Source organism: Paraglaciecola arctica, from assembly GCF_018861065.1.
Taxonomy (GTDB): domain Bacteria; phylum Pseudomonadota; class Gammaproteobacteria; order Enterobacterales; family Alteromonadaceae; genus Paraglaciecola; species Paraglaciecola arctica_B.
This window is the reverse complement of the sequence record NZ_JAHKQO010000036.1, coordinates 145536-203206: the sequence shown is the minus strand read 5'-3', so window position 1 is coordinate 203206 and position 57671 is coordinate 145536. Positions and strand designations below refer to the sequence as shown.

General features: G+C 41.7%; 49 protein-coding genes (2 of these 49 cut by a window edge). 26 read left to right on the top strand and 23 right to left on the bottom strand.

The features are described 5' to 3' along the window. Both KO534_RS14165 and KO534_RS14160 read right to left on the bottom strand, forming a co-directional pair. Positions 1 to 1373, bottom strand: partial view of a trypsin-like serine protease gene (locus KO534_RS14165; protein WP_215930317.1) — the 5' portion only. It extends 742 nt beyond the left edge of the window; 1373 of the gene's 2115 nt are visible here — the first part of the coding sequence; it begins with the start codon at positions 1371 to 1373; its stop codon lies beyond the left edge, outside the window. Between the two features lie 112 nt (positions 1374 to 1485). After that, entirely contained in the window at positions 1486 to 2910 is a 1425-nt protein-coding gene (locus tag KO534_RS14160) for an MATE family efflux transporter (RefSeq protein ID WP_215930316.1), read from the bottom strand. 357 nt (positions 2911 to 3267) lie between these two features. Here KO534_RS14160 and KO534_RS14155 point away from each other — a divergent pair, with 357 nt between their 5' ends. The 3 genes from KO534_RS14155 to KO534_RS14145 all read left to right on the top strand — a co-directional run bounded on the left by KO534_RS14155 (position 3268) and on the right by KO534_RS14145 (position 5330). After that, positions 3268 to 4164 carry a DUF1295 domain-containing protein gene (locus KO534_RS14155; protein ID WP_215930315.1) on the top strand — a complete coding sequence of 299 codons (897 nt, stop codon included), beginning with the start codon at positions 3268 to 3270 and terminating at the stop codon, positions 4162 to 4164. Between the two features lie 6 nt (positions 4165 to 4170). Then, positions 4171 to 4746 carry a nucleotidyltransferase family protein gene (locus KO534_RS14150; protein ID WP_215930314.1) on the top strand — a complete coding sequence of 192 codons (576 nt, stop codon included), beginning with the start codon at positions 4171 to 4173 and terminating at the stop codon, positions 4744 to 4746. A 62-nt stretch (positions 4747 to 4808) separates the two neighbouring features. Continuing rightward, positions 4809 to 5330: a VC2046/SO_2500 family protein gene (locus KO534_RS14145; protein ID WP_354667942.1), complete on the top strand. Its 522-nt coding sequence runs from the start codon at positions 4809 to 4811 to the stop codon at positions 5328 to 5330. A 45-nt stretch (positions 5331 to 5375) separates the two neighbouring features. Here the strand turns inward: KO534_RS14145 and KO534_RS14140 are convergent, their stop codons facing one another. Together KO534_RS14140 and KO534_RS14135 are read right to left on the bottom strand one after the other, a co-directional pair. Beyond that, positions 5376 to 6692 carry a Na+/H+ antiporter NhaC family protein gene (locus KO534_RS14140; RefSeq protein WP_215930313.1) on the bottom strand — a complete coding sequence of 439 codons (1317 nt, stop codon included), beginning with the start codon at positions 6690 to 6692 and terminating at the stop codon, positions 5376 to 5378. Between the two features lie 137 nt (positions 6693 to 6829). Beyond that, positions 6830 to 7810, bottom strand: coding sequence for a D-cysteine desulfhydrase family protein (locus KO534_RS14135; protein ID WP_215930312.1), 981 nt, complete (start codon positions 7808 to 7810; stop codon positions 6830 to 6832). Between the two features lie 268 nt (positions 7811 to 8078). Between KO534_RS14135 and KO534_RS14130 the strand changes: the two genes are divergently transcribed. Together KO534_RS14130 and KO534_RS14125 are read left to right on the top strand one after the other, a co-directional pair. Beyond that, the gene (locus tag KO534_RS14130; RefSeq protein WP_215930311.1) at positions 8079 to 9767 is read left to right on the top strand and encodes an RluA family pseudouridine synthase; all 1689 of its coding nucleotides are present in this window, start codon (positions 8079 to 8081) and stop codon (positions 9765 to 9767) included. Between the two features lie 91 nt (positions 9768 to 9858). Further along, positions 9859 to 10872, top strand: coding sequence for an IS110 family transposase (locus KO534_RS14125; protein ID WP_215930310.1), 1014 nt, complete (start codon positions 9859 to 9861; stop codon positions 10870 to 10872). Positions 10873 to 11114: 242 nt separating this feature from the next. Here the strand turns inward: KO534_RS14125 and KO534_RS14120 are convergent, their stop codons facing one another. The 3 genes from KO534_RS14120 to KO534_RS14110 form a co-directional block, all read right to left on the bottom strand. Further along, a complete protein-coding gene (locus KO534_RS14120; RefSeq protein WP_215930309.1) occupies positions 11115 to 12218 on the bottom strand; it encodes an ISAs1 family transposase in 1104 nt (367 codons plus the stop codon). A gap of 357 nt (positions 12219 to 12575) precedes the next feature. Then, positions 12576 to 13499, bottom strand: a complete 924-nt coding sequence (locus KO534_RS14115) for a DMT family transporter (RefSeq protein ID WP_215930308.1) — start codon at positions 13497 to 13499, stop codon at positions 12576 to 12578. Positions 13500 to 13600: 101 nt separating this feature from the next. Continuing rightward, a complete protein-coding gene (locus KO534_RS14110) occupies positions 13601 to 14308 on the bottom strand; it encodes an AraC family transcriptional regulator (RefSeq protein ID WP_215930307.1) in 708 nt (235 codons plus the stop codon). Positions 14309 to 14543: 235 nt separating this feature from the next. On the opposite strand from KO534_RS14110, the gene KO534_RS14105 reads away from it, so the two are divergent. Further along, positions 14544 to 16649, top strand: a complete 2106-nt coding sequence (locus tag KO534_RS14105) for a TonB-dependent receptor plug domain-containing protein (RefSeq protein ID WP_215930306.1) — start codon at positions 14544 to 14546, stop codon at positions 16647 to 16649. Positions 16650 to 17076: 427 nt separating this feature from the next. On the opposite strand, the gene KO534_RS14100 is transcribed toward KO534_RS14105, so the two are convergent. The 7 genes from KO534_RS14100 to KO534_RS14070 all read right to left on the bottom strand — a co-directional run bounded on the left by KO534_RS14100 (position 17077) and on the right by KO534_RS14070 (position 23184). Continuing rightward, entirely contained in the window at positions 17077 to 17871 is a 795-nt protein-coding gene (locus KO534_RS14100) for a CPBP family intramembrane glutamic endopeptidase (protein ID WP_215930305.1), read from the bottom strand. A 506-nt stretch (positions 17872 to 18377) separates the two neighbouring features. After that, the gene (locus tag KO534_RS14095) at positions 18378 to 19679 is read right to left on the bottom strand and encodes a sensor histidine kinase (RefSeq protein WP_215930304.1); all 1302 of its coding nucleotides are present in this window, start codon (positions 19677 to 19679) and stop codon (positions 18378 to 18380) included. Between the two features lie 4 nt (positions 19680 to 19683). Beyond that, a complete protein-coding gene (locus tag KO534_RS14090) occupies positions 19684 to 20427 on the bottom strand; it encodes a response regulator (RefSeq protein WP_215930303.1) in 744 nt (247 codons plus the stop codon). After that, on the bottom strand, positions 20427 to 20855 hold the full coding sequence (locus tag KO534_RS14085; protein ID WP_215930302.1) for a DUF3019 domain-containing protein: 429 nt from the start codon (positions 20853 to 20855) through the stop codon (positions 20427 to 20429). Before KO534_RS14085 ends, KO534_RS14090 begins: the two co-directional genes overlap by 1 nt. Positions 20856 to 20865: 10 nt before the next feature. After that, positions 20866 to 21705: a MipA/OmpV family protein gene (locus KO534_RS14080; RefSeq protein ID WP_215930301.1), complete on the bottom strand. Its 840-nt coding sequence runs from the start codon at positions 21703 to 21705 to the stop codon at positions 20866 to 20868. Positions 21706 to 21953: 248 nt separating this feature from the next. Then, positions 21954 to 22715, bottom strand: a complete 762-nt coding sequence (locus KO534_RS14075) for an enoyl-CoA hydratase-related protein (RefSeq protein WP_215930300.1) — start codon at positions 22713 to 22715, stop codon at positions 21954 to 21956. Positions 22716 to 22740: 25 nt separating this feature from the next. Further along, positions 22741 to 23184 (bottom strand): MarR family winged helix-turn-helix transcriptional regulator, encoded by a 444-nt coding sequence (locus tag KO534_RS14070; RefSeq protein ID WP_215930299.1) that lies wholly within the window; start codon positions 23182 to 23184, stop codon positions 22741 to 22743. Positions 23185 to 23387: 203 nt separating this feature from the next. On the opposite strand from KO534_RS14070, the gene KO534_RS14065 reads away from it, so the two are divergent. After that, on the top strand, positions 23388 to 24275 hold the full coding sequence (locus KO534_RS14065) for an alpha/beta hydrolase family protein (RefSeq protein WP_215930298.1): 888 nt from the start codon (positions 23388 to 23390) through the stop codon (positions 24273 to 24275). Between the two features lie 65 nt (positions 24276 to 24340). Here the strand turns inward: KO534_RS14065 and KO534_RS14060 are convergent, their stop codons facing one another. Together KO534_RS14060 and KO534_RS14055 are read right to left on the bottom strand one after the other, a co-directional pair. Continuing rightward, positions 24341 to 25096, bottom strand: coding sequence for a haloacid dehalogenase type II (locus KO534_RS14060; RefSeq protein WP_215930297.1), 756 nt, complete (start codon positions 25094 to 25096; stop codon positions 24341 to 24343). Positions 25097 to 25247: 151 nt separating this feature from the next. Further along, the gene (locus tag KO534_RS14055) at positions 25248 to 26024 is read right to left on the bottom strand and encodes an HNH endonuclease family protein (RefSeq protein ID WP_252732156.1); all 777 of its coding nucleotides are present in this window, start codon (positions 26022 to 26024) and stop codon (positions 25248 to 25250) included. Positions 26025 to 26297: 273 nt separating this feature from the next. Here KO534_RS14055 and KO534_RS14050 point away from each other — a divergent pair, with 273 nt between their 5' ends. After that, positions 26298 to 27917 (top strand): L-lactate permease, encoded by a 1620-nt coding sequence (locus KO534_RS14050; RefSeq protein ID WP_215930296.1) that lies wholly within the window; start codon positions 26298 to 26300, stop codon positions 27915 to 27917. An 83-nt stretch (positions 27918 to 28000) separates the two neighbouring features. Here the strand turns inward: KO534_RS14050 and KO534_RS14045 are convergent, their stop codons facing one another. Beyond that, a complete protein-coding gene (locus tag KO534_RS14045; RefSeq protein WP_215930295.1) occupies positions 28001 to 28960 on the bottom strand; it encodes a LysR family transcriptional regulator in 960 nt (319 codons plus the stop codon). A gap of 149 nt (positions 28961 to 29109) precedes the next feature. On the opposite strand from KO534_RS14045, the gene KO534_RS14040 reads away from it, so the two are divergent. The 5 genes from KO534_RS14040 (at position 29110) to KO534_RS14020 (ending at position 33720) form a co-directional block, all read left to right on the top strand. Then, complete coding sequence (locus KO534_RS14040) at positions 29110 to 29931, top strand: DUF4437 domain-containing protein (protein WP_215930294.1); 822 nt, start codon at positions 29110 to 29112, stop codon at positions 29929 to 29931. Positions 29932 to 30161: 230 nt separating this feature from the next. Beyond that, positions 30162 to 31181 carry an oxygen-dependent tRNA uridine(34) hydroxylase TrhO gene (gene trhO / locus KO534_RS14035; RefSeq protein WP_215930293.1) on the top strand — a complete coding sequence of 340 codons (1020 nt, stop codon included), beginning with the start codon at positions 30162 to 30164 and terminating at the stop codon, positions 31179 to 31181. Between the two features lie 97 nt (positions 31182 to 31278). Then, complete coding sequence (locus tag KO534_RS14030; protein ID WP_215930292.1) at positions 31279 to 31524, top strand: EF-hand domain-containing protein; 246 nt, start codon at positions 31279 to 31281, stop codon at positions 31522 to 31524. Between the two features lie 181 nt (positions 31525 to 31705). Beyond that, positions 31706 to 32578 carry a glutathione-dependent disulfide-bond oxidoreductase gene (gene yghU / locus KO534_RS14025; RefSeq protein WP_215930291.1) on the top strand — a complete coding sequence of 291 codons (873 nt, stop codon included), beginning with the start codon at positions 31706 to 31708 and terminating at the stop codon, positions 32576 to 32578. Positions 32579 to 32796: 218 nt separating this feature from the next. Then, positions 32797 to 33720: a GGDEF domain-containing response regulator gene (locus tag KO534_RS14020; protein WP_252732155.1), complete on the top strand. Its 924-nt coding sequence runs from the start codon at positions 32797 to 32799 to the stop codon at positions 33718 to 33720. Positions 33721 to 33737: 17 nt separating this feature from the next. On the opposite strand, the gene KO534_RS14015 is transcribed toward KO534_RS14020, so the two are convergent. The 3 genes from KO534_RS14015 to KO534_RS14005 all read right to left on the bottom strand — a co-directional run bounded on the left by KO534_RS14015 (position 33738) and on the right by KO534_RS14005 (position 38432). Beyond that, positions 33738 to 34655 (bottom strand): GGDEF domain-containing response regulator, encoded by a 918-nt coding sequence (locus KO534_RS14015; protein WP_215930290.1) that lies wholly within the window; start codon positions 34653 to 34655, stop codon positions 33738 to 33740. 246 nt (positions 34656 to 34901) lie between these two features. Continuing rightward, a complete protein-coding gene (locus KO534_RS14010; protein WP_215930289.1) occupies positions 34902 to 36098 on the bottom strand; it encodes a dipeptidase in 1197 nt (398 codons plus the stop codon). 174 nt (positions 36099 to 36272) lie between these two features. Continuing rightward, a complete protein-coding gene (locus tag KO534_RS14005) occupies positions 36273 to 38432 on the bottom strand; it encodes an alpha-galactosidase (protein WP_215930288.1) in 2160 nt (719 codons plus the stop codon). Between the two features lie 532 nt (positions 38433 to 38964). Here KO534_RS14005 and KO534_RS14000 point away from each other — a divergent pair. From KO534_RS14000 to KO534_RS13975, 6 genes are all read left to right on the top strand, one after another. After that, positions 38965 to 41730: a TonB-dependent receptor gene (locus KO534_RS14000; protein ID WP_215930287.1), complete on the top strand. Its 2766-nt coding sequence runs from the start codon at positions 38965 to 38967 to the stop codon at positions 41728 to 41730. Between the two features lie 85 nt (positions 41731 to 41815). Then, on the top strand, positions 41816 to 43357 hold the full coding sequence (locus KO534_RS13995; protein ID WP_215930286.1) for a tryptophan halogenase family protein: 1542 nt from the start codon (positions 41816 to 41818) through the stop codon (positions 43355 to 43357). A gap of 22 nt (positions 43358 to 43379) precedes the next feature. Then, positions 43380 to 44129, top strand: a complete 750-nt coding sequence (locus KO534_RS13990) for a SapC family protein (protein WP_215930285.1) — start codon at positions 43380 to 43382, stop codon at positions 44127 to 44129. Positions 44130 to 44133: 4 nt separating this feature from the next. Next, the gene (locus KO534_RS13985) at positions 44134 to 45612 is read left to right on the top strand and encodes an SLC5 family protein (RefSeq protein WP_215930284.1); all 1479 of its coding nucleotides are present in this window, start codon (positions 44134 to 44136) and stop codon (positions 45610 to 45612) included. A gap of 15 nt (positions 45613 to 45627) precedes the next feature. Further along, positions 45628 to 47241 (top strand): glycerol-3-phosphate dehydrogenase/oxidase, encoded by a 1614-nt coding sequence (locus KO534_RS13980; RefSeq protein WP_215930283.1) that lies wholly within the window; start codon positions 45628 to 45630, stop codon positions 47239 to 47241. Between the two features lie 258 nt (positions 47242 to 47499). Then, a complete protein-coding gene (locus KO534_RS13975; protein WP_215930282.1) occupies positions 47500 to 48291 on the top strand; it encodes a SapC family protein in 792 nt (263 codons plus the stop codon). 88 nt (positions 48292 to 48379) lie between these two features. On the opposite strand, the gene KO534_RS13970 is transcribed toward KO534_RS13975, so the two are convergent. Both KO534_RS13970 and glpK read right to left on the bottom strand, forming a co-directional pair. Continuing rightward, positions 48380 to 49438, bottom strand: coding sequence for an aldose epimerase family protein (locus KO534_RS13970; RefSeq protein ID WP_215930281.1), 1059 nt, complete (start codon positions 49436 to 49438; stop codon positions 48380 to 48382). Next, on the bottom strand, positions 49435 to 50928 hold the full coding sequence (glpK, locus tag KO534_RS13965; RefSeq protein WP_215930280.1) for a glycerol kinase GlpK: 1494 nt from the start codon (positions 50926 to 50928) through the stop codon (positions 49435 to 49437). The genes KO534_RS13970 and glpK overlap by 4 nt, the downstream gene beginning before the upstream one ends. Before the next feature lie 337 nt (positions 50929 to 51265). On the opposite strand from glpK, the gene KO534_RS13960 reads away from it, so the two are divergent. Next, on the top strand, positions 51266 to 52108 hold the full coding sequence (locus tag KO534_RS13960) for a hypothetical protein (protein ID WP_215930279.1): 843 nt from the start codon (positions 51266 to 51268) through the stop codon (positions 52106 to 52108). On the opposite strand, the gene KO534_RS23640 is transcribed toward KO534_RS13960, so the two are convergent. Then, positions 52105 to 52233, bottom strand: coding sequence for a hypothetical protein (locus tag KO534_RS23640; RefSeq protein WP_289849010.1), 129 nt, complete (start codon positions 52231 to 52233; stop codon positions 52105 to 52107). The genes KO534_RS13960 and KO534_RS23640 overlap by 4 nt on opposite strands. A gap of 237 nt (positions 52234 to 52470) precedes the next feature. On the opposite strand from KO534_RS23640, the gene mraZ reads away from it, so the two are divergent. The 6 genes in view from mraZ to KO534_RS13930 are tightly spaced (each overlapping or abutting the next) and all read left to right on the top strand, a layout consistent with a single transcriptional unit that may run on beyond the window. Further along, the gene (gene mraZ / locus KO534_RS13955) at positions 52471 to 52929 is read left to right on the top strand and encodes a division/cell wall cluster transcriptional repressor MraZ (RefSeq protein WP_215930278.1); all 459 of its coding nucleotides are present in this window, start codon (positions 52471 to 52473) and stop codon (positions 52927 to 52929) included. Further along, positions 52929 to 53864: a 16S rRNA (cytosine(1402)-N(4))-methyltransferase RsmH gene (rsmH, locus tag KO534_RS13950; protein ID WP_215930277.1), complete on the top strand. Its 936-nt coding sequence runs from the start codon at positions 52929 to 52931 to the stop codon at positions 53862 to 53864. Before mraZ ends, rsmH begins: the two co-directional genes overlap by 1 nt. After that, a complete protein-coding gene (ftsL, locus tag KO534_RS13945; protein ID WP_215930276.1) occupies positions 53861 to 54181 on the top strand; it encodes a cell division protein FtsL in 321 nt (106 codons plus the stop codon). The genes rsmH and ftsL overlap by 4 nt, the downstream gene beginning before the upstream one ends. Then, a complete protein-coding gene (locus tag KO534_RS13940) occupies positions 54178 to 56016 on the top strand; it encodes a penicillin-binding transpeptidase domain-containing protein (protein WP_215930275.1) in 1839 nt (612 codons plus the stop codon). Before ftsL ends, KO534_RS13940 begins: the two co-directional genes overlap by 4 nt. Next, positions 56006 to 57568, top strand: coding sequence for a UDP-N-acetylmuramoyl-L-alanyl-D-glutamate--2,6-diaminopimelate ligase (murE, locus tag KO534_RS13935; RefSeq protein WP_215930274.1), 1563 nt, complete (start codon positions 56006 to 56008; stop codon positions 57566 to 57568). Before KO534_RS13940 ends, murE begins: the two co-directional genes overlap by 11 nt. Then, on the top strand, positions 57565 to 57671 hold the beginning of the coding sequence (locus tag KO534_RS13930) for a UDP-N-acetylmuramoyl-tripeptide--D-alanyl-D-alanine ligase (protein ID WP_215930273.1). The gene runs 1303 nt beyond the window's last position; the window shows 107 of its 1410 coding nt (coding positions 1-107); its start codon is at positions 57565 to 57567; the stop codon falls past the right edge of the window. The genes murE and KO534_RS13930 overlap by 4 nt, the downstream gene beginning before the upstream one ends.

Sequence of the window (57671 nt, the reverse complement as noted above, 5' to 3'; positions counted from 1 at the left end):
TTGCTATTGTCTGAAAGTGCAAAACTTAGGGCTACATTGATTTCACTGTTATTAGAAACAGTCAGTTCGGTGGTTTGTTCAACCCCTTCAAGTCCAATACCAAAATCTTGAGTTTGCGGCACTGCTATTCCGTCAGTAATCGCTGATATCCAATCTGTAAATTCTGCGACGCGAGTATAGACACCAGGGTAACCTGCTTCAGCGCAACCAAAGCCCCAACTTACGATACCAACTTGTTGTATACCTGAACCTGTATTAACAACAAGCGGTCCGCCACTGTCTCCTTGGCATGAACCTTTACCACCTTCTGCAAAAGAGGCACAAATCATCACATCAGTTACAGATACGTTGTCTGGTGAAATGCCAAAGGTTTCCCCTAACACTTCTCTACATTGCGCGTTGGTCGAAAGACTCAAATCAACCTTATGCAGCACATCGGGAAAATCAGAAGTGGGGCCTTCACCGGGTGCATAACCTTCACGGCCACCCCAGCCGGCGACTGTTGCCACACTATTCTCAATAGCCCATTGATCTGTATCTTCAGAATTGGCTAATTGTACTGCCGGCCCTTCAACTGAAGACACCAATTCAATAATGGCGATATCACTACTGATTTCATCGGCATCATATTCTGGATGCATAAAGATATTAGCGATATCAATGGCATTTTCTGCTCCATCAGATAAATCGTATTCCCCCACGTTCATTTTAAAGCCAGATGGATTACCGTCATCCACACAATGGGCTGCAGTGAGTACCCATTTATCACCCAAGAATGATGCACCACAAGTAGAATCTTGTTGTAATTGTGCTGTGGCACTGACCGAAAGTGTTGCAACGCTTTCAATTTGTTCTAATAGCGCTAAACCATCTTCTTGAGTGATAGCAACTACAGGAATCGTACCGCTATAGTCGTCGCCTAAGGTCCCAGAGATATTGCCTGTTTCAACATTGTTATAAATAATTGCACCGATGCCACCACCGGCTTCACAGTTGTCTGCTTTGAGGGAAAAATCTACCTCTCCTCGTTCAATTAAACATACCTTACCAGTCGCCTCAGCACAGACTTCATCGGCAATGCCACAGGAAATCATTGCAGCGCTCGCTTCACCCGGTGCCCCAGATGTAAAAGGTCTAGTTTCGTAATCAACGCCACTCACACTCAATGATGTCAGGAAGTCGGTAAAAGTGAATACATAGGCAGTCATCCAAGGCCAGTTATCCTGAACGGCTTCTTCACCACCAACGATACGAGTTTCAGCAAGTTGATTACTTGCTTTATTGCTTGGCTGTAGCGGCGATTTTTCTGCCAAAACATGGCTGGATAACAAAAGTGACGTGGCTGATAGCCCCGCACATAAAAGTTTATTCATAGATACTTCCCAATAGTTTATTCTAGTGCTTATAAAGCGATACGCTGTTGTCGCGTTTTTAGTTTTGAGCAACCGCTATATTCGTGGATTATTCTAAAATGTCAATTAACCGCTAAACTTGCTTAGTTTTCCAGCGACCACTGCGGAAAAATACCCATGCCAGTATAGCGATAAACAGTGATGCCAAAGGAATGGCTGCGAACACCCCTGCGGGACCTATGTTTAAGCTAATCGCTAACCAGTATGCGAGCGGTATCTGCAATAACCAATAACAAACAAAGTTGATCACTGTGGGGGTCATAGTATCACCCGCACCGTTAAAGGCTTGTACTAAAGTCATACCCACAGCGTAAAATCCATAACCATAAGCCACAAATTCTAGACATTGTGTGCCATATTCAATGACTTTAGCATTGTCACTAAATAAACCAATGATGCTGGCTGAGAAAAAATAAAAAGCGAAAGCCACAGTTAACATAAAAACAAGATTATATTTTGTAATTGCCCACACTGAGACTTCAGCTCTTGCGGCCTGTTTAGCCCCTAAGTTTTGTCCTACCAATGTTGCCGCAGCATTACTCAAGCCCCAGGCGGGTAACATGGTGAACATCACTATTCTAATAGCAATAGTGTATCCCGCCACCGCGTCGCTGCCGAAGTGTGACACTATCCTCACTAAGAACACCCAACTCGCGGTGGCAATCAAAAACTGTAAAACCCCACCGACAGAAACCTTTAATATTCCAGCGACCACTGCTAAATCTAGTCTTAACTTATGGATAAACAGCTGGATTTTTCCGCTGACAGAAAACAGATGGTATAGCTGATACAACACCCCAACACTACGACCAATAGTAGTGGCCACGGCCGCCCCTGTTAAGCCCATCTCAGGAAAGGGTCCCCATCCGAATATTAATATGGGATCGAGAACAATATTAATGCCACTGGCTAACCACAAAGATTTCATTGCAATTTTGGCATCACCGGCACCGCGAAAAATAGCATTGAACAAGAACAAAAATAAAATACTGACACAACCACCCAACATCACGGAAGTGTAGCCTTCACCCATTATTGCCACGTCTTGAGCAGCGCCCATCAGGTGTAGTATCTCGACAGCATAAATACTGCCTGGAATACCTACCATTAAGGCTACACCTAATCCGATCCAAAGAGTTTGTGTTGCAACTTGATTCGCCCCGTCAATGTTTTTTTCTCCGACTCGACGGGCTACAGTGGCAGTGACTGCCATGCCTAAGCCAATTGCGACCGCATATAAAAGTGTGATTACCGCTTCTGTTAAGCCCACAACAGAAATGGCTTCAGGACCCAAAGCAGAGACAAAAAAGATATCGGTGATAGCAAATATCGATTCCATTATCATTTCTAACACCATAGGCACAGAAAGCAAAAATGCCGCTTTGCCAATTGAACCTTGGGTCAAGTCTTGCTGGTTGTCACTGCTCAGGGATTGTTTGAATAAGCTATAGATAGATTGTTTAGTTTGTTCTGAATTGGTACTTGATTGATTTTGCATAATGATTTCCATATGCCTAGACAGCTAAACTTTTTTCGGCGCAGCAAAAATAGTCAGTCGCTAGGATGTTAATTAATTTGTTTTTTTTGGGGGGCAATAAAGCTTGTTGTGGCCTTACGCCCAGAAAGATTATGCTTGGCTGGAAATCTCAGATTTCATAACCGAGCTGATAATCGCAGGGGCAACACTGGCAATTGAATTATTCATTGGCTTACTCGGTTATAAATTAGGATCACAGAATGCTATCAAATTGATTATTTGTCAAAATAAAATCAGTTAGCAGAACTTTTTTTGAATAGAAAGGGTATAAAAGCGCTATGGATTGTTAATCCACATAAAAACTTAGGAACCTTAACTATGCAATTTATTCGCGCTTTAATTATTCATCTTGTGGTTTTTGTATTGGCTGGTGCAATGGTTTGGGCTGGCAGTGATGGTGGTCAGTTACTTAATTCAGATATAAGTAGTATTGCTGTAGCTAACACCTTGTCGATTTTTGCAAGTTGTGCGCTGATCGCTTTTGTGGTGCAGTGGCTGGTGTTGATCCCCGCTCACTTACTTAAAACAGAACATTTTTATGATTTGACTGGGGGAGCGACCTACATAGCCGTCATCATTTTTGCTTATCTGCAAAGTGAACAAACTGATGTTCGTTCCTTAATTCTTACGGCGGTGGTGGCTATTTGGGCCACACGCTTGGCGAGTTTTCTGTTTCTAAGAGTACGCAAACAAGGATCTGATAGTCGATTCGACCAAATCAAACATAACTTTTGGCGTTTTTCCATAGCTTGGACTGTACAAGGGTTATGGGTCTTAATTACAGCTGGCGCAGCAATCGCGGCGATAACCTCAAGCCATAAGACTGATTTTGGTTGGATTGGAGGAGTTGGACTTATTCTGTGGCTAATGGGTTTTCTAATTGAGGCAGTTGCCGATAATCAAAAGCGCAAATTTAAACAACAACAAGACACTAAAACCCAGTTTATTCAATCTGGCCTTTGGGCTCGTTCTCGTCATCCCAATTATTTTGGTGAAATATTATTGTGGATTGGTGTCGCAATTATTGCTTATCCCGCTCTATATCAATGGCAGCACCTCACTCTGATTTCACCTTTGTTTGTTGTAATATTATTGACAAAAATCAGCGGAATTTCGTTGCAGGAAGAGCAAGCAGATCAACGCTGGTCCGATAATGCTGATTATCAAAATTACAAAAACAAAACCCCAGTTCTTATCCCGAAACTTTTTGGTTAGCGATGAATGACATCTAGCCACAAACAACACTTAATTCGTTTGTTGGAAGATGATCCCGATCGAATGGCGGTTCTAAAAGCAGTCGCTACCTTAACATTGCCTGATTGTTGGGTGGCGGCTGGTTTTGTGCGTAACTTAGTATGGGATCACTTACATCAAAAAAAAACTGAATTGAATGATGTGGATGTGATCTATTACAGCCAACCTGACCCCGAATCTGACACCCTATGTGAAACAAGGTCCCATTTAGGTGACATTGCTACCCAACAGCTAAAATCGCTACTGCCTCAAGTTAACTGGCAAGTAAAAAATCAGGCCTTGATGCACAAGAAACATCTTCACAGTCGTTATTTAAATAGCACCGATGCCATGACATTCTGGCCGGAACAAGAAACCGCAATAGCGGTAAAAATAGATCCGAGGGGAGGTATTGCTATTAATGCGCCTTTTGGCCTTAGTTCATTATTTGCACAACAGATTACCTTTAATCCAAAAGCAGATGAACGGGTTTTTAGAAACAGGATAGCCGAAAAATCATGGCTAACAACATGGCCCAAATTACAGTTGGTATCGCTTGACTAGATACTCAAGTACCTAAAGTCTTTGCTAGAAAATACGATAACTAAGGTATCTATTTTTTCTTAGTGAACACCCACTTGCTCGATTCGGTTAACACAACTCAATCTGACCTCAATTCTAGTTCTGAAGCGCTTTTATCTAGCGACTATGAATTAAATGGCACAATTAACCGCGCCTCGAGACAAGGGGCAAAATTTGCGTTGATTATGGCCATGCTTGAGCAAGATTGTTCACAGCGACCGCATATAGAGCAAAATCAACAAACTAATCAAAGCCCAGAACATTTAAAAGATCTTAATTACTATCGCCCCAATCCTCTTAAAGCGGATGATAACTATTGGCATACTTGCCAGAATACCAGTCAATTAATAGACCAAGGTCAAATACAATCTGCGCACCTGTGGATGGCGATGCACCCAGAACCTTTATCACAACATAATAATGCTGAGGTTATCGATCCAGAAGTAGTCGCGAACTGCAGCTTTATTGCTCAGGCTCGGCTGCAACAAGCCGCCACCAATACCCTGCAAGTTGATGAAACTGGCCTGTACGATATTTTACAACAACTGCAACCTACTTCGGCTTAAAGGGCGAGCCTAACATTCATATCCGTCACAAAAGCTTTGCGCAATTTAGCCAAAGTCATCGGTAGCTTTATCTTTGAATTTGGGTAACCCGGTTGCGATCGCCAGTAGTGCAAACACTAAAATTAACATGGGATACCAACAATAAGGTGTTAACGCTATGGGGGAGACTCCTGCCAGACTAGCGGCGGCCAAAAGTTGTCCACCGTAGGGCACTAAGCCCTGAAAACCACATGAAAATATATCAAGTAAACTTGCTGTACGCCTGGGATCAATCTGGTAGGTGTCACTTAAGTCTTTGGCAATGGGTCCTGTGGCAAGTATTGCAATCGTATTGTTGGCTGTGGCTATGTCCAACGCACTCGCTAATGCCGCAGTGCCATATTCTGCACCTTTTTTATTGGTGATCCCTTTAGTAATGTGATTGACCAACCACTGAATACCGCCATAGGCATGCATAAGTGCCACTATGCCGCCTATTAAAAGGGCAATGGCTACCATATCTTGCATCCATCCCATTCCTTTTTGTACGCTTTGTAACATAGACGCAAGGGTAAATAGGTCTTTTGACAAGCCGATTACGCAGGCGCTGCCTATACCCACGGCTAACACGCCAATCACGTTCACTCCAAACAGTGCGCAACCAATAATCAACAAATATGGCAACATTAACCAAGGGTCGTATTCTTCAGGTGTTATAACAGCACTACCATCAATATCTACCCCTAAAAGTAATAGTGCGGTTATGAACGCTGCAGGTAGCACAATGATTAAATTAGCTTTAAATTTATCCCGTAATTGCACACCTTGAGTTCGAGTTGCAGCAATGGTGGTATCGGAAATAAAGGACAAGTTGTCACCAAACATTGCACCACCAATGACTATACCCACAGTCAAAGGGACAGGCACACTAAGACTTTCAGCTAATCCAATGCCAATGGGGGTAATGGCGGTGATGGTGCCCATTGAAGTGCCCATGGCAAAAGCAATGAAACACGCAATCACAAACAAGCCAGGCAAAAGATAGGCTGTAGGCACATAATTTAAGGCCCAATTAACAGTGGCATCTCGGGCGCCAATATCGATAGTCACGGCATAAAACGCACCGGCCAATAGAAAAATCACCGCTAATAGAATAATCGTTTTGTCGCCACCACCTTTACAAAAAATATCGATCTTTTCTGATATGGATAACTTTGTGGCTTTATTATTGAGTAATAAAGCAAATCCAGCCGATATCATAAATGCAACTAAGATGGGCATAGTAGAAAAACTTTGTGTCATCAGCCCAGTGCCTATTACTAAGAGCATAAATAGTAATATAGGGGTTAGTCCCCAAAAGCTCTCAGTAGCCGGTTTTTCCATCAATATTGACCTTTAAATCTATTAGAAAACAAAGTGTTAATTTTATAACAACACACTAGAGTCGCAATAGATTAGTCGGACTTTGCGGAGCTATCATATACCTAAATGGAGGTTTGACTTGATTTAGCAGAATTTGACTAATTTAGCTCTTGCGCGTAGGCAAATAACGACGGCGCGCCACCCGTATGCCAAAAAAGTACTTTGTCGTTTTTAGTCAGTTTGCCGCTACGAACCAAATGAATGAGTCCACTCATGGCTCTGGCGGTATAAACGGGATCTAACAATATGCCTTCATGTTTTGCCGTGAGTGAAATCGCTTCTTTTTCTTGTTGCCCTATTACACCATACCCGCCACCCACATAATCAGCATTTAGCATAAGTTGCTGTGGTTGAAACTGATAATTAAGACCTATTTTTTCGGCGGTGCTATTGACCAATTGGGTAATCTGCTGCTCAAATGGTAAATCTGAATTGGCTTCTTTATCGATGTTAATACCTATTAAATCAAAGGTTTGTTTGTAAATTTCCTTGCCTAAAATTAACCCTGCGTGAGTACCTCCCGAGCTTGAAGCAAATATCACATGTGAAAACTCTATACCCGTATTTTGTTGTTGCAACTCAGCTACCGCATCGATAAAAGACAAGGCGCCTAATTCATTAGATCCACCATAAGGCACGATATAAGGCTTTTTACCTTCTGCTTGCAGTTGCGAGAATATACGAGGGATATCTTGCCCTTTGCGGTTAGAGCCAGTCCAGTGAATGCGGCTACCAAAGAGTTGATCTAACAGTAAATTACCTTGAGTCTCTGTTGGTGCTTCTCCGCCAAGCAATAAATGACACTCTAAATTTAATTTAGCAGCGGCGGCCGCAGTTTGACGGCAATGGTTGGACTGCGCCGCTCCGGCGGTAATGATTGTGTTGCAACCTTGTTGTAATGCGTCAGCCAAAATATATTCAAGTTTTCTGGTTTTATTGCCCCCTAATGCCAAACCTGTCAGGTCATCTCTTTTCATGAATATTTGGGGGCCATCAAGAAAGTGGCTTAGATTTGATAATTCGACTAAAGGTGTGGGGAAAAAGCCTAAGGATGTTTTTTCGAAGTGTTTGATATTCATAGTTTGTCTCTTGATAACCGACTATTGTGGTAACAATTTTTAGGATATGAGGTTTAGGTCAATCAAAGTTAACGCAAAGCTAAACCACAACTGAAACTTTATCTAATTAATTTAATATACATTGCACTTTAGAGCACGCATAATGCGCGGCGAAAATCTAGGCAATACCACTCATGAGGTTATCCAATGAGCTTGAAGCCTCAATAAAAACACAGTGTTAGTGAAAAGAAATATCAGTTTATCTCCTCGTAGTTAAGAGCCAAGTGTTATGTATATTGAAGAGCGGTGTTTTACGAAATTCACCGTACCTACCGAACAATACGATTTACCCAAACGTTTTACGTTCCCATTTTATTATCAGCCACACCCCTTATGTGTCTTGGCAGCAAACCAATTACAACAGCATCTAAAGACTCAAAAGCAATGGCAACACAACTTTGGTTTGTCTGATGATCCTAAAAACATAATTGGCAAAATGTTCGGAGTGTTGTTGGTTAAAAATCAGCAAGGTGAGTTGGGCTTTATTGCGGCTTTTTCAGGTAAATTAGCTGGGCAAAATCATATCCAAGGATTTGTGCCACCGGTTTTCGATTTATTGGCGAGTAATAGTTTCTTTCTGAATGAAAAAATAACTATTAACGAGCTCAATGAACAAATAGACACACTAGCCAACACACCGCAACTGGCAAGTTTGCAGCGAGATTTACAACTATTAGACACACAGCAGCAACAAAAGATCGACGAACTGAAAGTTGAGTTAATCGAAAACCGAAAAAAACGTAAAAAGCAAAGACAGTTGCTGCAAAGTGAGTCAGATAACAAAACCGCAGATTCAGGTCTACAGGCATTAGCACAGCAAAGTGTGTTTGATAAGTGGCGCTTGAAAGAACTAAACGAACATTCCCAACAACTAGCCCAGAAACTGCAACGTAAAATAGAACAATTCACGACGCAAATAAATGAGTTAAAGTGGCAACGAAAAAAGCTTTCAGCTGAGTTACAGAATAAAATATTTAGTCATTATCAATTTTTAAATCAAGCGCAACAGTCGAAAAGTTTACTGGATATTTTTGCAGAAACAGCCATGAAAACTCCACCTGCTGGAGCGGGGGAGTGTGCAGCCCCTAAACTCTTGCACTATGCTTTTTCACATCAATTAACCCCTCTCGCAATGGCCGAATTTTGGTGGGGAGCGTCTCCAAAATCTGAAGTGAAAAAACATCAGCAGTATTACCCAGCTTGCTCAGGAAAGTGCCAGCCTATTCTAAAACACATGTTGGCGGGCATGACCTTAGATGAAAACCCACTAATAGTTAATTACGGTGAAGATAAAGATTTAGAGCTGGTGTACCAAGATACCGACATATTAATCGTTAACAAACCCACTGAATTTTTATCTGTACCCGGCAAAGAAATCTCTGATTCAGTCTACCAGCGTATTAAAGAGCAGTTTCCTCAAGCAACCGGAGCGTTAATCGTTCACAGGCTTGATATGTCTACCTCTGGTTTAATGGTTCTGGCACTTCATCCGCAAGCCAATAAATATCTACAGAAACAGTTTATTCAAAGAGAAGTACACAAAAAATACGTCGCAATTATAGAAGGTATTCCACAGCAGGATTGCGGCGAAATTAGGTTGCCGTTAACAGGTGACTTTTACGATCGACCCAAACAAATCGTGTGTTTTCAAGCCGGAAAGCCAGCCCATACTTCGTGGCAAGTGCTGGAGCGCTACCCTAAGAAAAACCAAACCAGAGTGCTGTTAACCCCGCATACTGGTCGCACCCACCAGTTAAGAGTGCATTGTGCCCACAAAGAGGGTTTAAATATGCCCATACTAGGTGACGATTTATACGGGGTACGCGGCAAGCGCTTACATTTACATGCGCAAACGTTGAACATGACTCATCCTGTTAGCAAAGTCGCCATGAGTTTTACCGCAAATGCTGAATTTTAGTTAACCTGATGTGATGGTCTCCTCCCACCTTATCGGCATCAATGTGCCATGATTGAGTTTGACAAAACAATCAGAATGGGAGAAGACCAATATGAATATTACAATAATCGGCCTTGATATAGCAAAGCAAGTATTTCACGCAGCGTGCTGTAATGAGCAAGGAAAGTTAGTTAAGAAAAAAACACTTAAAAGAGCGGCTGTACTGTCATTTTTCAGCAACATGCCTAGTTGTATTGTTGCAATAGAAGCTTGCGCCACCGCACATTACTGGGCGCGCGAAATTGAACGTTGCGGTCATACGGTTAAGCTCATTCCGCCACAGCGTGTTAAAGCATTTTTAGTAGGCAATAAGAATGATTACAACGATGCATTGGCTATCGCGGTTGCCGCTCGCCAACATCACATTAGAGTGGTGAATGCTAATACGATTGAGCAGCAAGATAATCAAGCGCTACATAAGGCCAGAGAGTTAGCGATTAGACAGCGTACCGCAGTGTGCAACCAAATAAGAGGTTTGGCCGCTGAGTACGGTATTTGTATAAGTCGAAGTGTTAGCGCAGTGAGACAAAATATCATGGTTTGGATGAGTGATGAATGCACCGAACTGAGCGTGTTGTTCAAGCAATTGCTTTTTCAGTTAAAAGAGCAATTGAATATGCTAGATGTCGGTATTGAAGTGTTTAACGAAATGATAAATGTGACAACCAAAGAGAATCCGATTTGTCAGCGTTTACAAAGTATTCCTGGAGTAGGCCCTATGATAGCCAGCGCCTACTTCAATGAAGTCGGCAATGGTAGTGCCTACCGCAAAGGCAGAGATGTATCAGCATCACTAGGATTAGTACCCAAACAGCATAGTAGCGGTGGTAAAAATGTGTTGTTAGGCATTAGCAAGCGCGGAAATGCTTATTTACGATGTTTACTAGTTCAGGGCGCTAAATCCGTCGTGTCTCGCGCTAAAAATAAGGAGGATAAGTTGAGTAGCTGGATAAATCACTTAGTGAAAACGCGAGGTCACAATAGAGCCTGTGTGGCATACGCCAACAAAATGGCGAGAATGGCATGGGCTATTACCGTGAATGACACCGAGTATTCCATTATTTAAGCACTTAGAAAGAAAGGTAAAAAGTAACACTCACCACGAATTGCGTTGGTTTTGCATAAAGATGACATAACAGGTCAAACCGGCATATTGAAAACCTGTAGAGTTCAGCGGTAATAAAATACCGATAACCTGATTAGGACAATATGCGCGTTTTACATCTAGGTCATAGTCTTAAGACTAATTAAAGACCGTATATATGACAGCAATCCTGTCCCCAGGGCAAAATCATACTTGGATAATTTCTAACCAAATATCAGCTTTTCTCTGGCATCATCAGACCATGCAGCCTGTTTAAGTTTTCCTTTTATACTGTCTTTTAGTGGGCTTAAACGCGCTAGGTTCATAGCAAATCGTCTGAAGGTGGCCATGTTTTCAGGTGCATCCCCCCGTCTTATACGAGACTCATCTTCCTTGAACGTCACATCTAGCACCCAATGAGAGGCGTTTTCAATTGCCCAGTGACTACGTATTACTTTCGCTATACGTGGCAGGTCAACTTCCAATGAACTGATGTAATAGGCGGTTTCTGAGCTGGCTTTCTCATTGATGTATCTCGTCCTTGTTACTTCAATCACTGATTTTAAGTTGCTCCAGCCTTTGCGTTGTTCTAACCATTCGGTGACGGGAAGTTGTACATATTGCCTATGCTCTACGCGACCATGTCCATCATTGGTTAATGATAATGTGTGCTTCTTGAGTTCTTCAGGTGCGTCACGGCGGACTTTATGAAAATAGGCTTTGATTTCATTCGCTAACTTTCCCTGATTATCTTTCACTTGTAATGCATAGTCGCCGCCTTTCTTATCTACGGCTAGCGTCACTTTCTTTAAACAATGCATGGCGTCAGCAGTCATAACGTGGCCTTTAAGCTCCAGTAATTCGATCAACTCCAAAACAGTAGAGACTTCATTCTTCTTACTCAATGATTTACATTGTGCCAGCACTAAGCCTTGCTCTACGGCATAGGCTGATACGCTGTGTAATGCTGTTTTTCTATCACCATCAAATGAATGTCGAAGCGTTTTACCATCAAATGCAATAACAGATTGACCGTTACTTTCCCGTATTTCGTTGACCCAGCTCATAAAGCAACTCAATAAGGCGTTTGGCTCTAACCGACTGATAATACGAGCGATTGTGTCGTCCACTGGGATACCTGCTTCAAAGTCTCTGAATTTACGCAACCATTCAAGCTTGCTATCACCGAACTGCTTGATATCTTTCCACCCTTCGGCACCTGATAAGATAGCGACAACCGTTAAAAAGATGATGTCCAGTAGTTCGTGTTTCTTATTGATATGAGAGCGCGTATCTTCGAGATTATCGAAATGGGTGATAAATGACATGAGCCTAGCCTTAAAAAGCTAGATTTGATCATACTCTGACTTGGGTGTGCAAGTTAAAGTATGATCTTGCCCTGTCCTGTCCCTGTTATCAATATGAAAAGCCTTGCAGTAAGGGAGGAGACCATATATGAGCTCGGGTTAAGACGTGCCGCTTCCTCTGAAGTAAATATAATAAAAACAATAGGTTATAATCTTATTACTTATTTAGCCGCCAATTTAATGCATCCAGTGCTGATATTATTGTGTTTATCAAGGCGAGATTGTGAAGCAATAGCCAGCTATTGCGAGCAAGTTCAACGAAGATAGGCGCAATAATAGCGGTGCTGGACGGTATGGCTTATCCCGAGTTAAGGTTAGTTAGGTAACCGCTGGTGTAACGGGCACTGCTGCTTTATATGTCATTTGAATCAATAAGCACAGTAATATTAAAGTGATGCCAATCCAGCCAATAGCTGTGAACTTTTCTCCTACAATCACCACAGCTAATACAGTTGCGAGTGCGGGTTCTAGCATGGTTAACAAAGTGGCTTGGCTTGCCTCAATATAGTTAAGCCCGTAACCAAATAAAATATATCCTAAAAACATTGGGATAATCGCCATATACAAAGCAACCGCAGTATTGGAAGTGGTGGCAAACAAATTGTCAGCGGTGAATAAAAGAGAGGGAAGTAATATACAAGCCGCCAGTCCAAACAAAGCAGACATAGCTGATTTGGAATGTATTTCCTGACTTATCAAACACTTTGCTGCCCAAGAATATAATGCGTAACTTAAGCCCGCCACCAAACCCAGTAATATGCCCAAATAATGCTGCAGTAAGGAAGAATGCTGGGTGCTATCCTCTACTTTTCCCATTGACAAAAGTACTATGCCTGCCACACCTACCGAAAAACTGATAAACCATTTAGCCGCTATATTTTTTTTGCTAATTAGACATTCTAATAACACAGTGAAAAATGGTGCGCTGGCAAGTGATATGACCGTGCCTATTGCAACACCTGATAACCGCATTGAACTGTAAAATGCCAAAGGGTAAACTGCGACTGACATTCCGCCTACGACTAACAATTTGTAGTTCGATAGCAGTTTCGCTTTGTCTATTTTAAGGCACCTAAATGCGCTTATTACTAATAAAACTCCACCTATTCCCATAGCAAATGCTCCACTAGCCAATGGACTCACATTAGGTGTGAAACTCGCCGCTGTACCAGTTGTTCCCCACAATAAACAGGCCAAAATAATTGCGACGCTCCCTCTTAATACTTGTTTGTGGTCAGGCACAAAAAGCTCCGAACTTAGGTTGAAAACTGAAGCCTAGTGTAAAGGAAGAGTTTGAAGCATACTTTGCAGTTCAGACGTTTATGTTGGCTATTTGGGCGTTTTTATTGTGAAAACTCTCTGGGAGAGATTCCATAGTACTGTGAAAAGCGGCGACTAAAGGCAGATAAATCCGTATACCCCACTTGTTCGGCAATAATCTGGATAGGGTAATCGGTATGCATCAATAGGGCTCTGGCTTTTTCCATACGCTCTTGAATGATGTATTTAGAGACACTTAAACCTAACTGTTGGGTAAATACTTTTTTGAATTGGGTTGGGCTCAAACAGGCGACCTTTGCTAAGGATTCAATTGAAAGAGACGCGGATAGGTTCTCGAGAATATATTCAACGACTTGTCGGATACGATGATCACGCTGTTTAAAGAGACTTTGCTCTTCTAATAAAATAACGAAGGTAGTTAACATCGATTGTTCAAGCTTTGGATTGACTTGGTTTTCGAGCTGTTTTTCCACAAAGTTCAAATAACTCATGAGTGGCGGGGTAATGGCAAAAACTAAGTGCTGCGAACTTAAGATGTTTTCGGGTAAATCCGCCATGTCGGCCACTACAAATTTGGCCTCTTTATTTGCGGTGAAATGATGCATCTCACCTTGTTTAATAATCACACACTCTCCGGGAGCAACTTTTCCCGAATAACTCGCTAACTCTATATTTATGGCGCCACGTAGTGGCAATACCAATTGATGGTAACTATGAAAATGTCCATTGCGCTGGCGGCTGTAAGAACGAATAGAGAGGTGATTTTGCATGAATAACATGAGAAATATAGAACCGATAACTTAGAGTACACCATTGCATCTAAATAAACTTGCTGAAGCTGTATCTATGTCGAATTACCGAAATTACGATGATTTTTTATGCAGTAAACAAAAGGCTACAACTCGATACAAAGTTTCTTATATTTCTAACAGTTCGCTTTCGGATTCTTCTCTATTCTTCTCCCAATTCAATTTACTCATAATATACTCACATTAAGGGACTAGAATGAAAACCCAACTTGTACTTACTCCACTTGCATTGTTGTTATGCAGCTTATTTCCACATTATTCCTATTGTCAGGAAAATGCGGATACTCAACCAGATAAAGTTAAAACAGACTCCGTGAAAACAGATCGCATTGAAGTGCTCCATAAGCGTAGCAATGTGATGTCTGAAATAACTGAAAACGCAGCGAAATTAGTTGCTATGCCGGGCACCAACGGTGACCCATTACAAGCGGTGTTCGCTTTGCCAGGTGTAGTGGCGGCCGGCGGTGCAGTAGGCTCTCCCGCTGTACGAGGATCATCTCCCGAAGATAACCTATTTGAGATTGACTTTATGCCCGCCGGTTACATTTTTCATGACTTTGGGCAATCAATATTTAATCGCCATTTAGTGCAAGATTTTCAATTGTATTCGGCAGGTTATGGCACCAGCTATAGTGCGGCTACAGGTGCGGTATTTGACGTGAGTTTGCGCAACCCTAAACATCAGGACATTCAAACAACCATAGATTTCAGTTTGTTCAATTCTGGCATTTTTGTGGAAGGGCAAGCGAGCGAAAACAGCGCGTTTTATTTTTCTGTACGTAAAAGTATGTTGCCGTTATTTTTTGAAACAGGCGAAGAGCTAGAGGATGATGACGGGGAACCCAGTGGTTACACCATTAACGCCGCACCAGACGACAATGATTATCAAGGCAAATGGGTGTGGGATATTAATAATAATAATATGCTATCTGTTTCAGTTACCGGTGCCCAAGACAGCGCAGCCATTAACCTTAATGAACGTGCAGATATAGCTTTAAAAATCCCGGATTATCAAGGGGATGCCGAGTTTACCCAAAAATTTAATAGTCAAAGTATTATCTGGGACCACTATTCAAAAAACTTACACATAAAAAGTGGTATCGGGTTTTTAAATGATAGCGAACGTCTCGAACTAGGTAAGAGTGACGCCAATCCAATAGGTTTATTCATCGACAGTGAAAAAGAACAAATATCCTATAAAAGTCGCCTCAACTACCAATTCGCTCAATCCCACCATTTGATTGTTGATGCGGCCTATTATGATGTTACTGAAACCTACGCTTATGATATTTTTCAACAGCTTTGTACTGACATTGACCCGGATTGTGACAGCGATCTCGGCGAGCGTGTTAACGATATAAACGAAGTTGATACCAGTAACCAATTTGTAGGTATTACTGACGTATGGACCTTCAGCGAAAACTGGCAAACAGAGTTAGGTGTGCAGTGGCAACATAATAACTACAGCGAAGAAAGCTTCTTTTTACCGCGATTTAGCTTGAGTTATTTTATCAATGATAACAGTACGATAACCGCAAAATACGGTAAGTATAATCGTCTACAAGATATCGATTATATTTTGCCGACCTTAGGTAATCCCGACCTTAAGTCGCAAACGGCAACTCACACTACCTTAGGGTTTGAGCAGCACCTAGCAAATGAGTGGAGTTGGTCAGTAGAAACCTACTATAAAAAGATGCAAGACTTGCCTTTAGCCCTAGACGAGGCAGAGAACGATGCTGATCTTTTGTACTCTAATGATGTAGAAGGAGAGGCCTATGGGGTGGATTTATTGATCAATAAAAACCTGGTGGACAAATGGTATGGTTGGCTATCACTCAGTTATTCAAAAAGTGAGCGCACTAACCTACGTGAGCAACAGAGCTTTGAATATTATGCTGACACGCCCTTAGTGATTAATATGGTGCTAAATTACCAACTTAGCGAAAAGTGGAATCTAGGTTTTAACTTTACCGCACGTAGTGGCCAACCTTACACCCCGATTATTGGTGTACGAGAAAACCCCAGAGCCGAAGGGTATTTTCTACCCATTTATGGACAGGCCTATTCAGAACGGTTTGATCTTGCTCATCGCCTAGACGTCAGAGCAGAATACAAGAGCAGTCTGTGGGGGCTAGACGCAACTTGGGTATTCGAGGTGATGAATATTTATGGTCAAGAAAATACCAGTTATATCGACCTAGATTACGCCAAAATTAATTCGACGGACGATTTAATAATAGTTGAAGAGAGCGACAATTTTGAATTACGACCGTCGATTGGGTTAAGTGTGACGTTTTAAAAATACTGTTTCAGCAGAATAGCTTTAACAGTATGAATATCGGCAAGCTCAGTTATGAGCTTGCTATTTAACTTAGGCTCACTTTAGGTGAATTCAGTGTTACATTTGCGATTTACAGAGATTGACTAATCATTACAGACGGTTTTGTGCCATTTGCAGTCGGTGAACAGGAGTTATCTGACAGTCAGCTGTGAGCCTAATAGCGGACAGTCGATCGTTAAGCATGATGGCGAAGTTTGTGCCACAAAACGACGTTAATATGGTCATTTTCGAATGGCGGTTGCCATCCAAAAGCCGACATTGAGACCCTTCCATTTACTTCAGCAGCTGCGACATTGCTGACATAAGGAATGTAAGATTTTAAAGTGCAAAATGAATCTATACATTTCAATTTTATCCCAAACTCATGTACAAAAAACTCCAGATTTTAATGTCTTGGCCTGACGATACGTAAATAATACTCTATGAGTGTCAATCCAAACACAAGCAAGGCAAATTGAATAGCTGTTGCTATCTGGCCAACGGTAAATAATGTTATCGACTCGCTTAACTCAAACGACCATATCCCATCAATCCATTTGTCCTTTTCACCAAATAGACCTTGCGTAACATTTACTCCTGCATGAAACCCGATGGGGATGGCAAGCCCTTTTGACCAATATGTCAGTAATCCGTACCATAACCCCCATATTGCCGGACCGGTAATACTATCTACCGATATTCCGTGATATAGCCCGAATGTAATCGATGTTATGTAGATTGATGCTCTTATACCGATCACACTTTCGATCTTTTTCATAAAATAGCCTCTAAATAGAATTTCTTCCATTAGGCTTAAAACGATAAATAGCAGCAATATCAATACTAATGTGTTGAATATATTTACATTTTCATTGGCATAAACATTAATGGGGGTTAAAGCATAAAAAGCGGAATATATTAGTCCGAATAACACCATACCAGTCAATAAAGATACAATAAATCTATTCGCAGAGTGTTTTTTAGGTACTAGTCCTAAATCTTGTAGCGTTAATTCATCGTATTTTAAAAATACCCATGTTGCTGCCATCATCAACGCACTGGTAAGAAGCCCAACAAGCATGCCAGTAGCCCATCGAGGCACAAATTCTAAAAACGAAAACACTCCTGATATAAGCAAGCATTGAAATATCGCCCAAAAAGCGAGTGCTTTGAAAACAGAGACTAATGCGTATCTCGACATGTCGAGTGTCCTTTCAATATTCAGAAAACATGCTAGTTTTGACAATATTACTCCAAAGCAATCAAAATGAGATACCTAAAATCAAACTGGCGAATTGTTCAAAAAACGAATCGTACTTTTTGTGTCAAATATCCTAATTGTAATCGTTAATTTAATATGTGAAAGGTCTTCAATCAGGCAAAACTAGAAGTAAATGAACGGAATAGTTCCGTCCGGAATCTGCCCCATAGGAGCCGTCCGAACGTGGAAAGTCGAGTGACTCCTTCACGCTCGAACCGGATGAAATCACAATAAATCGCTACGTCCGCTTTCTTGGGCAAAGCAGACGGTCGGCATAGGTAGATCGAATAACCGTTGATCTCATTGCCGCCTGTCGAGATAGAGCAAAACCTATCGACTCAAAATGTCAGACCAGATGTGTGCTACTGCAATTTAGGCTACTGCAATTTAGGCTGTTAACACCAAGCAATTTAGGCTTAGAACAAGTTCCAAGGAGTGAATAGGCTTCAGTCAGTTTGAATGGGCAACTTTACTATTACCTCAGCCCCTTTGAGTGTTTCACTTTGAGTCATCAGCAACTCACCGTTGTGCCACTCAATGATACGCTGGACTATTGCTAATCCCATACCGTAACCTTGGCTTTTTTCTACGGCATGTTTTCCTCGTACAAATGGCTTTATTAAGTCCTTTTCATCTTCAGAAAACCCACAACCGTCGTCGGCTATGCTTAAGCAAACATGCTGCTCACTTTGATGTATCTTTACTAAGACTTGATTTTCACCATATTGCAATGCGTTCTGTAGTAAATTGTTGACTACAATCTGTAAATATTTGGGGTCGCCCACTACCCAAAATGTTTCGCTACTAGGTTGCAGAATAATTTTTTGCTGTGTTGAATTCATAGCGTGGCTTTTAGTGTCTATACATTGGTGAACAAGTAGACTTAGGTTAACTTGTTGTTTATCAATTTTAACCATGGCTTGTTCCAATCGGGCATAATCCAAGAGCATTTCTACCAAACAGGTCATTTCATCTACGTCATTGCCTAAACGCTCTAAATAGAGTTGTCGTTGGTCTAGATCGGTTTCTTCAGCAATGGTGTCAATTCCGAAGCGCATTCGCGCCAATGGAGTTCGTAGGTCATGGGACACGGCACTACTGAGTAATTTCACGTCGCTGACTAAGTTTTGGATGCGCTGCGCCATATGGTTAAACTCTTGCTCTAAGTCTTTGACGTAGGACACACTACCGACTTTAATGCGCTGATCTAACTGGCCCTTCCCAAATAACTGAGCGTAATGACGTAAATTGATTAAGCGTGAAACCAGTGGGTAAGTCCAAATCCAAATCAACAATACCAAAGCCCCATAAAACGACAGAGTAAGCAATAATTTTAAGTTGCTTGGTTCAGCTGGGTGAATTGCAAAAGTGGGTTTCAGTAATAACAAAGATTGTTGTTTGTCTAAATAGAAATATAGGCTGATTTCATTGTTGCTTGTTAATAACAGAGGCTCGCCGGATTTGACTTGTTGCACTAGCGAGTGTGGCAGTTGGATTTGATTTAACGGCATTATACTTAATTGATATCGCCCTTGTTGCGGCCAACCTGCCACCACCTCTTGTGGACGTTCTATGGCGTTTAGTGTTGCCGCTAGGTCTTTGCCAACTTGTTCCAGTACAAGCACAGTATCGTTATTTACACTCGAAGAGTTAGGCACAACAAAATAAAACAAATTGTCCAAGATTCGGCCTAACCCGATAGTGGCCGCCAAAACGGCTGCTATTAAAGACAGCGTTAATAAGCGCATTGAACTACCAAGCATCAGGCGCAAACAAGTAGCCCTTACCCCAGATTGTTTTTATTTTTAAAGGATCGCGAGATTCATCGCCTAGTTTTTTACGCAATTTGGAAATACGCAAATCAATAGAACGATCAAATCCGTCATATTCAATGCCACGTAATTGGCTAATTAGGCTGTCTCTTGAAATCACCGTACCGGCACTCAAGGCCAATATCCACAGCACATCAAACTCTTTTGACGACACCTTAATAGGTTGATTATTTAAGCTCACACTGCGAGACAGTTTATCTACCTGCAAACTTTTGAATGTTAATTTTGACGGCTCTTGGGATGAGTCATGATTGGGCTGTGAAGGGGTATCTCGCAATTGAGTAGCGATATTGGAGCGCATGGTAATAGCTTTGTTTATACGTGTGAGTAGGGCTCTAGCGCGCACTGGTTTAGTGATGTAGTCGTCTGCACCCAGCTCTAAACCAAGCACTTCGTCTATCTCTTCGTCGCGGGCTGTAAGCATGATAATAACGCCAGAGTATTCCTGGCGAACCTGTTTACATACTTCAAAACCATCTAAACCGGGTAACATTCCATCCAAAATGACGACATCAGGTTGCAACTGAGGAATAGCTAGCACAGCTTCGTCACCCCGCATGCACTGGGTGACGTTGAATCCCTTGTTACTTAAGTAGTCACGGATCCAATCGGACAATGAAACGTCATCTTCAACTAACAATATTTGTGCAATTTTTTCGTTCATTAGAATAAGCGCCAAGTTAAACGGGACTTTTGTTGTTTTTTATATACCCAGGAAACCTTCAATTCAGACTCTGCAATCACCAGGTCGTTTTGTTGCAACTTCAAATAAAAGTACGCAGTTTTGTCTGTGGTGAATTGTTGAGTATAAATCCCTTGATTGCTAGCGACCCAACATTTAAGTGGTGATTCCTGAGTTGATGCATAGAGACAATAGTTGTTGGGTTTTGTGGTACGCCAACGCATTTTTAGATTCACAAAACAAGCTTGGTTCATATGTAAAGAAACACAAGTGTTGGGTTCGATTAGCAATTGATTTTTTTCGGTTGTTGATATCGTGGAATCAGCCCACACATGCCGATTCATACTCAATAAACAAACCAAGCTGATACCCTTGCATATCGCATACAAAGTACTGCTAATCCATGTCATGAGATTGCCCTTAGAACAATACATAAACGATAGAAATGTGCGCAATTGATTCAATCTTTGGATCAACAAGCGGGCTGTTGTACACGCTGCTTGGTAAACGGGTGAACTTTATCGAACTTTCAAGTACCCAATCAGTTGCTAAGGGATAACTGATGCCAAACTCCGCGCCAAGGGTAATACCGCTGCCCGCTTGGTAGACCGGAAACTTATCACTGGCTTCAGAGTTGGAAACGCCGTAATAATAGTTCAGTGTTTTACTACTATCGTATTGGGCGCTGAAGGTAGTATAAAAGTTAGCATTGAAGTATTGCCACGTTTTACCGTACCACAAGGCTACGTGTGTATCATGGTGTTCAAGATCAGAAAAGGGGGCAATTAACACTCGAAGTGCACTGGTCTCGTCAATATAGTGAGTCGCTCGCAATCCAAGTCGGTTATCAATTTTCCGTGGATTAATTCCAACGAGACCGTTTTGTTCATCATTGATTGTATCCGAATCGTCGACCCCAATAGATGTATGTACCTCGCTGATATACATATCAAATGACCAAGTGGGGTCGGAATAAAAATTATACCCCATTCCCGGCAGGCCTAAGCCTCTCAGTCCTTTATCTTCAATAAAGAAACCCTTCCATTGATAATTGAATCTGAGATTTAAAACGCCGCCAAAGTGGTGTGGGGCATCTACAAAACGGCTATCGAAGGCAGCAAATGCAAAGCTTGCTTCCATAAACCCGTCGTGGCTATTGTCTTCTTCATCGGATGTTTGTGCAGTGGCGGCAGTTGGGTTTAATCCTAAAAATACTGTTAGGGTTGCCAAGGCAAACCAATAGCCTAAGAGTTTATACAAAATATTACTTCCATTTCAGCGTACAGGTAATAGTAACTAGTATTTGACCTTAAAACGGAATAAATATTTGTATCTAATTGTATCTTTTGTTTAGGCGCTCGGTGTCATTCTTAGGGTATTTCAAATGTGATTGCCCGGATTTGCCTCATATGCTGTGGCTCATTCAGTGTGGCGTATTCACTGTCAAATAGGCGCAATTAACCTTAATGGGCATAATTGCGACTAAATGATTTACTCTATTATTTGCTCTAGTCAAATTTCGGAGCACGTTTTTCGTAAAAGGCAGCCACTGATTCCTTAAATTCAGCCGAAGCCAATTGTGCAGCAAAAACTTCCCCTTCCTGTTTCATTTGGGATTTTATTTGTTCTTTATTGATTCCACGGATCAAATGCTTAGATTGTTTGACCGAATTAGGCGCTAACCCCGCCACTTGCTCGGCAACTTTAAGACTTTCTACTAACAGGTTTTCATCTTCAAATACTCGAGATATTAAACCCGAGTTTAGGGCTTCTTCGGCGTTTAAAGTGCGTCCTGCTATCATTATGTCATTGGCCCAAGCATTGCCAACCGCTATAGGCAACAAAAGACTAGAGGCTGCTTCAGGGACGACTCCAACGTGAGTGAAAGGCGCACGAAAGCTGGCGCTCTTGGAGGCGTAAACCATGTCGCAATGTAACAACATGGTGAGGCCTATACCAATTGCGGGGCCATTTACTGCCACAATAATCGGTGTTTCACACTCAGAGATCGCCTTCAAAAAGCGAATAACATTAGGCGTGCCTGTTTCTTCAATTGGGTTAACAAAGTCAGCTAAGTCGTTGCCTGCGGTAAATATGTCTCCAGTTGCGGTCAGTAGCACCGCACGGATTTGTGGATCAGATTCGCTCGCTTCTAGAGCATCCGCCAAAGCGCCATATAAGCTGCGATCTAATGCGTTTTTAAGTTCAGGTCGATTAATGGTGAGGCGCATTACGCGGTGTTTGATTTCTACAATGAGATTGGTTGGCATCATGTTTTCCTGTTTTTGATGAAGACTATTTATCGGTATTGACAATGTCTTCGGCATTCTTGGCAATGTGCACTAAAAATCGCACAATGGTTTCTTGTTCAGAGAGACTAAACTCATCCAATAAGGCGCGATTAATGTGTCTAACCTCTTGATTCGACTGCTGCGCAATTGCCTTACCTTTGGGTAATAAAATAATGTTTTGTACCCTAGCGTCTTTAGTGTCTTTTTGACGTTTGAGTAAATGAATTGCTGCCATTCTATCGACCACACCAGACATGCTTGAGTAGCTCATGTTGAGCTGATCAGCAATGGCTGTGATAGGAGCGTTGTCACATTTAGCAAGGGAAAAAAGTACCGCTAGTTGAGTGGTACTAATGTGCATGTCACGTTTAAGTTTACGATCTGCTGCCTTAAATAAAGCGCTGTGTGCTAACTGCAATAGATGGAATACTTTTAACTGTTTTTTCATCACGGTATTCATTAGAAAATATTTATTTAATATACGAAATAAATATCGGTTTCGCAAGGCTCAAACAATGAGTTTTTCCAAGGCGGCTGTGAATTTATTTCTCATTCGAAATAAAATTTATTTACATGCGAAATAAACAATGTTTTTATAATGGGTAGGCATAAAAGTACTTGTCTTAGAAAACGTAAAGTAAGAGGTGTGCGATGAACACAGGTAAAAAAACGGTTAATTCACAAAGTGTGGGGCAACTTCAAAAATTGCCGACTAAGGCAGGGCACAGTGTCGCGATTACCGTTTTCCGAACCGAAATAGAGGCGGTAAAAGGGGTATGCATCATTGCTGCAGCCACAGGCGTGGCGCAGCGTTTATATCGCGACTTTGCGATTTGGCTAACTACCCAGGGTTATCATGCAGTGACCTTTGATTATGATGGCATTGGGTTGTCTATTGATGGACATGTGAAACACTGTAAGAGCGATGTGCTCAGTTGGGCGAGTAACGACTGTCCGGCAGTGCTTGAGGCCGTTGAACAGCAATTTAGTGGCCTAGAATGTATTTGGATAGGGCACAGCGTTGGGGGGCATATGTTAGGCATGATGCCTGATACAAAACAAATATCTCGAGCCATTAACGTGGCTGTGGGCACTGGTACCTGGTGGTACAACTCTCCTAGCACCAAACGTGTTTCTTGGTTTTTGTGGTATGTGTTGGTTCCAGCGACTGTACCTTTGTTGGGGTATTTCCCTGGCGATAAGTTAAAGGTTATGTGTAATTTGCCTAAAGGTGTGATGATGCAATGGCGTCGTTGGTGTTTGAAAGACGGCTATGCGGTCGAAGGGGAAGGGCAGTGGTTGAAAGACAGATTTGCTAGCGTGAACTTCCCTATTACCGCTATCGCTTTTAGTGATGACGATATGATGTCCCTAAAAAATATCGATATGTTACATGAACAATTTATTGGCGCTGATGTTACTCGTCATGTTGTAGAGCCTAAAGGCGTAGGCCTAAAACGTATTGGGCATATCGGCTGGCATAAAGCACATTGTCAAAGCTTGTGGGAGCAAGTTATTAGTCCGGTACTGAGTGACTAATTAACCTGAGTTCAGGTTAACTATAGCCCACCCTAGCCACTAAGGGAGGGTGGGCTACAGAGTTGTTACTTTAAAATTTCAACTAATTCAGTGAGATCTTTAACTATATAATCTGGCGTAGGCGCAAGGGGATATAAGGCTTTCCCTGGTCGTGCGATAAAGGCGGTTTGTAAGCCCGCAGCTTTTGCTCCGGCGACATCCCAACCGTGCGCAGCTACCATTAACGCTTCCTGCGGTTCGATACCAAGCTTTTCTATCGCCCATGCGTAAGAACGTAAGTCAGGTTTGTATATCTTAATATCCTCAATGCTCAATCTTTCCTCAAAGTATTCAGTTAAACCGGCATTAGCGAACTGGGTTTTTACACCTTGATTTGATGAGTTAGTTAAACTGACGATTTTATACCCTAAGGATTGTAACTTAGATAATCCGGATTTAACGTCTGGATGTGGTGGCAATGACAGTAAAGGCGTTTTAATTGCTGTAAGGGCTTCTTCAGGAGTGATCGCTATGCCGTTATTTTGTGCCACCATTAAAAGCGCAGCGACACCAATTTTACCAAAATCATGGTAATCACCCGTAACAGTTGTGACTAATGAATGGTGCAACATGGTTGAAAACCACAAAGTGGTCAGTTCTGATTTTCCATCTAGCGCTGCTCCGATGGAACTACGCATGGTCTCTAAATCCAGTAAGGTTTCATTGACGTCGAATATGATCACTTTAGGTTTTGGGGTGGCTTGCGTCGTAAAGCTAAGACCACTTAATAAAACCAAAAGACCGATTAAAATTTTAGCGCGATGGGGTTGGGTAAATTGCATGGTTATCTCAATGTTAGTAAGTGTAAGTCACTTTGTGGGGTTGTATATTAGATTGCTAATCGCCATGAACTAAAGCGGCGCACCGTAATTTACTGCGGCTTAGTAACAGACCGCGATCCGCAAGAATTATTGCAATTGCTTGCTGTTTTTATTATACCGTTCGGTTACAAGCTTTGACTAGTCGTTTAACAATACGTTGCTCGGAAGGGGCATAACTTAAGTTATATTTAGTCATTACCTTGTTAAATTGCGCGATGTATTCACATCTATATTGATGATTGGGTGGCAACCATTCGCTAAGTCCCTTTGCACCTTTTTGGCGATTTAACGAAGCCTGTGCCAGTATCAAATTTTCACTATCATTAGCAAATAGTGCTTTTTGTTCGCGACTCCAGTTGCTGGCGCCGTGCCCATGAGCAAATTTTAAAGGCACAATATGGTCAAGGTCCAAATCTGTGGATTGGGTAAATTTTTCGCTGGAATAAGGGTCGTACCATTCGCCTGTTAGCACGTTACATTCTTTGTTCGACTTAAACGAAACGGTTTTAGTTGAGGTTTGCAGCAACATTTCATGACGGGTATTTTGGCAATCTTTATCACTATCCAACCAGTGAGGCCAATCACTTCTGTCGTATAGGGTAACAAAGGCTCGACCTTGTTCTATTGCCTCATCGGTCGCTTTATCTATTTGATTAGTTTTTGCCTTAGGTAATCGGCCACCTTGATTAAGGCAGTCGGTTATTGTATCGAAGGCTTGATATTTTTTGGTTCGGTTAAACGAAGCGCTAGTTTGGTCATGGCATATGCCAGAAGAAGAAAGTTTAACCTTAGGCTCGAAAGAAGGGCTCGTCGCCATTGCGCTAGTACAAATAGCAAAAGCAACAAACAACGAGTAGGGTACAATTCTAAAAAATGTTACGGCTTTCATTTACAACTTAGATAAAACAATACGCTGCTATAGTTTGCCACGGATACAAAGAAATAAAAGGTAATTATGGAATTAAAATTCTTGATTATGGTGTTTGCTATATCTCGCATAAAACCGCCGCAGACTCATACCTAACTACTTTTTAGTGTGACACCCTAAAGTCGCTTGCAAGTTTAGGGTAGGTAAGTAACAGTAACCAAAACTAAGGCTACGCAACCGAAGTAAGTGCCCAAGTGGACTACTAAACGAGTACTTTTTGAGTTTGGATTTCAGATGACTTTGTTACAAACACTTACGGCTCTAATGCCAGTCGTTTCTGTACTATTATTTTTAGTTATTCTGCATTGGCCTGCTATGAAAGCAATGGCGATAAGTTTAGTGATTAGTGCGCTGATGACGTCCTTTTTTTGGCAGGTGCCTTTGGTGCAAATATCAGCCTCTGTGTTTGAAGGCTGGATTATTACCGCGTCTATCTTAATCATAGTGTTTGGTGCCATTTTTTTACTCAACACATTGAGGCAAAGTGGCGCGATAGCGGTGATACGTGAGGGTTTCATCGATATTACTCCTGATCGACGCATCCAACTGATTATTATTGCTTGGTTATTTGGTAGCTTTTTAGAGGGCGCGTCGGGTTTTGGTACCCCTGCTGCTATTTGTGCTCCTTTATTAGTTGCTTTGGGGTTTAACCCACTAGCCGCTGTGGCGTTAGCTTTAATTGCAGATTCGTCGTCAGTCTCATTTGGGGCAGTGGGAACACCAGTGTTAGTGGGTGTCGGCAGTGGTTTAGATAACGTGAGCGCTGGGCAATTACAGCAAATTTCAACTTCTGCCATTAGTATTGATATGTTGGTAGGGGTTTTGATCCCTGTAATATTAGTGGGTATTTTGACTCGGTTTTGGGGCCAAAATAACAGCTTTAAAGAAGGCCTTGCATTGTGGCCATTTGCATTGTTTTCGGGATTTGCTTTTCTATTTCCCGCCTGGCTGGTGGCCAACATACTTGGCCCAGAGTTTCCTTCTATTATTGGTGCTCTGGTCGGCCTGATTGTGGTAATAACTGCGGTAAAATTGAATTTTTTAGTGCCAAAAAATGTGTGGCGATTTCCCCAAGATCAACAGCAAGCTTCAGTAACAATACCCCAGAGTAAAATAACCAACAATATCGCACCCATATCCCTTTATTTGGCATGGATGCCTTATGTGCTGGTGGCAATGTTTTTAGTGCTAACCAGACTCAACTCACTACCTTTTAAGTCATTTCTTGAAGCGCCAAAGATTGAATTTTTACATATTTTGGGGACCAACATTTCGGCTTCTTTTAGCCCATTGTATTTGCCTGGGGTTATTTTTGTGATTGTCAGTATTATCACCTTCTTTTTGCATAACATGTCTTCTAAACAAGTTTTGTCCTCACTTACAATTTCAGCAAAAACTATCATACCAACTGCTCTGACCTTAGCGACAGCTGTACCATTAGTTAGGATATTCATAAATTCAAATGTGGAGGGGGCCACACTTGGCAGCATGCCCAAAGAGCTTGCTGCGACTATGGCTGAAATATTTGGGCAAGCATGGCCTATGGCTGCTTCTTTCGTGGGTGCCCTAGGTGCATTTATATCTGGCTCTGCGACTTTTTCTAATATGATGTTTGCAGATTTACAACAGGCTACTGCACAAAAATTAGGTATCGCAGAGCACATTATATTAGCGCTACAAATGTTGGGCTCTAATGCCGGCAATATGATTTGTGTCGTCAATGTTGTTGCCGCTTGTTCTGTTGTGGGACTAAACGGTAAGGAAGGTGCAGTAATAAGACTAACTTTACTGCCAATGATGGCATATTGTTTGTTAGTGGGTGTGGTCGCGACTGTATGGCTTGGGGTTTTTTAAATACGAATATTTTTACTAGTAGGCAATCAATCAAGCTTTGCCGCTATTATTTTTGATAGTTGCTTAGTGGAGACCTTTAAACGTTATTCAATTTCTGTGGCCGGCCATTCGTCTTCTTCCAACAGCTTGTGGGTGATTAATTGCTCTCTCAACTCGTTAATGGTGTGTTTAAGTTCATCACGTATCAACCTAATCGCGGGGGAAATTAACTGGCGGCTTGGCAGCACTAACCACATTTCAGTCAAGGGAATTCTGTATTCTGGCATTAAACGTTTTAGCCTTCCAGACAATAAGTCTTGGGCGACATCAATGGCAGACTTTTTGGCAATGCCAACGCCGTCGACGCACCAACGCCTGACTATATCTCCATCATTAACCGCTCTGTCACTGTTCATTTTTATTTTGAATTTTTGATTCTGATTATGTAGCTCCCAACCGTCATGTACTACTTCATAAAGTTTATAAAGCAGTGCGTTGTGATGTGGGAGCTCGTCTGGCGTCTGTGGCTCGCCATATTTAGTAATGTATGCGGGTGCGGCACATAACACATGGGGGATATTACAAATTTTAAAGCCGTATAAATTCAGGTCTTTTGCCGCCTCTTTGGTGATGGCACGTAATGCCACATCTACTCCGTCTCGATAAAAATCGGCTCGGCTATCACTAGCATGCAGGCGTAACGTCACTTCGCTGTAGTTACTCATTACCTTATTGAGCAAAACACGCATTAAATTCCTGCCCATTTCTGAAGATACCGCAATACGCACTTCGCCACTTATGGATTGTTGTTCTTCGTTTATTAATACTTGGCCTTGTTGCAATAAATCCAACGCCTGTTGGCATAGCGGCAGGTAGCGCTCCCCTTCTGGAGTGAGTCGCAATTGTCTGGTGGTACGCACAAATAATTGAGCGCCAAGCTCTTGTTCAATGCGTTTTAAAGAGACACTGGCAGCGGATGAGCTCATATCTAATTTATTGGCAGCTGCGGTAATAGATAAAAATTCAGCAACCTTTAGCAATACTTGTAAATCAGCAATTTTCATTCAGGCCTCGTGTATCTTGTGTGACAATAATGAATTTCAGTTATATCTATTATCCACGTTTTCGCGAAAGTGTTTTAAAGATTTGCCCATTTATCGAATAAATCTTAGGACTTAAGATACTCACATACTCAATCAATGGAGACGAACAAATGAAAACACGATTCAATATACCGACTTTAGCCTTAGTGGCTGCGCTGCTATCCCCCGCTGCTTTTGCAGACACAACGGCGTCGAAAGTTGTGGCAGCAAACGATATCGAATGGGGTTACCTTAACCCACTTCGCGGTGATAAAAGCCCCGGAGCAGCTGACCTTTGGGGTGATCGCACCACTGATTCTGCCACAGGCATGTTAGTACGCTTCAAAAAAGGTTTCGAATCTCCACCACATATTCACAACATTACTTACCGAGGTATAGTGATTGAAGGACAAATGCATAATGACGACCCAAACGCAGCAAAAATGTGGATGCCAGCGGGCTCGTTTTGGACCCAACCTGCAGGTGAAGATCACACCACAGCGGCTAACACAGCGACTAACTTAATTTACCTTGAAATTGACTCAGGCCCTTATCTAGTCAAACCCTCAACAGAGAAGTTTGACAATGGCGAACGTCCATTAAACCTGCACCGAGATAACATTGTTTGGCTAAATGACAGTGATTTGAGTGATATTCACGCGCCAGGTGTACAGACTAGTTATTTGTGGGGAAGTACTGCCGACATGAACGGCTCTATGATTAGATTACCAGCAGGCTTTGATGGTGAAATTAACACGGCTGCTAGTGAGTTCCGAGCTGTAGTAATTGCAGGCGCGGTAGAGTACCTCTCAAAAGCGCAAAAAACACCTCAAAACCTAAGCCCGGGTAGTTACCTAGAATCAACGGGCAAGTTTAGCCATTCTCTTAAAAATAAGGGGGATATCCCAGCGACTATCTACATTCGCACCAATAACAAATACCGTGTGAAATAAAAGTGACTTCAGCCTTTAGTGAGAGTATTGCTAAAGGCTGAATACACACCGACGGTTTTTATAGGCAATGAACCTAGCTGGCCTGATAATTTGTTAATCTTCTAATTACAATTTCACGGGCCAATCAGTACATGAAATGTCCCAAGCGTTGACGCAAAACCGCGAGATCTGCTACCATCCGCACCCAATTTTTTGCTCTGGGATTACGCCCCAACTCGCAAGGTAATATTATGTCTGAAGTCTTACATTCTGAATCTCCAAAATACGTGGTCTGCGCGTTATACAAATTTGTCTCTCTTGAAAACTTCAAGGAACTCCGTCAACCCTTACTTCAATTTATGGAGTCGAACGATATCAAAGGTACTTTGTTACTCGCGGAAGAAGGTATTAACGGGACTGTTTCGGGCACTCGGCAAACTATTGATGCATTGCTTAATTGGCTTAATGCCGACGAGCGCCTTAATCCGATTTCGGTTAAAGAATCTCTGGATGAAACTCAGCCTTTTCATCGCACTAAGGTGAAGCTTAAAAAAGAAATAGTGACAATGGGGGTGGAAGGTATCGACCCTCGTAAGACAGTGGGCACTTACGTAAAGCCTGCTGACTGGAACGATTTGATATCCGATCCAGACGTATTGCTAATTGACACTCGTAACGACTACGAAATTGAAATCGGTACCTTTAAACACGCAGTGAATCCTAATACTGAGTCTTTTAGGGAGTTTCCACAGTACGTAAAAGACAACCTCGACCCGAATAAAAATAAAAAAGTAGCGATGTTTTGTACCGGCGGCATTCGCTGCGAAAAATCCACTGCTTATTTAAAAGAGCAAGGATTTGATGAGGTTTATCATCTTGAAGGGGGCATTCTTAAGTATTTAGAAGAAGTGCCCAAAAACAATACCCTATGGGAAGGGGATTGTTTTGTATTTGATAACCGTGTGGCAGTTAACCATGATTTAGAAAAGAGTCATTACGACCAATGTTATGCCTGTCGTTTGCCAATTACTGAAGAAGATAAACAAAGTCCGGTATTTGAAGCGGGGGTGAGTTGCCCTAAGTGCCATGGTAAGCATAGTGAAGAACAGATTGCGCGTTTTCGAGAGCGTGAAAAACAAGTTAATTTAGCTCGCGAACGTGACGAAGAACATTTAGGTTTAGAGGCGCGTAAAGCAATAAAACTAAGGCGACAGCAAAAGGCTGCGGCTCGTCGTGCGCAGCGAACTGCCATGGGGAAAAGTAACGGTTGATAAATTGACCGAAAAACCCTTCTTATACTAATAGCGCATAGACCCTACATGTTATAAACGGTAGACTTAGGTCATTACATTAAAGGTTGAAGAAACTATGTCTGATAAAGTATTAACTCCAGAACAAATTGCTGAAGCTCGTAAAGAATTTGATTTCTTTGATGCTGATGGTAGCGGCACAATAGGCTTACGTGAGTTTATTGAACTCTTGACAGTATTATCGCCCAAAACTAAAGCTAGCCATGTAGAAGAGGGGTTTGGTTTAATCGATAAAAACCATGATGGCTCTATAGACTTTGATGAGTTTTTGGAATGGTGGCGACAGTCTTGGTGGGAATACTAAGCTAGAAACTTGGCCATGTTTTATTTTAAGGGTTTCAAGTATTTGGAGCCCTTTTTTATTTTAACACTGAGTTTTTTGTTGCGGTACTTAGTATTTGCAAGATAACCCATATAAATTGAAAGATTAATGACCTTTACACTTACTAGTCACTATTGAACTTACTTAAATTGGAAACCTTAATATGTCAGATGCAACTTATGTCCCACCAAAAGTCTGGACTTGGGACGCTGGAAGTGGCGGAAAATTTGCCAATATCAATCGTCCTGTAGCAGGTGCAACCCATGAGAAAACTTTGCCAGTTGGTAAACATCCTTTACAGCTGCATTCTTTAGCCACGCCTAACGGGGTTAAAGTGACGGTCATGTTAGAAGAGTTATTAGCGGCTGGTATCAGTGGAGCTGAATATGACGCTTATATCGTCAATATTATGGAAGGTGACCAGTTTGGCAGTGATTTCGTGGCTATTAACCCTAACTCGAAAATACCTGCTTTAATGGACAACAGTACTAGCCCAGCAACAAGAGTCTTTGAATCAGGTGCAATTTTATTGTATTTGGCAGAGAAGTTTAATGCCTTTTTGCCTAGCGACCCGGCTAAAAAGCCAGAGTGTTTATCGTGGTTATTTTGGCAAATGGGTAGCGCACCTATGCTCGGTGGTGGTTTTGGACATTTTTATGCGTATGCTCCAGAAAAGTACCAATATCCGATTGATCGTTATGCGATGGAAGTAAAACGCCAACTAGATGTATTAAACATACATTTAGCAGACAAAGAATATATTTGTGGTGACGAATACACCATTGCCGATATAGCGATATGGGCATGGTATGGCGCCATGGTATTAGGTAAGCTCTATGATGCCGCTGAATTTTTAGATGTAACCTCATATAAAAATTTGCTGCGTTGGGCTGAACAAATAGATGCTAGAGAAGCAGTGCGGCGCGGTAAAATGGTCAATCGTAGTTGGGGAGAGCCTGCGGGGCAACTTCGAGAGCGTAATGATGCCAGTGATTTTGAAAATAAAACTCAAGATAAACTAGATAACGCTGAATAAGACTGCAATATTATCGATAACATGCATTCAGGTGAACTTGTAACGGATGTATTGCGTACTTATACATTTATGATGTTTATATTGTTACTGTGTCTAAAAGTAAATGTGTATTGCTGTGATACTTTGCTAGTGCGTAGTCTGAATGTGTTAGCTTTAAAGGTAGTAGTTCTTTCGCTCATTGACGCTTAAGTTTACTCAGTTTTTAGGAGTGTATTATCTTGATAGATAACCTCGTCAAGCACACATTTGCTTCAAGGAAAATAACGGTGCTGGTAGTGGAAGACGATCCTATTAGTGCCATTATATCTACTCAGGCTTTGTCAGATATCTACGATACCCATCATGTGTCTGATGGACGAGCTGCTGTGGATTTTTGTCTAATGACGCCACCTGATTTAGTGCTGATGGACATTAATATGCCAGGTATAAGCGGTCTGGAAGCTTGCGGCATTTTGAAACGTAATGTACTAACAAAAGATATTCCTGTGGTGTTTATTACAGCAGCGAGTGATCCACAGTCAGAGGATGAATGTTGGGACGCGGGTTGTGTGGATTTTATTAGCAAACCTTTTTCAATTAAAACCTTACGACACAGGGTTAACTCACATTTATCAGTAAAAATACTTACTGACGAACTTAAACGGTTAGCCACTTCAGATGCGTTAACTAACATTAAAAATCGTCGCTTTTTTGATGAATATTTTTTGGCACAGTCAAAGCTCGCTGCGAGAAATAGAGAGCCGTTAGGTTTGTTAATGGTCGATATCGATTATTTCAAACAATACAATGACACCTATGGTCACATTAAGGGAGACGATTGTTTGAAGGTGGTGGCTGACGCACTCACTAAAGCATTTGTCAGACCAACCGATTGTGTGGCCCGATACGGTGGTGAAGAATTTGTTGTTGTATTACCGAGTACAGATTTAAAAGGTATGCAACATTTAGGGAAATACCTAATAGAAATCGTTCATGAGCTTAAGATTGAACATTTAGGGTCCCCGTTCAAAAAGTTAACAGTCAGCATAGGTGGCGCGCTTGTAGAACAAGGAGAGGAACAAGTTGAAAATGCAATTGAACAAGCTGATAAGCAGCTATATACAGCTAAACGGCAGGGCCGAGACAAGTTCTTAATGGCCTAGCCGCTTTATTCTTGGCTTTATGCGCTTATTTTTTTTTTGTCATCCTTAAGGGAGTAAAGTCGTTGCTCAGCTAGAGCAAAAACGTCTTCACCATCCACTGTGGTGGCAAATGAAGAAACACCTACACTTACTGTTACTATGTCCCGCGGGGATTCAGGGTTTGCAATGGCGTGTTTTTCAAACTGATTAATAATCTCGTTGGCAATATACTGTGCGCCTCTTATATCGGTGTTAGGTAATACCACTACAAGTTTGTTGTTATCATATCTAACGGCCGCATCAGTGGGATAGTGCAGCAGCTCAGAAACCGTCTTTGCTAGAAACTTCATACATAAATCAGCTTTAGTATTGCCGTGAGTCTCTCGGTACTGCTCAAAGTAATCTATCTCTGACACAACCAGGGAAAAATCAGAATTACTGCGTTGACTCACATGTAATTGTTGTTTGTAGTAATCATTAAAAAAGCGACGGTTGCGTAATCCAGTCAATCTATCGTAAATAGCCAAAAATTTTAGTTCATTAGATTCTAGCCTTCGTCGAATGTGATTTTCGACCCGCATTAAAAGTGTATCTGTTGACACAGGTTTACATACAAAGTCGGTACCGCCTGCCTCCCAGCACTTTAATTCGTCCTGTACGCCTGTCGATGAAGTGGAAAATATAATGGGGCAGTCTTCCATACCGTCAATGGTTCTGAGGATTTTGCAGGTGGTATGCCCGTCTAGCCCTGGCATTACCACATCTAATATTATTAAATCTGGCAGGTTTTTTTGACAAAACTCTATGGCTTCTTCACCGGAATGTGCCGAATAGACCTTGTCAAATTGCTCAAATGCAGTGCTTAAAGTAGCGGTGTTCATGCGATCGTCATCGACCAGTAATATGGTTGCGCTTGAAATATCTTTACAGCACGAATCAACTATTTGTTTTACCATTGTTTTCTCCCTAAAATTAATTCGCATTACGCAAGCGAATTAAACTACTCCATAATTTATAGGAGAAAGCCCTAAGTAAACAATTGTACTTTAGTAGTAATTATTGGTAATAATTAGATAGAGGACAGCGAAGAGTGAATAGGGGATAGCGGATAATAAATAGGGGGAGTCGTGTGTAAATCTAGGCTGAAACTAGCCAATACTCCTCTGTTTTTGAGTAGTGACTAGTTCACAGTAATTAGTTTGTTAGTGTTTAGCTGCGTATTCTTCGTTGGCTTTCCAAACACGTATGAAGTTTCCGGCTAGTATCTTGATTATGTCGTTGTCACTGTATCCGCGATCTAATAATCCTTGGATTAAATTAGGATAAGTTGAAACATCTTTTAGATCTGTGGGCAGCGAATCGCCAACACCATCATAATCTGAACCAATACCTACGTGATCAATGCCAATCAGTTCTACTACATGGTCGATATGATCTAAAACACTGTCTAACGTAGCGTAGGGGAGAGGATTTTCTTTGTTAAATTTAGTGACGTAAGCTTTAAATTCATCACTGTCTTTACCAAATTTTTCAGCGGCTTTCTTTTGCTCAGCACTACGGTTTTTGCTCCACGCATTGGCGCGTTTTGTAACAAAGGTAGAACCAAAGTTAATTTGCACTACGCCACCATTTTCACCTAGTGCCTTGATCATCGCATCGTCCATATTACGCTCAAAACCAGGTGTAAAAACCCGCAATGAGGAGTGAGAGGCAATAACAGGTGTTTGGCTAATTTCAATGGCTTGATAAAAGGCCGCGTCAGAAACGTGGGAGATATCTACTAAGATACCTAGGTTGTTCATTTCTTTGACTAATTCTTTACCAAAAGGGCTAAGTCCTTTCCACTTGCGTCGCAAGTCGTATGATGAATCCGATATATGGTTGGCCATGGAATGAGCCAAAGTAATATAGCGAATACCTCTATCATAAAAGTGTTTTAAATTAGCTAAGTCACCTTGAATAGGAGAGCCATTTTCCATACCTAATGGTAATGAAATCAATCCTTTTTCAAATTGTTGTTGAACATCTGCAGAGCTAGTTGCAATGGCAAACTTGTGGGGTGCGCGGCCTACTATCGCTTCTACATAATCGATGAGTTTGTCAGCCAATTTAGTCGAGTTAGCTGAATTATCTAGGCTAGCGGGAATATAAATCGACATAAAAGGTGCGTTGAGACCACCTTGTTTGGCTCTAGGATAGTCAAAATCCCCATCTGGTGTGGCGTTAGTTACATCCACCCAGTTCTTTTCTAGGCGATAAGGCACATCGATATGAGAATCAATAATGATATTTTCTTGGGCAAGCTTGTTTGCTTTGTCACTTACTGTGATGGCAGCGACATTGCTGGCACACAGTACACTCAAAGCAAAGGTTGCCGAGATGCTAAGTATTTTTTTCACAAATTTAGTCTCCGTTGTTTAACTATCTTCCGTCGTACCTATTGAAATAGATTTAGTCGTTTTGTTTATAATGAGTATCGAGGAGAATTCCCCTGCAAGCAGTTTATAGGTTGATGAATTAAAGTAAAAGAGCCTCTTGATGTAGAAGCTCTGTCATTATTAATAATGAATCAACTAATTAATTCTAGCTAAATGGAAAATTAAGCTATTTTGCGGTGTGAGTAATGGAATTTGCATACCGAGTTGCATTAATAATTCACCAGAAAATTGTTTGCCGTCTATCTCAGGAAGATTGGTTTTAAAATTGAAAACCGAGGCTTTGGGCCAATGCTCACCTGATTTTGTTGGCCAGATAATCTGCAATTCATATAGGGCCTTTTTATCAAGACCAGCAAAGAAGAATTGGTCTGGCAACGACGCAGGACTACAAGCTACTAAGCTACACGAAAACAACGCTTCGGATTTGTCTTGAGACACAATGCCTAAGCCATGCATATATTCGGGTAGCTCAAGGCGAAATAAATCCCCAGAGTGCACTAAATGTCGGTGTTTTTTGTACAAGGTGATCATGGCTTTGAGTTCAACAATTTCGTCAGCGGTTAACTCTCTTAAATCCATTTCCATACCCATGTGACCAAACAACACTACTGACGCGCGCATCGCCATATTGATAGTTCTATGGGTTATATGACAGTCTCTCGGACCAACATGTGTGCCCATCAATTCTGCAGGGAAAAAGTAGGAAAAACCTTTCTGAATCTTTAATCGTTCTAACGCATCGTTTGAATCAGATGTCCAAATGCGGTCGGTGTGAGCTAATACGCCATAATCAGCGCGGCCACCGCCAGAGGCGCAACTTTCAATTTCCACATTGGGATGCGCAGATTTCAACTTGGCTAATAACCGATAAAAAGCACGTGTTTGATTGTGAATAGCGGGTTTGCCACTGGCATCACCAGGATGATTGATGTCTCTATTCATGTCCCATTTAATATAGGAAATGTCATATTCAGTTAGTAAACTATTAATGCGCTCGAATAGGTAATCGAAAACCTGGGTACGACTTAAGTCTAATACTAGTTGATTACGAAAGCCGAGTTGTGGATTAGGAGGTGTAGATAACACCCATTCTGGATGGGCTCGAAATAAATCACTGTTTGGATTAATCATTTCTGGTTCAAACCAAAGACCAAACTCTAAACCCGCGGCTTTGACATGTTCTATTAGTGGGCCTAATCCATGAGGATAGTATTGTTGGTCTACATACCAATCACCTAAACCAGCAGTGTCATCATTACGACCAATAAACCAACCGTCATCTAATACAAAACGTTCTGCACCTATGCTGGCTGCTCGTGTCGCCAAGTCTTTTAAGGTCTCTTGGTCATGATCAAAGTAAATGCCCTCCCAAGTATTGTAATGGACTGGACGTGGTTTGTTCTTGACGGTTTGGCGAATTAAATGGCTGCGCACGTATTGATGGTATTGCTGCGACAGTGAAGATAACCCTTGGTTGCTATAACTGGCATACAAAGTGGGTGATTGGTAACTTTGGCCTTTCTGTAAAATGATTTCACCTGGCAAAAGTAATTCGCCCATTTGTACGTAAGCTCGGCCATCCCCCATTTTTTCAGCCACAATTTTGTGGTTTCCACTCCAACCTAAATGGAATCCATAAGCTTCACCTTGTAATTGGTCGGTGTTTTTGGTGCGCATGATTAGCCCAGGGAAACTATCATGAGAGGTTCTACCGCGGCGATTTTCTCTTACATAGGAACCAAAATGCTGTTCAAGCTGGTGCTCTTGAAACTCTCCAGACCAATGCCCTTCAAAACCTATTATATGCTGGCAGTTACTAGGAATGGGAAAGGTTGCCGCCGCGCACCAATCCACATGAACAGCGGATTCACTATTGTTAATTAGCTTAGTGGTAATTTCGAGGACGTCACTATCGCTATCCATTTTGAGGGTATGGATAGTCGTTAATTGACGGCTTGAATCAGTGTTGGTGATTACATAGTGATTAGCTGCGACTGTTTCAAGTTTTGATATTTCAGGGGCCGCTGACCACTGATCTGTATCGCCGTGTAAGCTAATACCTGGATGCCCTATATACCCTTGTCCAGTCGTTGGGGTGATGGCTAGAGCAATTTCTTGCATTGGCGAGGCCGGCGCTTCTTGCCTCAGGCGTAATAAGTCCATCATCTGCCCGGTGCTTTGCTTAGATAGACGTTCTCGCCAATAAATTATTTGAGGCGTTTCATTGTTGCAATCGATAACCAAACTACTGTTGCGTCCGGACAAAGATATATAGTTGTGTGAAGAATTGGACATGGCTTAATCCTATGAAGTTGTTTGCGTAATTGACAGCAAAATTGGCTGCTTTTATGCCTCACAGCAGTATCTTTTGCAATTAAAACTCATCACATTCTTGGCAATCGACAGGTAAATAGACAAGTCAACAGACATGTAAAAACTCATTTGTTAAGGTTTTGTGTGGCCGTCAGGCCACTTGTTAATAAAATATAAATGAAGTTGAATGGCAAATATCATTGAAAAAAATATTCTTCTGTCTTATATAAGTGTAACTTAGTCCATCAATTAACATGGTAAAAGCGAAACGCTATGCATTTGTGTTGATTGTTGGAGTAAGTTTTAGCACTGAATTTACGATTTAGATCTTAACGGTGGTGTTAACTAAAATCTTCTCTGTTGTAGAAATGTTAGCAAATTGTAGCTAAATCAGTTTCTGCTAATTGAGGTGACTTGGCTAAATAATAGAATCATAAAAATAATATGGCCAATGAAACAAAAAATATCCTACACCTAAAATAAAAATTGATTAGACAATAACAGGACACATTACATGAAAAAAAATTACCTTTGGACGGCTGTAAAAGCCGCCTTAATAGTACCAACAGCGAGTATGAGTATATCTTCGGCTGTTGCTCAAGAAGTACCCGCAAACGACAATATGGAAGTTATCGAGGTGCGAGGCTTAATTAGTAGTCTTAAACGCGCTTTCTCTGATAAAAAAGAAGCCTTGATTGTTTCTGATGGTATTGCAGCTGAAGATTTAGGTAAATTCCCTGATCAAAACGTTGCTGAATCACTACAACGTATAACAGGTGTCGCCATTGATCGTAGTGGTGGTGAGGGGCAGTTAATTTCTGTGCGTGGTTTTGGTCCACAATTTAACTTAGTAACAGTTAACGGACGTCAAATGGCTTCTGAAAGATCAGGCCGCGAGTTTAGTTTTGATACATTGGCCTCAGAATTAATTGCCGGAGCTGACGTTTACAAAACATCTAATGCCTCGAATCAAGAAGGTGGCATTGGATCTTACATTAATTTAAAAACAGCCAGACCTTTCGATTTGGATGGTTTTAAGGCGGTAGGTAGTGCCAAAGCTACCTACGATAGTCTTTCTGAAAGTACCACTCCTGCATTTTCTGGTTTAGTCAGTAATACCTTTATGGACAACAGATTAGGCGTTTTAGCTTCTTTGTCTGTGCAAAAACGTGATGCTCAAATCAACCAAGCAGATACTCGCGGCTTTTATCGTGTAGATCGTATTGCAACCAATGATTTTGATGCGGCTACTGGGGCGGGTAAAGAAGCCTTTAACGTTTGGGTACCGCGCAACCTTGATTTAACTTCGAATGAAGAAGACAGAACTCGAACTAGTGGTACCTTAGTTGTGCAATATGCGGCTACTGATGAATTGACTATTACATTTGATGGTTTGTATTCTAAGTTTGAAGTTGAATCACAAGTAAGCAACTACGCGAACTGGTTCACTCCGGGTAATTTCCGAGACTTTGAAGTTGATGCTGAAACTGAAACCGTTACCTATTGGTCACACAATGCCTTTGATGATCCTATGGGATCTGGCTCTGGTGCGACTGACTTCGTGCAACAAGGTTTAGATCGCAATGTGAAAATTCAGGGATTTGGTTTCAATGCGGATTGGGATTTATCTGAACAACTAAACGTTAATATCGATATATCAACTTCGTCTGCTGAAGACTTAAGTGGTGATCAAAGCCGAGTATTTACTGTAATGGGTTATGCCAATGGTTATACCTATGACTTTACTGGTGGCGGCGATTTACCTGCGTTTTCATCTGATGGCATTGATGGCCCTTTTACTGAGTCAGATGCGAGTAAACTTCGTGCCCACTATGTTGAACGTGGCGGCGACGAACGTGAAGATGAAATTACAGAAATGCGTGCAGATTTTACCTACACACCAGACAGCGATACCTTTACGCAGTTAAGATACGGTTTGTACACACAAGATAGAACCAAATCAGCCAAGGTTTTCCAATCTCCAAGCTTACCTAATTGTTTCTATTGTGGTTATGGCTTAGATGTACCAGATGACTTGGCTTACTTAGTGACACCTAATGGCTGGTTTGACGGCATCCCAAGTTCGTTTTACGGTTACGACGTTGACGCTTATTTAAGCTTTTTAGAGTCAGATGAAGCCATCGCAGGACAATCAGCGAATCGCGGTGAAGATGCAGCTGCTAATATAGCTGCGTTTGCAGCGTTAGAGGGCTACACTCCGGTTGAGTTGGGAACAAGTTTTGAAATCGATGAAGAAATCTTTGCCGCTTATGCTGATTTTGTGTTCCAAGGTGATTTGGGTGACATGCCTTGGACAGTCAATGTGGGCTTTAGATACAGCGAAACCACGACTACTGCCTCAGGTAACCAAGCTACTTTGTTAGATATTTCACAAAACCCATTAGACGGAACAATACTTGATCAAACTTATCAAGTTGATGCTAACGGGCAACGTGTATCGGTACCTATTTCTCTAAAAAATACTTACACCAATTTATTACCTAGCTTAAATGTTAAGTTTGAAATTGAAGAAAACATGTTATTGCGTTTTGGCTATTCAGAAACCTTAACTCGTCCAACCATGTCAGACATGCGCCCTGTTACCAACATAGGTACAACTCGCCCTGACTTATTATTGGCAAGTGGTGGTAACCCTTATCTATCGCCATTTTTGTCTACTAACTGGGATGTGTCTTATGAGTGGTATTACGCCGATGCGAGTGCTGTATCTATAGGATTGTTCAGTAAAGAAGCTGAAGGGTTTATTAGTTCTACTCCTGCTGCAGAGACCTTTAACTTAGCCAGTGGCAGTTATGAGTTCCAGGTAACACGTCCTAGAAACGGTGCAGAAGCGACGGTACAAGGTTTAGAAATGGCGTGGACTCATACTTGGGAAAGTGGTTTTGGTTTACAAGCTAATGCCACTATTGTTGACAGTACCAGTGAAGACGACTTCCAACTGGAAGGCTTAGGTGATTCACAAAACATCGTCGCCTTTTATGAAAAAGACGCGTTCCAAGCACGAATCGCTTTCAACAATCGTGAATCATTCCTACAAACTTTACGTAACGGTGACACTGGTGAGCCAGAATACGTAGATACATATGGTCAATGGGATGTCAGTGCTAGCTACGACATAAATGAAAACTTCACTGTGATATTCGAAGGTATTAACGTGACTGACGAATACACATCCAAAAGTGGCCGTTTAGCGAGTCACTTCACTGAGCAAGTCCGCTCTGGTGCGCGATATGCAGTTGGTGTGAGAGGTTCATTCTAGTAAAGTAGTATCTGTTAAAATTGAAAAGGGGACTCGCTCCCCTTTTTTGCTGTAAGTCATTTAACTCAATGTTATAGGTGAACCTTTGGCGGGCGATATAAAACGAATTATTGTGCTAGGTGGTGGCACCGCTGGATGGATTACTGCAGGTATTCTAGCGAGAAAACATGCTTCAAACCCTGAACAACAACCTATCCAAATTAGTTTAATTGAATCTGCTGATATCGGGGTTGTTGGAGTCGGTGAAGGAACTTGGCCTACAATGCGCAAAACTTTGGCTCAACTGGGCATTGCTGAAACTCAGTTTATTAGGCACTGTGGCGCCACCTTTAAACAAGCCAGCAAATTTGTTAATTGGATCCATGGCCAAAATGATGTGTATTATCATCCATTTACCGAACCACAAGGTTTCAATAAAGTTGACCCGGCTCCTTATTGGCAGTCTTTTGTAGCCCCTGGATGTTCGTTTTCTGAAGCGGTGAGTTTTCAGCAGTTTTTATGTGAAAATAACTTAGCACCTAAATCCATTGCCAATAAAGAATATGAAGTGGTCGCTAATTATGGTTATCACTTGGATGCTGCGAAATTCATAACCTTATTGCGTGATCATTGTGTTTCACAACTGGGTGTGCAACATATTTGCGATACCGTAGAACAGGTTAATGTGAATGATGACGGTGACCTTGAATCATTACTCACTAAAGCCAATGGTCAGCAGCATGCTGATCTGTTTGTAGATTGTTCTGGGATGCGCAGCAAATTGCTTGGTGAAACCTTAAAGGTCCCGTTTAAGCCCTGTGATCAAATATTCATAGCCGATACTGCATTGGCAACACAAGTACCTTATGCTCAGCCTGAAGATCCTATCGCCTGTCAAACTATTGCTACCGCGCAAAGCGCCGGTTGGATTTGGGACATAGGTTTACAAAATAGGCGTGGAGTAGGATACGTATATTCGAGCGAACACTGTAGTGAAGACCAAGCTCAACATACTTTGGCTAATTACATAGGCTGTGAAACCATAGAGAACGTCAAAAAAATACACTTTAAGCCAGGACATAGAGAAATTTTTTGGAAAAACAATTGTGTAGCAGTGGGATTGTCAGCTGGTTTCTTAGAACCCCTTGAAGCATCGGCGTTAATGCTCATTGAAACTTCTGCGAATTATATCGCAGAGCAACTACCTGCCAACACTAAAATTATGCCCATAGTGGCGAAACGATTTAACGCTATGATGTTAAAAAAATGGCGCGGAGTGATTGACTTTCTTAAGTTGCATTACGTTTTAAGTGAACGTCCTGAGCCGTTCTGGCTGCAACATAGACAAGCTCAGAGCATTCCTGATTCTCTAAAAGAACTATTAACACTGTGGCGATACAATTCGCCAAGCGAATATGATTTTACTGATAATGTTGAAGCATTTAGCGCAGCCAGTTACCAATATATTCTGTATGGGGCTGGATTTAAATCAGACTTCACACAAATGAGTCAAATCTATAAACAAGGGCAAGCCGCACAAAAACAGCTGTTGATGACCCAAAAACGCATTGAACAACTCCAATTTACTTTGCCAAAACACAGAGAACTGATCGACAAGGTAAATAGCCTTGGTTTTTCAACTATTTAATGACAGCTATCAAGAGATAAAAATGTCTAATTATGTATTACTTGATCCTGCTAAGCATCAGGATATAAAAATAAAAGCGCACAGTAATTTTTCATTCAGTAAACATCAGCACCAAGTGTCGTTAGTGGTTCACGAGTTTGGTGCTGCGGCGAGTAGTTTTCCTGTTGTTTATATGAAAGAACCTCAACAAGGACAATTTCGCGCTGTGGCATTGTTAAGCCTTATTGCCGGTGAAAACCATTTTTACAGTGACAAGGAATGGCAAGGGGTACATTTGCCTTCTGCTTTTTTACGCACACCTTTCGAGCTTGGGCCTGATCCTAGCCAAGAAAAAACACTTACCCTTTACCTCGATGACCACAGTGATTATGTCAATACAACTGCAGGTGAAGCTTTGTACCAAGATGGTGAACCCAGTCAGTTTTTGCAGCAAGTACAAAGTAAAATGGCCGATTACTACCAACAAGAACAACTTACCCATCAATTCACTCAACAATTATTAACACTGAAGTTGTTAAAGGAAATTGAGCTGCACCTCGAATTTTCAGATGGTAAAAAAACCGGCATCAAGGGTATCTACACCATAGATGAAGAAAGGCTACGGCAGTTAGATGACGCCACTATTCTAGAACTCAACAAAGCCAATTTTATACTTCCAATCCACGGCATGGTTTTATCACTAATCCAAGTCAATCGACTGATTAAATATCATAACAACTGTTCAGAAAATAAAATTCTGGGTGTACAAATGCGCGTAAGCACAGAGGAATAAGTAGATGTCAGACACCATGATCCAAGTATCAATATTTGCATTTGTTACTGCACTTATTGGGTTGTTAACTTACCTACAATGTAGGGGCAAAGGTCGCTTACAAAATGCTACCGAAGGTCAACAAAATAAAGAGTTGTTTTTAGCTGGTGGCGGGCTTAAGTGGTATTTCATTGCAGGTTCGATAACCTTAACCAACCTAAGTACCGATCAATTAGTAGGTACTAACGGTACCCAAATGGCGTTATTAGCCTGGTGGGAATTTGCTGCTTTGGTTGGGTTATTTATACTGGCTAAAGTGTTTTTGCCACTGTATTACCGTTATCAATGCACCACAACTACAGAGTTATTAGAAAAACGTTATCAAAACAAAAATATACGGGCGGTTATTGGGGCGTTGTTTTTCTTAAGTAGTGCGTTGATATTTTGTCCTGCGGTCATTTACTCTGGCTCTTTGTTTATGAAAACCATGTTTGGTTTAGATATTCCTTTGATGTATATCGCATTTGCATTTGCGACTTTAGGTGCAATGTACGCTATTTTTGGTGGCCTTAGAGCTGTTGCAGTGTCAGATACCTACTCAGGCATATTGCTGTTGACCATGGCTATAGTCATCGTATTTTTAGCCCTTAATGCTATAGGTTATGATTTCTCTGAAATTCCAGCCGATAGACTTACCTTGATTGGTGATAATGATTCTCCTATTCCGTGGCACACGCTGTTGACTGGTATGATATTTATTCAAATGTTTTACTGGGGCACTAATCAAGTTATCACCCAACGCGCCATGGCGGCTCCTTCACTAAAAGAAGCGCAGAAAGGGGTATATGCAGCTGTAGGAATTCGACTTCTGATTGTGCCTGCCATCGTTGTTATTCCTGGTATTGTTTCGTTTCAACTCTATGGTGACATAGGTGATGCCGCTTACGGAAAAATTGTCGGTGACATATTACCTACATGGTTGTCGGGGATTTTTGCTGCCGCTATGGCTGCCGCTGTATTATCTACTTTTAATAGTAATCTTAACTCTGCGACAGCACTGTATGTCTGCGATCTCCACGAACCTTTTATTGGGCACCCCAAAAATGTCGCCAAGTTAAGTGCATGGATTACGGTGTCGTTAACAGTCATCGCGCTATTTTTAGTTCCTGTTTACGCCAAAGCCGATAGCATTATCAACCTTCTGCAACAACTTTGGGGATTGTTTAGTATGCCAATTTTATCAATTTTTATAGTCGGTTTAGTGTTTAGAAACGTACATGCAAATGCGGGTATTATCGCAGTGATATTTGGGGTGTTTTTGTATGGCTCACTATCATTCGAATTTTCACCATGGCATGCACCTTTTGATCTGCATTATATTCATTTGATGTTTGTTACATTGATATCCTGTGTGATCATGGCTTTGTTAATTAATAAAGTATTCTATAAACAATCAGCTGAACTTGCTTGGGGCAGCAACGACGGACTCATTCAAGAATCCTAAAATAGCGGAAACACTGTGAACAATCTTAGAAAAAGTAACATTCAAAAATTGCCTGAGAAAAACTTCGACGTATTGATTATCGGCGGGGGGATTAACGGCGCAGTATCGGCAGCGGCACTTGCCGCAAAAGGGGCAAAAGTTGCTTTGATTGATAAAGGTGACTTTGCGGGTTTTACTAGCTCTAACTCATCAAATTTAGCTTGGGGAGGTATTAAATATCTCGAAAGTCATGAATATGGTTTGGTCAATAAACTGTGTAAAAGTCGCAATCATTTAATGCGCAGTTACCCATCAACCGTCAAAGAAATCCGTTTCTTTACTAGTATTCAAAAAGGTTTTCGTTTTCCTCCTTTGTTTATTTATATGGGCACTATTGTGTATTGGTTGATGGGGCGCTTTTTCACCCAAAGTCCGCAGTATTTATCTACCGCTAAAATTAAGTCTCTTGAAAATGTAGTGAACACCAAAAATGTTAACGGTGGTTTTGAGTATTCTGACGCATTTTTACATGATAATGATGCTCGTTTTGTGTTTAATTTTATTCGCTCCAGTATGAGTTATGGCTGTATTGCAGCTAACTATGTTGAAGCGAATGGTTCAGAAAAAGTCGAAGGCGGCTGGAAAACTCAGGCTAACGACGTCATAAGCGGAGAAAAGTTCGAGATCCGCTCTAAGGTGATCATTAACGCAGCGGGGCCATTTGTGGACCCGTTGAATCAACTTAATCAACAAATAACTGAACATCATCATGTGTTTTCAAAGGGGATTCACCTGATTGTAAACAAAATCACCGATAGCAATAAAGTGCTGACTTTTTTTGCTGACGATGGACGTTTGTTTTTTGTTATTCCTATGGGCCCTAAAACTTGTATTGGCACGACCGACACTCAAGTTGACGACCCTCATGCAAGAGTAACAGAGAAAGACAGACAGTTTGTTTTAGACAATGTCAATAAACTTTTAGATTTACCGCAACCCTTAACTAAAGAAGACGTCATAGCCGAACGTTGTGGAGTGCGCCCCCTAGCCATAAAAGGAAAGGGAGGAAAAGCGGATTGGGTGCAACTGTCGCGAAAACACGCCATTGACACCCATGAAGCAGATAAGTACCTGTCAATTTTTGGGGGTAAACTGACTGATTGCATCAACGTCGGTGACGAAGTGGCAGATTTGGTTAAAGGGCTGGGGATTGATTTACCTTTTGAAGATTACAAATGGTACGGTGAGCCTGACGATACGGTGCGAGATGAATTTTTCCATCGTGCTCAATTGATGGATTTTGATGCATTAACGCCGGCTACCTCTTCAGAGCCTTTAACTAAAAGGTTTTGGCGTCGTTACGGGCGTAACGCCATTAATATGTTGGAGAAAATCCGCGAAAACCCTGCAATGGCGGAATTGCTAATCGAAAACTCTGAATATTTGAGAGTAGAAATTGAACATGCTGCCGAGCGCGAAATGGTGACCAAACTTGAAGACTTTTTAAGGCGCCGCTCAAAAATATCTTTAGTTGTTAAAAAGGAAGATATTCTCTCCGCTCCGGGATTGAAAGAGGCCTGCGAAATTTTATTTGCAGACGAGGCCGACGCTAAACTGCAAGAATATATCGATTTGGTCGCTAATACTTAACGCACTATCATTTCTAGCCACTAGTATCTCAATAGCATGCCAATGAGTAGGGACAACATTTAACTTTAAATGTTGTCCACAGCATTCAAGTCGCTGATTCATTCTTAAAAGTCACTATTATTTACAAATAAATCACACTTCTTGTGGTTTTTGCTTGTAAAAAAGTTAATGATCCCCAGTTACTTTGTTATGTCGGCTATTAAAACCAAGACGGCTTACAAAAACCGCTTTTCCAAAAAATAATTAGAGAATTTTTTAATGACAATGAATTACATCCCCTTAGATAAAAAGAAACATCAAGATACCCATGTAAAGGTAACTAACGATTTTGCTCACGCTAAAGATACCCATTTAGCCGCAGCGTCAATTCGTGAGTACGCACAACTTGCGAGTTGTATGCCAATCATTTTTATCAAAGATCCAAATAGCGACACCACTCACAGTATTGCTATGTTAGGTATTGAACAAGGTGTTAACGTATTTATGAAAGATGGGAAATGGTCTGGCCATGTTGTCCCTCTTAATATTCAACGTTACCCTTTTGATGTGCGTCCTGATGGCGACAAATTAGCGGTATTTATCGATGAGAACTCTGATTTAGTTGGAAAAGAAGGTGAGCCTCTTTTCACTGATGGTGATGCGAGCCCGTTTTTAGATAATCGTCAAAAATTATTGTCTGATCTAGCCAATAGTGAATTGGCAACCCGTGATTTTGTTAATAAAATCAAAGAGCTTGATTTACTTGATTCCATTGTTATCCGTGTTCAGTATGCTAACGGCCAACAACGCAATATTAATGGTATGCAGACTATCAGTGAAAAACGCCTTCAGGCATTAGACACAGATACGATAGCTGATTTACATAAATCTGGTTACTTAGGTGCAATGTACGCGGTATTGATGTCGCTTGGGCAATTAAATCGTTTAGTACAATTGACTCAAACTAGCGATAACCCAGTAAAATCTTTACAACTTCAAGCGGAAGCGCCAGCAACAGAAGAAGCGGCTCCAGAAGCAAAAGCTGAAAAGAAGAAAACAGCTAAAAAATAGAATTCGTAAAATTAAAAAGCCCATTACAATTTATTTGTAATGGGCTTTTTTGTTTCCAGTAAACAAGCACCTTCGCTTTGTGATTTTTTTAAAACGAGACTTGGTATTCGGTTACGCTATAAAAATCTTTACCCGCTTCTAACGTAGCACTTGGAAAATTCGGTTGATTGGGTGTATCGGGATAAAATTGTGTTTCAAAACACACGCCTTGATGGGCTTGATAAAGTGAGTCTTCTTTGCCCTTTTTATTGCTGAAATGATTCGCGGTAAAAATTTGGATACCAGGCATATTGGTATAAACCTCTAGCTCGATACCGCTTTGTTTAGCAACCGCTTTACCGACATAAGAGGCTGACTTTAGATCGGCTGTATAAGCATCTAAACACAGGTTGTGATCTAATCCGTTAGCATATTCAATTTGTTGGTGTTTTGATGCTAAGGGCACGTTTATTGTTGTGGGTGTTCTGAAATCAAAAGGAGTGTTATCAACCACAGAAATTTCTCCTGTGGGAATAGCGTTTTCATCAGTTGGCGTGTAGTGACTGGCTAATAACTGAATTTGCTGATTCGCAACCGAGCCACTGCTATGCCCAGCTAAGTTAAAATAGCTGTGATTAGTGGGGTTGTATAAAGTTGTTTGATCTGTCGTTGCGAAATATTCGATTTTTAATCGATTTTGTTCAGTTAAGGTATAAATCACTTTTACAGAAATTTGGCCAGGGAATCCTTGATCGCTATCTGGACTAGTTAGCTCTAACATTATTGATGGGTTGTCAGAGTTAGATAACACAGTGCATTGCCACACCTTGCTGTTAAATCCTTGGCCTCCACCATGCAGGCAATTCCCACCTTGATTGATATCGGTTTGATAGTCTTTACCCGCTAAGCTAAATTTTCCGTGTTTTATACGATTTGCATAGCGGCCGACTAGGGCGCCTAAATAACTATCGTCAGCTAGATATTCATCTACTGTGTCATAACCTAAAACTATGTCAGTGTGGTTTTGCTTGTGGTTAGGTATTAGCCAGCGACGAATAATCCCACCAAGATCAAGGATCTCAACACTGACACCTAGGCGATTAGTTAAACAAAATTGTGTTACCTGTGAGCCATCTGGCATTGAGCCAAAGTTTGTTTGCTCTATCATGCTTTGAACCCCAAAGTGCTTTGAATGGCGCTCGCCCATCCGTTCAATAATTTCTGTCGTTTTGTCGTATCCATTTCTGGTTCAAAACAACTATCGATTTGATTCATATTGGCCAATTCACTCGTTGATTGGTAAATGCCTAGTTGTAAACCCGCTAAGTAAGCCGCGCCTAAAGCAGTGGTTTCCATTACTTTGGGACGCTCTACAGTTACGTTCAGTACACCTGCTAAAAATTGACACACCCAACTATTGGCGACCATGCCACCGTCTACCCGTAATTTTTTAGGGCTAACGCCATCTTCGCGCATCGCTTTAAGTAAATCTGAGGTCTGTAAACACACCGACTCGAGTGCGGCTCTAGCAAGATGTGCGCTTGTTGTAGCCCGCGTTAGCCCAAATATTGCGCCTCTGGCGTCAGGCGACCAATAAGGTGTGCCTAAACCAGCAAAGGCGGGTACTAGAAAAACCCCATGGTCATCGGGAATGCTCTTGGCTAATGCCTCTGTTTCTGAGGCACTTTCTATAATTTTCAAGCCATCTCTAAGCCACTGCACAGCCGCTCCAGCAATAAATATCGAGCCTTCTAACGCGTAATGAGTTTGACCTTTGATGCTGTAAGCGACAGTCGTGAGCAGTTTGTTCTTAGATTCTAGCGCTTTTTCACCGGTATTTAACAATACAAAACAACCGGTACCATAGGTACTTTTGATATCACCTTGATTAAAGCAACATTGGCCTATACTGGCGGCTTGTTGGTCACCTGCGACCCCCGCGATAGGTATTGAATAATCAAATAACCCTTGAGCGGTATTGCCAAAATCAGCGGCACACTCTTTGACATCAGGTAGCATCGATTTTGGGACGTTAAATATCTCGAGTAATTTTTCGTCCCAGCTTAAAGTATGGATGTTAAACAGGTTGGTTCGACTAGCATTGGTGACATCGGTGGCATGCATTTTACCGCCGGTTAAGCGCCAAATAAGAAAACTATCCACCGTGCCAAAAGCTAACTGATTGGCATCGGCCTTTTGCCTTGCGCCTTCGACATTATCTAAAATCCAGGCTACTTTTGTGGCTGAAAAATAAGGGTCAAGCAACAATCCGGTGCGTTCTTGAACGGCTGACAAATGTCCGGCTTTTTGTAGATCTTTACATTGCTGCGCTGTACGTCCGTCTTGCCAAACTATGGCATTGTATATGGGTTTACCGGACTTTTTATCCCATACCAAAGTGGTTTCTCTTTGATTGGTGACACCTATGCCAACTATTTTCGCTCCATTAATTGTGGCTTGAGTAATAGCTTGTTCACATACATTAAATGTCGCTGACCAAATGTCTTCAGGATCATGTTCTACCCAACCATCATTTGGGTAATGTTGGGGAAATTCTTGTTGAGCAACAGCTACAATGCTTGAATCTGGGGCAAAAACGATAGCTCTGCTAGAAGTGGTACCTTGGTCAATCGACAGAATGCAGTTTTCCAGCGGCATATAAGCTCCTTGGGGTTATTAAATAAGCAAAAAACAGTAAATTTTTCAGATGTTTAATTGACAACTAACATCTTTTTAACAATGTAGGTTGAGTATAATATTTTTACGCAAAGAACATAACCAATTTTCAAGCTGATGTTTGTTATTCAGGCCTTCTAGAGTGCTTGTAGTCAGTGGCCTTGAATAAAAAATTCTAACCTAAGTTCATTTTAAGCTACTGATAAACTTAAATGGAGTCGCCGTAGAGGATAACGCTAAGAGTCGAAATTTCTTTTGAATCCACTCAATAAGCTTGTTATTTTAAAGAGCCGTTTTTATGTGAGTCCCTTACCTTAACGTGAATTTATTTTTTATACTCCTGAGCCAAATCGTAGTGTTTTCTCCCCAGCCCAACATCAAACTTGAAGTGATTGGAGAGGTGTCAGATACGCCTCAGTGGTCTTTTTTTGCTCCTCACGAAAACGAAAATGTGGCGAATGAATATGTAAGCCAACAAATTCTTAAACGAGGTGGAGTCTTTGTGATTCTGCGCCAAAACGGCAAACGACTGTTGCGTCTTGATGTTAAGCCTTTCGAAGTTAAAATCGACCCTAATCGCATTTTCACCAAAAAAGGCAGGCGTAATAACATCATCAAACATAACCCTAATTTGCGCACTAATACTTATGTGTTTCATAGAGCGATGCGCTTGTCTGCCGATTTAGCTCAACTCATCGTTGCAACTATGGGGGGGAAAAATACCTCACGCACTTGGGTAGCAATTCATAATAATACTCAAGGTTATTTGGGAGATAACCAACAAGGTATTGGGAATATTTCGATAGTTCAGTATCAACAAAAGTTAGCTAAGGGGGCTTCATTTCTTAAAGCGGTTAGCAAGTTAAACGGAGACGAAGATGATCTGTTTTTTGTGACCCAGCAACAAGACTTTAATGCTATGGAGCAAAATGGCTGGAACGCGGTGTTGCAGCACCCTCAAGTAGTGACCGATCCATCAGAAGACGACGGGTCGTTGTCGGTTTACGCGCAAAAGATAGGTGTGCGTTATATCAATATTGAAGCAGAACGAGCAACCGGGCATGTGGGCGAGAATCACTTGGTTGAACAACAGAAAATGTTAGATTATGTGTTTAGCCGTTTGCAACTTAGTCCATCCTTAACATCTCAACCACAAAATTAAGCAACTAAAACTTCTAACCTACTAAGAGCTTGTGTTCTTTCCTTATTATTAAAAATAACCCTTCTGATATTTTTACCGTTACCAAATTGCGCCAGTCTGTAGGTTTTATCTACTAATTCAGACACTTCTATAAATCCACTGATAACAAGGCCTCGAATCCGAGCAAATAGCTACTTTTAGTCCTTGACATGATAGACGGGTGGTACCTAAACTGTCTATCGTGGGTAAAAGTGGCATAAAGTGGATCTAATGGGTTAAGAAATCCCAATAAAAACATTAAAAATATAAATTCAGATTCTGTTTAGTGTTGTCTTTACTAGTTAATTTTCGATAGATAAAAATAAAAAAAGGTTAGGGGAATCATGTTCCGCGGCGCTAATGCAATCAATCTAGACGTTAAAGGTCGAGTGACTATACCTACAAGGTATAGGCAGTCCTTGCTGGATGATTGTCAGGGACAGCTAGTTTGCACTATCGACACACAACAACCTTGTTTGCTGCTTTACCCACTCCCTGAATGGGAAGAAATTGAACTCAAATTAAGCCGTCTTTCTAGTATGAACCCTCACGAGCGCAGAATGCAGCGTTTACTGCTGGGTTATGCAAACGAAGGTGAGATGGATAAAAACGGCCGTTTTCTGCTGGGAGCGCCTCTGCGTCAACACGCCAAACTCGACAAACAAATTATGCTAGTGGGTCAATTTAATAAGTTTGAGATTTGGGATGCTGAGGTGTGGCAACAACAAATCAATTTGGATGTAGCCACAGAACAAGAAGCGAATTTTGAATTGACCGAACGACTTCAGGATTTTTCACTTTAATGGAAAACGATTTTTCACATCTATCTGTATTGTTGCAGGAATCCATTGATGGTCTAGCCATTAATCCTGATGGCATATACATGGATGCGACTTTTGGCCGTGGAGGTCATTCTAGGGAGATCCTCAAGGTTTTATCATCTAAAGGGCAGTTGATCGCCATCGATCGTGATCTTAGTGCAATCGAAGCCGCTAAGTCTTTGGCTGATGACCCGCGTTTTTCAATTCATCATCGTCCGTTTTCAGAGTTGCAAGTCGTAGCTGAAGAGTTAGGGTTGATCGGAAAAGTTGATGGCATCTTAATGGATCTAGGGGTGTCTTCACCACAGCTTGATGATGCTGACCGTGGTTTCAGTTTTATGCGTAACGGACCACTAGATATGCGAATGGATACCACTAGAGGTTTAAGCGCAGCCCAGTGGTTAGCGGTTGCCGAAGAGCAAGATATTACCCAAGTTATCAAGGAGTTTGGTGAAGAAAAATTTGGTAAACGCATTGCCCACGGTATTGTGAATGCTCGTCAAATTGCGCCTATAACCGATACTGCTCAACTTGCCGAAATTATTGATTTAGCCGTACCAGTAAAAGATAAGTTTAAACATCCGGCTACTCGAAGTTTTCAAGCGATACGTATTTATGTCAACAGCGAATTAGACGAAATCAAAACCGGCCTCAAAGCGGCGTTAAATACCTTAGCTCCACAAGGGCGTTTGGCGGTAATTAGCTTTCACTCATTAGAAGATCGCCTAGTGAAACGTTTTGTGCGGGAGCAGAGTCGGGGTCTTGATGTACCTCATGGCATGCCTATACTGCAAGCAGAAATAGACGCTTCAAAGGCTATGAAGCCTATAGGAAAGGCAATTAAACCCTCGGCCGATGAATTGAAAAGAAATGTTCGGGCACGAAGTTCGGTGTTAAGGGTGGCTGAAAAGTTATGAGTGGTCACAACACCAACTTTAATCTCTTCAGTTTTGTAGCTGCTGATTTAGCCCGCCATCCAGTGCGGGTTTTGTTGTTTCTAGCACTCTTAGTTAGTGCTGGGTTAGTGATACTGAGTGCTCACCATAATAGACAAATGTCGATTGCCATTGAACGTCTTATGCAAGAGAAGGATCAGCTTGATGTCGAGTGGCGTCATTTAGTCCTTGAACAAAGCGCATTAACTGAACACAACCGTATTGAATCACTGGTAAAAAGTGAGCTCAATATGCACCGTCCGCTGCCCAGTGACGAAGTCGTGGTGCGTATCAAATGAATACTGTTAATCGCCAGTCACAAAAGCAGAATAGATCCAATCAAGCTAAGGTCAATAGTGTGCCGAGTTTCCTACATTGGCGTTTTGTTGTGGTGGTTGTAGCAATTCTATTGGTTTTTGTTGGCTTAGGAATTCGCGCTGCATACATACAAGTAGTCTCACCTGATTTATTAATCAAACAAGGTGATAGCCGCACACTACGTACCCGAGCTAACCCATTGCATCGCGGATTGATTGTTGATCGTAATGGACAACAATTGGCGGTCAGTGTGCCGGTGCGAGCAATTTGGGCAGACCCTAAAGCCATTGCTGAAGCTGAGCAAGAAACGCAACAAAAAGCAAAAGATGACCCCAGTTTTAATTTGCAAGCTAGGCAACGTGAAAACAAAAAACGCTGGCAGGCCTTGGCAGAAGTATTAGGCCAAGACGTGCGTAAGCTGAAAGAAAAAGTGAGCAACCCAGAAAAGCGTTTTGTTTACATCCAGCGCCAAGTTTCACCCGCTATGGCTGATTACGTTGAAGAATTAAAGCTGGCTGGAATATATCTACGTGATGAATCGAGACGTTATTACCCAAGTGGCGAAGTATCAGCTCATGTTGTTGGATTTACAAACGTCGACGATGCTGGTATCGAAGGTATTGAAAAGTTATACAACAAGTGGCTGGCTGGCTCGCAAGGTTCAAGGAAAATACGTCGCGACGGCAAAGGGAGAATGGTTGAGCTAATTGAGTCTGAAGAAGGCAAAGAGCCGCAAAATATTCAATTAACCATTGACCAACGAATTCAAGCTCTAGCCTATAAAGAACTAAAGCAAGCGGTTCAATATTACAAAGCGACCTCAGGGTCTGCGGTTGTTGTGGCGGTAAGTACAGGAGAAATCCTCGCCTTAGTTAATAGTCCTTCTTATAACCCCAATAATCGAGCCGGAGTGTCGGCCCATAGAATTCGCAATCGAGCCGTAACTGACGCCTACGAACCGGGCTCCTCAATTAAACCGCTCGCAGTATTAAGCGCGTTGGAGTTTGGAACCGCCGACACAGAAACTTTGGTAGATACCTCCCCTGGTTGGATGCACTTAGGTGGCAACATAGTGAGGGATTCACGTAACTATGGTGAAATTGATTTAACCGAAATTATTCGTAAGTCGAGCAATATGGGGACTTCGAAATTGGCCTTGTCGGTACCTAAAGAATTTTTACTGGATATGTTTTACAACGTCGGATTAATGAGTGGTAGTGGCGCGAACTTACTTGGTGAAATTAACGGTATTTTCAGTGACCGCCCTCGTTGGTCTGATTTTGAGTTGTCCACTTTGTCTTTTGGTTATGGTATTTCGGTTACCGCGTTACAGTTAGCTAGAATGTATAGCATTTTAGGCGACGGTGGTATACGTCGTCCCTTGAGTATTATCAAACCCGATGCTCCAGTTGAAAGTGAACGTGTTATTAGTGCTCAATCAACTCAACAAATATTGCAAATGATGGAAACTGTCACCGAAAAAAATGGCTCTGCAGAGCAAGCCAATGTGCCGGGGTATAGAGTTGCTGGCAAAACAGGTACCAGTCGTAAAGCCATAGCCAATGGTTACGGAGAGGAATACGTCAATATTTTTGCGGGGGTTGCTCCAGTATCTGACCCTCAATTAGCCGTCGTTATCTTAATCAATGAGCCTAAAGGTGAACTTTATTATGCTGGTCAAACAGCGGCTCCGGTTTTCGCCAAAATCATGGCTGCCAGTTTGCAAATGCTAAATGTTCCTCCTGATGACAAGACGGTTTCGTCAATAGCAGTTTCATCTACTAGTGCGAGTGGAGGGGCCGCTAATGCAGGTTGATATGGTCAGCATTAATAAACAATTTCCCGAGGTGTTTGACCAGAGCATCAAGCCCCTTATGGCACATTTTGGCATTGATGCACCGGACATTATGATCAGCGAACTGGTGTTAGACAGTCGAGATGTGGCTATACATAAAGCCTTTATCGCCCTCAATGGTCATGCGTTAGATGGACGAAATTTTATTCCCCAAGCGATTAGCTTAGGTGCCAAAGTGATAGTGGCGCAATGTGACGATAAAAGCAGTCATGGTCAAGTAGAGATGCGTGAACAAAGTGTCATAGTGTGGTTTTTTCAATTGCCTGAAAAACTTTCAGAATTGGCTGCTCAATTCTATCAACACCCAGCTAACTCGATGTCAATTATCGCAGTGACCGGTACTAATGGTAAAACTTCAACCGTGCAGTTAACCAGTCAACTGGCGAACTTAATGGGAGAGCAAGCTGCATCTATTGGCACCTTAGGTGCGGGTATGTATTCATCCAATGCTGAGTTTGAAACCCAAGAAAACACGGTGAATACCACTCCCGATGCTATCAGCATACAACGGCTACTAGCTGAATTTGTTAATGAAGGGGCATTCCAAGTAGCAATGGAAGCTTCCTCACATGCCTTAGTACAAAACCGCATAAAAGCGGTTAAGACTGACATCGCGGTCTTTACCAACCTAAGCCGTGACCACCTCGACTATCACGGCTCTATGGCTGAATACGCTTTAGCAAAACAGCTTTTATTACAGCAACCAGGTCTGGCTTATGCTGTGCTTAATGTGAATGATCCTGAACATAAAAACTGGCTAGTCAATATGCCGGAGCAAACCACAGTGGTGCTTTTTGGCCAGAATATCAGTGCAACGGACTTACCCAGTGAATATCGCTATTGTGTGGCAAATAACGTGCGTTATACCACTGACGGTATTGCGCTTACGTTGCAATCCTCTTGGGGAGACTGCGAACTGCGCTTATGCTTACTAGCTGACTTTAATGTGGCTAATGTGTTAGCCGCTATTTGTAGCCAATTGTGTTTAGGTAAAAGTCTCAAACAGATTGCTTACATTGTTCAAAAGCTTAAACCAGTAGCGGGAAGAATGGAGCTATATAGCCGTCAAAACCAAGCCACTATAGTCGTGGACTACGCCCACACTCCAGATGCCCTAGAAAAAGCACTAATGGCGACTAAGCAGCACTGCGATGGAAAGTTATATTGTGTGTTTGGCTGTGGCGGCGATCGTGATGTAGGCAAACGTGCTTTGATGGGAGAGATTGCTGAAAGGTTGTCTGACAAGGTTATTGTGACCGATGACAACGTGCGCAGTGAAACCCCTCAAGACATAATAAACGACATCTTATCGGGCTGTGCCTACCCCCAATCTATCCAAGTTGAACATGACCGAAAAACAGCGATTAAGTTAGCTGCTACGCAAGCATCAGCTGGCGATATGATTTTGGTCGCGGGTAAAGGCCATGAAAATTATCAAATAATAGGAACACAAACGGTGGCGTACGATGAACGTCAGTTTGTAGCACTTCTTCAAAAGGGGAAAAAAGTATGATCCCGGTTTCACTTTCCTGGGTTGCGGAACAAGTTAATGGGCAGTTAGTTGCTCAGAATATGCAGGAGTTGGTAATCGAAGGCGTTAGTACTGATACCAGAAG

Excerpts from the sequence above, each read along its gene's own strand:
- KO534_RS14160 (WP_215930316.1), bottom strand. The coding sequence starts at position 2,910 with ATGCAAAATCAATCAAGTACCAATTCAGAACAAACTAAACAATCTATC.
- KO534_RS14155 (WP_215930315.1), top strand. The coding sequence starts at position 3,268 with ATGCAATTTATTCGCGCTTTAATTATTCATCTTGTGGTTTTTGTATTG.
- KO534_RS14150 (WP_215930314.1), top strand. The coding sequence starts at position 4,171 with ATGACATCTAGCCACAAACAACACTTAATTCGTTTGTTGGAAGATGAT.
- KO534_RS14140 (WP_215930313.1), bottom strand. The coding sequence starts at position 6,692 with ATGGAAAAACCGGCTACTGAGAGCTTTTGGGGACTAACCCCTATATTA.
- KO534_RS14135 (WP_215930312.1), bottom strand. The coding sequence starts at position 7,810 with ATGAATATCAAACACTTCGAAAAAACATCCTTAGGCTTTTTCCCCACA.
- KO534_RS14130 (WP_215930311.1), top strand. The coding sequence starts at position 8,079 with ATGTATATTGAAGAGCGGTGTTTTACGAAATTCACCGTACCTACCGAA.
- KO534_RS14125 (WP_215930310.1), top strand. The coding sequence starts at position 9,859 with ATGAATATTACAATAATCGGCCTTGATATAGCAAAGCAAGTATTTCAC.
- KO534_RS14120 (WP_215930309.1), bottom strand. The coding sequence starts at position 12,218 with ATGTCATTTATCACCCATTTCGATAATCTCGAAGATACGCGCTCTCAT.
- KO534_RS14110 (WP_215930307.1), bottom strand. The coding sequence starts at position 14,308 with ATGCAAAATCACCTCTCTATTCGTTCTTACAGCCGCCAGCGCAATGGA.
- KO534_RS14105 (WP_215930306.1), top strand. The coding sequence starts at position 14,544 with ATGAAAACCCAACTTGTACTTACTCCACTTGCATTGTTGTTATGCAGC.
- KO534_RS14100 (WP_215930305.1), bottom strand. The coding sequence starts at position 17,871 with ATGTCGAGATACGCATTAGTCTCTGTTTTCAAAGCACTCGCTTTTTGG.
- KO534_RS14095 (WP_215930304.1), bottom strand. The coding sequence starts at position 19,679 with ATGCGCTTATTAACGCTGTCTTTAATAGCAGCCGTTTTGGCGGCCACT.
- KO534_RS14090 (WP_215930303.1), bottom strand. The coding sequence starts at position 20,427 with ATGAACGAAAAAATTGCACAAATATTGTTAGTTGAAGATGACGTTTCA.
- KO534_RS14085 (WP_215930302.1), bottom strand. The coding sequence starts at position 20,855 with ATGACATGGATTAGCAGTACTTTGTATGCGATATGCAAGGGTATCAGC.
- KO534_RS14075 (WP_215930300.1), bottom strand. The coding sequence starts at position 22,715 with ATGCCAACCAATCTCATTGTAGAAATCAAACACCGCGTAATGCGCCTC.
- KO534_RS14070 (WP_215930299.1), bottom strand. The coding sequence starts at position 23,184 with ATGAAAAAACAGTTAAAAGTATTCCATCTATTGCAGTTAGCACACAGC.
- KO534_RS14065 (WP_215930298.1), top strand. The coding sequence starts at position 23,388 with ATGAACACAGGTAAAAAAACGGTTAATTCACAAAGTGTGGGGCAACTT.
- KO534_RS14060 (WP_215930297.1), bottom strand. The coding sequence starts at position 25,096 with ATGCAATTTACCCAACCCCATCGCGCTAAAATTTTAATCGGTCTTTTG.
- KO534_RS14055 (WP_252732156.1), bottom strand. The coding sequence starts at position 26,024 with ATGAAAGCCGTAACATTTTTTAGAATTGTACCCTACTCGTTGTTTGTT.
- KO534_RS14050 (WP_215930296.1), top strand. The coding sequence starts at position 26,298 with ATGACTTTGTTACAAACACTTACGGCTCTAATGCCAGTCGTTTCTGTA.
- KO534_RS14045 (WP_215930295.1), bottom strand. The coding sequence starts at position 28,960 with ATGAAAATTGCTGATTTACAAGTATTGCTAAAGGTTGCTGAATTTTTA.
- KO534_RS14040 (WP_215930294.1), top strand. The coding sequence starts at position 29,110 with ATGAAAACACGATTCAATATACCGACTTTAGCCTTAGTGGCTGCGCTG.
- trhO (WP_215930293.1), top strand. The coding sequence starts at position 30,162 with ATGTCTGAAGTCTTACATTCTGAATCTCCAAAATACGTGGTCTGCGCG.
- KO534_RS14030 (WP_215930292.1), top strand. The coding sequence starts at position 31,279 with ATGTCTGATAAAGTATTAACTCCAGAACAAATTGCTGAAGCTCGTAAA.
- yghU (WP_215930291.1), top strand. The coding sequence starts at position 31,706 with ATGTCAGATGCAACTTATGTCCCACCAAAAGTCTGGACTTGGGACGCT.
- KO534_RS14015 (WP_215930290.1), bottom strand. The coding sequence starts at position 34,655 with ATGGTAAAACAAATAGTTGATTCGTGCTGTAAAGATATTTCAAGCGCA.
- KO534_RS14005 (WP_215930288.1), bottom strand. The coding sequence starts at position 38,432 with ATGTCCAATTCTTCACACAACTATATATCTTTGTCCGGACGCAACAGT.
- KO534_RS14000 (WP_215930287.1), top strand. The coding sequence starts at position 38,965 with ATGAAAAAAAATTACCTTTGGACGGCTGTAAAAGCCGCCTTAATAGTA.
- KO534_RS13990 (WP_215930285.1), top strand. The coding sequence starts at position 43,380 with ATGTCTAATTATGTATTACTTGATCCTGCTAAGCATCAGGATATAAAA.
- KO534_RS13985 (WP_215930284.1), top strand. The coding sequence starts at position 44,134 with ATGTCAGACACCATGATCCAAGTATCAATATTTGCATTTGTTACTGCA.
- KO534_RS13975 (WP_215930282.1), top strand. The coding sequence starts at position 47,500 with ATGACAATGAATTACATCCCCTTAGATAAAAAGAAACATCAAGATACC.
- KO534_RS13970 (WP_215930281.1), bottom strand. The coding sequence starts at position 49,438 with ATGATAGAGCAAACAAACTTTGGCTCAATGCCAGATGGCTCACAGGTA.
- glpK (WP_215930280.1), bottom strand. The coding sequence starts at position 50,928 with ATGCCGCTGGAAAACTGCATTCTGTCGATTGACCAAGGTACCACTTCT.
- mraZ (WP_215930278.1), top strand. The coding sequence starts at position 52,471 with ATGTTCCGCGGCGCTAATGCAATCAATCTAGACGTTAAAGGTCGAGTG.
- rsmH (WP_215930277.1), top strand. The coding sequence starts at position 52,929 with ATGGAAAACGATTTTTCACATCTATCTGTATTGTTGCAGGAATCCATT.
- ftsL (WP_215930276.1), top strand. The coding sequence starts at position 53,861 with ATGAGTGGTCACAACACCAACTTTAATCTCTTCAGTTTTGTAGCTGCT.
- KO534_RS13940 (WP_215930275.1), top strand. The coding sequence starts at position 54,178 with ATGAATACTGTTAATCGCCAGTCACAAAAGCAGAATAGATCCAATCAA.
- murE (WP_215930274.1), top strand. The coding sequence starts at position 56,006 with ATGCAGGTTGATATGGTCAGCATTAATAAACAATTTCCCGAGGTGTTT.